Origin of the sequence: Haloprofundus salinisoli, from assembly GCF_020097815.1 — an archaeon.
GTDB lineage: Archaea > Halobacteriota > Halobacteria > Halobacteriales > Haloferacaceae > Haloprofundus > Haloprofundus salinisoli.
This window is the reverse complement of record NZ_CP083663.1, coordinates 1,695,412-1,751,350: the sequence shown is the minus strand read 5'-3', so window position 1 is coordinate 1,751,350 and position 55,939 is coordinate 1,695,412. Positions and strand designations below refer to the sequence as shown.

Here is a 55,939-nt window from a genome sequence, read left to right as displayed (position 1 = left end):
GATACGATCCCTATATCGACGCCAAGGAGATGGCCCAGTACGATGCTGAGAAAGTAGATCTCGACGACCTGCTCAGACGAAGCGATGTCGTCACCGTCCACGTTCCCGTCACCGACAGTACGCGGGGACTCATCGACGCCAACGAGTTCGAGACGATGAAAGAGAGCGCGTACTTCATCAACAACGCCCGGGGCGCAATTATCAACCAGGAGGCGCTTCTCGAACAGCTTCGTTCGGGTGGCATCCGCGGCGCCGCCCTCGACGTCTACGACATGGAACCGATTCCCGACGACCACCCGCTCCTCGACCTAGACAACGTCGTCACGACGCCGCACCTCGCCGGTGCGGCCGAGGAGGTCATCGAGCGACACTCGAAGATGCTTGTCGACGATATCGAGGCAATTCTCAACAGTGAGCAGCCCAGCCACGTCGCCAACGAAGAAGCGCTCTCATAGCCGGATTGAGGGAACTGACACGACAGACAGAACCTACGACAATGAGCAACGACAGCCTCAACAGCGCAGACGCACAGGACGAACGGCAAGCAATCGCGGACTACGGCCGCAAGATGCTCGAGCAAGGACTCACCAAGGGCACTGGCGGAAACATCAGTTCCCTCGTCGACGGATCATTCATGGCCATCAGCCCTTCGGGAGTTCCCTACGAAGAGATTACTGCCCAGGATGTCCCCGTCCTCAACTTCGACGAGGACGTGGTTCTCGGGGAAAAGAAACCGTCTGCAGAGCACTCGATGCATATGCAGGTATACCGCGAGCGCGACGACGTCGGCGGCGTCATCCACAACCACTCGCCGTATGCGACGACGTTCGCAACCATCAACGAACCAATCCCCGCCTCGCACTACCTCATTGCGTTTGCGGGAAAGGAAGTCCCTGTCGCCTCGTACGAAACGTACGGTACCGAGGAACTCGGGACGCTCGCCGTCGAGACGCTCAGTGACCAGTACAACGCGTGTCTCCTCCAGAACCACGGTGTGCTCGCCGTTGGCGACGACGTCGCCTCGGCGTTCGAGACCGCGCTCATGGTCGAGTACTGCGCTCGGATACAGTACCAGTCGCTGGCCATCGGCGAACCGACTCTCATTCCCGACGACGAAATCGAACATCTCCAAGAGAAGTTCAAAGGCTACGGACAAAACAAGTGAAGAAATCCTGTTTTCGAGTTAAGAATCACTCACGGCGCTAAATCACTGAACGCTGTTGGCCCAGCACAGCAGAATCTAACCTCTTTGTGTATAGATTCCCCTACTACCATATGAGACGGTTGGCGCACGTACTCGGTGTCGCCATAGCTGTGGCTCGAGTAGCGTACGAAGAGGAGATTAAGTATCCGGCTGGCGCACTGGCCTACTATGCATTCGTCTCGTTCATCCCACTTCTAGTGTTAGTCTTTGCAATCATCGGTGAGGAACTCGCTCTCCAGATATACACTACGACACCGCAGTTTCTCACAGTTGAAGCCCAAGGGCTAATGTATGAAGCGATGACCGAGGTCTCGGGACGGGCTGGGGCAGGCGTGTTCGCAATCGTCGTCCTCGCATGGGGGGCAGCGAACCTTGCGACCGGGTTTCTAGCTGTTGTCGAACGCATTGAGAACGCACCCGAACGGTCGCTCTCCGAGCAGCTTCGCGATGCAGTCACTACGGTCGTCTCGCTCAGCCTCGCTCTCACGATGATTATCGTTACGAGCGCGGTCTTCGCACTGCTGTCGGCTACTTCTCTTGTCGGGATTGTTGGGTCTTTAGCCCTGCTTGTCGCTCTCACTGGGGCGTTCCTCCCGATGTATTATGTCCCCTCCCGAGTTGTGACGTCGTGGTCAGGGGCAGTTCCCGGTGCCCTCACTGCTGCTGTTGGATGGTCGTTGCTGTTGTCAGCTATCCACTTTTATGCCGTAAACGCAACTCGGTACGCGATTTATGGCGTTCTCAGTGGCATCATCATCATTCTCACGAGCCTCTATGTCGCCGCGTCAATGCTTATGATTGGTGTCATCGTCAACGTGATCTTTGCAGGCGATTGACTCCTCTCGTGCCTGAAGACGGGGATATTCTCCTCGCGTTTTATAACCGCGGATTCAATGCGGCTTCGGAATCAGATGTGCTGAAACCCTCCTGCGTGAGAAAGCCTAGAATCGAAGTCGAAGGTGACTCACGCTCCGTTAGTCGACCCAATCTGTATCCAGGCAACAGCAGTGACGACCAGGATCCCACCAAGGGGCACAAACAAGAGCTGCATCGCTGTCTCTACACCCCGACTCCCGATAACGAATCCCATCGCTGCTGGTACCGCCGCAATACCACACGAAGAGACAACTAACCCAATCGCATTCACAGGGGCACTGTGTTCTGGCGCACTCTCGGTCGCATACGCCAACAGCGTCGGATACAGCCCCGACAGCGTGAGTCCAATACAGAATACACCCACTAGCAACCACAGTCCCGACGCCAACACGAACGTATAGATCGCCGATAGCAAACACAGCCCGCCGAGTCCAAACGCCAACGGCACATACCCAAATCGCTCGGACAACGATCCTGCAACGAATCGTCCGGGAATGTACGCTACTAACAACATACTCAATGAGATCGTCACGAGCGACTCAGAAATCCGGCCAGCCGCATACGTCGTCAGCCAGGTAAACAATCCACCTTCAACACCGGTGGTCAACAAGATCCCAAACGCCATCACCACCACTGCAGGACTCCGACTGATTCGCCGTAGTTCAGAAAGCGTCAACGGATCATCACCACCGCCGGTGACAGATGGCTTCGGGAGATACCAAATGAGAACTGCAAGCGGGATGAAACACACACCGAGTCCAAAGTAGGCAAGTCTCCAATTTTCAAACCAGAGCGCAGCCGCGACCGCAAGCGGACCAAGTGTCGCTCCAACAGCCCACATCATATCGTAGTACCCAAACAGCTGTCCACGTCTGCGAGGGTACAGATGACTCAACAGCGGCCGGTCACTCCCACGTCCAATCCCACTGAATACCCCTCGAAGGACTAACGCTCCAAGAAACAGCCCAAACGATGGTACTAGACCCATCAAGAAGACGCCGAATCCGGTCCCAACAATCCCGAACAGGAGCAATCGTCGAGTATCAACTCGCCCAGCAACAGCACCAACAGCAGCGACGAACACGAGAAATCCAGCTGTTCCCGCGGGTGCGACCATCCCCAGCAGCCATTCGGGCGTGCCGAACTCCGCTCTGAGAGCTGGAATAATCGCACCCTGCATCTGCAGTGTCGCACCTTCGAGTGCCGCAAAGGCGAAGATCGCCAGTGTCCACCAGCGGCGGCTCGTAGACACAGCGGTGGCTTCGGTATCGGTGGCCGTTTCCATGCCTCAACCACTACATCCTAGCGGGAAAATATTTTGTAGATAGTATCATAATCCTCTTTCATGTCCCGAGACTCCCTTCGGGAGCACCTCACGGCCTTCGGACTCTCTACGAAGGAGACCGAAGCGTACCTGGCCATTCTCCAATCAGGTACCGCAACAACCAGCGACGTCTCACGAGGCGCCGGAATCTCGCACGCGTACGTCTACGAACTCGCAACCGAACTCGCAGAACGCGGCCTCATCAGCATCGACGAAACTACAAGTCCAACTCTCCTCCATGCACGCTCACCCGAAGACGCTCTCGGGGGCTTCTCTGACCGCCTCACCCAGATGAGACACGACATTGAGTCACTGTATCAGCACTCAGACACAGCGGATCCAGCTGTTGAGATCGTTCACTCTCGCGTCACCACTCGGAAACGGGTTCGTCGAGTTATCAACCACGCAGATCACGAGGTCGTGCTTACGATTCCCGCCTCCGAATTCACACACCTCCAAGACTCTCTCAGAGACGCTCGAGAACGCGGTGTCACGATCTATCTCCAGCTCGTCGCACCCGTAGAGAAGGTTCCAACGACTACTGACTGGCGCAAGTACGCAACGATCGTCAAATCCTGGGATGCGACCCCTCCAGTCACCGTTGTCGCCGATGAGAAAACCGGCGTAATGGGCGCACACAGTATCCTCTCAGGTCGCCACAGCTCCGCGTACGCGCTCGTGTTCTCCCAACAAGACATCGCAGGCGCGTTTTTTGGAAACGCTATCAGCAACTTCTGGCCAATGGGCGACAACCAGTTTATCGCAGACCCCGACCCTCTGCCGGCAACCTACACCCACGCTCGAACCGCTGTCACCAATGCTGCACTTCACGTCGCCCAGGGGCGATCACTCACTGCAGACGTCACCGTGCAGGCGATCGGATCCGAAGACACAACCACCTACGAACGCGTCCCGGTCGTCGAAATTCATCAAAACATCGTCGGCGACCCAACCAACGAATTTCCAATTGAGAATAATCTCGTCTTCGACACGGCAGATGGGCGCATCGCAACGGGTGGCAGTGACGGCAGTCTCCAACCGTTCTACGAAGGATATGGAATGGTATCGATCACTCTCTACGAACACTCAACTGAAGAGTGAAATCTGGTCACGAGTAGGCGTCGTTGAACTCGCGTTCCAACTCCGAAAAGAGAACTTTAGTCGGCGTGTTGCGGTGCAGCCCGCGGGGATGGCTGCTCGTCAGTGTTCGACTCAAAGTGGTGATCGAAGGGATGTGGCGAACGGAGGGTCGCAATCACACTCCACATCACACCGGTCAGAAGCGACCCGACGGCGGACATGGTCATTCCTAGAGAGAAGAACGTCGTTCCATAGATAATCCCGATGCTCGCTGACGGAAGCGACGTTCCAAGCGGAATACTGGCCGTGGAATCGCGCATGGCCGGAACCAACACGAGCAGTGAGAAGATACTTCCAGCGAGGAAGATAAGATCTTGCCACATTATCGCGTCACTCCCTGCGTGAACTCGATCGAAGAGGGCATTTCAGTCATCAACTGAACTCAGGAGATACGCGTTCTTAAAACTTACTCAAATCTGAGTAAGTACTTTCATGATGGATAGATACAGTTGTGATTTTGTCAATGCCGTATAATCTCCTGAGTGGAGCAGGACACAAATTGGCAGACTGCGTAGGGTCATGGTACACAACAGCAACGTTCGTCGGCAGATTCGTCGTCACAGACATTTCCATCAACGTACGTTACATTAGTTTCGAGATTTTCAAGAATTTCGAGGCACCCGTCGTCTAACACGATACGCTCGTTTAGGTCCACGAATTACTCGTCGACGTCGGCGGAGAGACCACCAACAGGTGTCTGTTCGTGGGCACCGATCTCGTCGAGAACGCGGCCATTCGCCGTCGGCGACACCTCCAACCGGTCGACCGGTCGGAGTGCACCACACAGCTCATCCACAACGCGACGCATCGCAACCTGCGACTGCAACATCGACGGTGGGACGTGGCCGACCGACGCCGACGTGCGCCCGTGACATCGTCGCAAAGCAGGGTGAGAGGCCATATCGAGCGTAGACTCGAACACGTATTTTCAAAATGGACTCAGCAACTGCTTCGGGGGTTGTTCGCGGCTGCGACAACGAGAGGTCTGTCTCGCAGGGACTCTAGTAGTGCTTCAGATCGGCTTCCACAACACAGGAAATTGTGCTTCGAAAAGTCGCCTGTGGATAACTCGAAATTTCGTCGAAATACGCTCTCAAAAGTGGGGTGCCTCTGAGTTGGCTGAGAGTGTGAACACTCTCACCTCAACCACAGCGGGATACACACTAAGAGACAGCACCTAACTAGATTAGGGTGAACTGGTCAGATGTGGTTTCTCTCAAACCAGATACTGCACATCGGATCGCAGAGAGACTCCTAAACCCGGCTGCCAGAAGTTCGACTGAGAGGAAAGCGGACTAACAGGGCGCAAAGTAGCGTCCGTTCGAGTTCATCCGGAGGGATGATCACCTGTTCGAGTGGCTCATATCCTCACACTCTGCGAGATCCAGATACGGACGAACGGCACGAATACCGTCGGAGATGGTAATCAGTTCCTTGTCAGCGTCGTATTCGACCACATCCGCGTGAGTGAGCGCTGAGAGATGGTTGTGGAGTAACCCAACGTAGATTCGATGATAGTGGTCCGTTGTGGGTTCGCCTTCCCAAATGGCGAGTTGTTCGGCTAGCTCACCGAGATGAATTGCTCCGAGTTGTGTGGTCAGATAGTAAAGCGCATACCGGCGTCGCTTGTTCGATAACAGCGAAAAGATCTCCGTCGGCGAAAGATCGGGATTCTCATCTGTAGGGTTGGTGTCGCGTGTTTTGGTAGTCATAAATGTACCTTCTCCGTACCTGCCTACACAACATGGGTCTCCTGTCATCTTTCGCCGCCGACTTCAGCAGTGTACAGTAAGAGCCACAGCCAGCAGACCACATAAATGTTATGTGTCTCACATGTATCATAGGTGCAGACTCTCAACGGAGAACTACAATGCCCCAAATTGATTACCGAAAGTGGTGATATTACTCTTCGATGAAATCTGGGGTGTACTCGGGACGTACCGGCGGTTCTTTGGTGATTTGAATCGACCAATCAGGGAGGTTCGGCGAATCGAGCGTTACCTGCCAACGCCCTTCGAGCGGTACGCCCTGTGCAAACGCCTCTACGAGTAGCGTTTTGAGTGACTGCTCGAACTCCCTGATTGCGGAAATATCGTCTTGTTGTGTGTCCATTATCGTCAGTTATCTGTTCTAGAGTGGCTATTCGGAGGGTCCGCATCGGGGTCTATAGAGAATCTGCCCCTCCTAAGCGATTGGGGGTATAAGAAGGCATCTCTTCGATGTCGCTCCTGACCGGAGTCGAAACCACCGCTTCGCCCGGAAAATCCACGCTGGACCACCTTCCCATGCCCAGGAGTCTAGCTACGACCCCGTCGGCGGGAACGACTCTTCGTGGATGCCGTTGAGAAGCGCCGCCAGCTCTCGTTCCTGATTGGTGTGGGCAAGTTCTGTAAAGAGGTCGTCGCATCTTACTTGACTGAGATATCTCGGTCTCCGACAGACCCTCGTTAGTCGCATCGCTGAGGGAGAGATGTGAGATGCGAGAGGTTCGCCCGTGGATGTTTGCAAGCTGGGACGACCTCCACCGTACACACGACAGCGTCTGCGACATTCCGGAATAAGTGCGATTGTACGAGAAATTGCTCTCCTTGCACACCTAAAAACGCTTACCTGATAGCGCAACTGGTTGTCCGGAACACGTGAATTCAGTATATATACACCCGGAATTTACGGGCCGAGCATTCACACGGATGTAGTTGATACCATCTCACACATGATGAAGCCCCCCCAAAATGCGACCCCAGATCGGGCGTTCGAGTATCACTCTGGTGGGTCACTTGAGACGCTCGTCGCAGAGACGGTGGGCCATCCTCGTCGTCGAATCGTCCTTGCACACCTCATAGAGCAGCAACGACCCGTTCTCCTCGACGACCTCGCCGTGGTGGTCGCGCGCCGAGAGTACGACTCGCCGAGCGACGAGGATGTCGAGGAGGTGCTGACCACACTCTATCATCAGCACCTACCCAAACTCGCAGCGGCTCACATCGTGGAGTACGACGGAGAGGGTGATTGGATTTCGGTCGAACTCACGAAGGAAGCCACGCCGCTGAGAGCCAGCCTCGAAGCAAGCCTCAACGAGGACGTCACCGAGTACTACACGACTTAATTCGAGTCATTGGATAGTGGACCGAGCCTAATTCGGGGGCTGCCGCCGGCGTGCAGATATTGACGGTGCGTCGATTTCGTTATTCGTGTTCCAGTACGAGAGCCGTCGGTTCAGTCGGCATATTGCGGTGCCGCCCGAGCTGACGTCTCATTGGTGTGTGAGTCGAAGTGGTGATCGAAGGGGTGTGGCGATCGAAGGGTTGCGATGACGCTCCACATGACACCAGTCAGGAGCGACCCGGCTGCAGACATAGTCATTCCTAGAGAGAAGAACGTCGTGCCATAGATGATCCCGATACTCGCTGACGGAAGCGACGTTCCAAGCGGAATACTGGCAGTGGAATCGCGGATAGCCGGAACCAACACGAGCAGTGAGAAGATACTTCCAGCGAGGAAGACGAAATCTTGCCACATTATCGCGTCACTCCTAGAGCGGATGTAGTCTGGAAGGGTGTTTTAGTCATCAACTGAACTCAGGAGCCAGACTAGCTTAAAACTTACTCAGTTTTGAGTAAGTTCTTTCGTGAAGGATTCTCCCTCCGAGATTTTGTCTACATATTGTGTAATATTATACACACATAGAGAGAATTTGGCGCAGATTCTGGTGGTCCTTCCCTGTGTCCCTCCGCTCCTGACAATATTACTTCCAATTTTTATTGACTGTAACAAGAGGTGCGGAATAATTTTATCACTAAGCGCCTTGCCATAGAACATGGTGGCCCCACCCCCAGATTACCACTGAGGCGTCACACTGACAAGGGCGATGGCGAATCCACGGGGTCGCCGCATAGGGACGCACCAAGCGACTTGAGGGAAGCGTCAGCATCAGCCGATGTGGAGAATCTACCCGGTTGATTCTCCACTACACCTCTCCCCACATCACCTGCACCCATCGCCCTCGTCGAAAGACAGCGTCGTCCGCTGGCACCCACCTGACGCTGTCTTTTAACGAGAGAAACGAAGCAGACGACGCCGATACACCTTCGAGAGTGACGTGACCGAAAGACGGTAACTGTCTCGAGAAGCCAACGGTGAGTGGAGAAACCGGTTAGCGAGGACCTCTGTGTTCGAGCGCGGTTACGACGATCGCGGCTATTCAGCTCTGTTTAGTCCACACAAAAGACCTATAACTGGTGTGTCAAAGAAACAACTGTCGGGCGTGTTCCGGAGATGTGGTTCTCCGACGCGCCCTGACGACGGCACGTGAGTTGTGACTGTCATCTCACTCACTGCATGGCTCGTCCGCAGTCGGGGGGCTGCGGACGACTTTTAACTCAGAAGTCAGATCCACACACCCACGAGCGACTGTGACAGATGTCCGATGCCTAACGTCGTCCCTCGATGCGTGAGCGGTCTGTAAATCCTCGACTCAGGAGACGAGCGTACTCAGGTACAGAAAACCGAACAGCGTCGCGTTGTACAGTCCGTGGACGAGCGCCGGAACGACGATGTTCTCGGAGAGTTCGTAGATGACGCCGAAGGTGATGGCGGGGATGAGAAGTAATCCGATAGTGACGAGTCGTGCTCCGGCGGCACCCGACAGCGCGAAGTAATGCACCGACGCGAAGACGACGCTCGCGAGCGAGATGGCGACGGCGGGGCCGAATCGCTTGCGGAATCGCCCTTGGACGACGCCGCGGAACAGAATCTCCTCACCGGGACCAATCAGGAGAATCGACCCTGGAATCAGCCACAGCAAGAGCACGGGATTCTCCAAGCCGAGTGCTACACTGTTGTTCGTCGCGCCCTCGATACCCGCAGCCGAGATCGCGTAGCCGACAATGCCGATGAGTGCGAAGACGCTGACGTAGGCGACGAACACTACCAGCAGGTCACGAAGCGAGGGGACACGAGCGGGAATCGTGAACTGCTGTGTCGGTAGCCAACTCCGTTGGCCGACGACTCTCGCAAGCAGCGCCCCGATTCGGTGTCGATACCGCGCGTAGACGATCGCGGTGAGAAAGCAGCCGATTCCCTGCGTCGTCACCAGTCCGACTACTAAGACGAGCGTCGGCGAGAGTTCGGCGACGCCAGAAACCAACACGGTGACGATGACGAGCGCCGCCAGGAGCGTCCCGAAGCCCAGGCCGAACACGCCGAGGACAGTTCCGCTGACGACTGCGGTCACGGCCGAGGCGACCGACCCGTTAGCAGTACCCATCGTCACCCACCTGCGTGTAATCTACGGAGGACATCGACTCACGGTAGGGCCGTCGGCGTCATAAGCGTCCTCGCTTCGATGGACTGAGCGAGACGATTCGCTCGACCGTCTCCAGCGAAACAGGCCGAGCAGACCAATCGACCGAGAAGAGCCGACCGAAACGGGACGGTCCACACCGTGTTATTTGCAGTTGCGCGTCGACTCCACCGTATGTCAGCAGATCTGCTCGTATACGGATCGTACGGCTACATCGGCGCTCTGGTCGCGCAGACCGCGGTCGACGAGGGACTGTCGCCGATCATCGCCGGCCGCCGCACCGAGCGCGTCGAAGAGCAGGCGCTCGAACTCGGCGTCGACTACCGCGTCTTCGCGCTCGAACATCCCGACGTCGTCCGCCGACAGATCGCCGACGTCGACGCGGTGTTGAACTGCGCGGGGCCGTTCTCGCGGACCGCCTCGCAGCTGCGAACCGCGTGTCTGCAAGAGGAAGTCGACTATCTGGATCTCGCGGGTGAGATCGACGTACTGGAGGCGGCCGCAGAGCTGGACCGCGACGCCGAGAAAGCGGCGGTCACGGTCCTGCCGGGCGTCGGCTTCGACGTCGTGCCGACCGACTGTCTGGCCGCCCATCTCGAATCCCGACTCCCCTCGGCGACGTCGTTGACGCTCGCGTTAGAGGGCCTCGGCACGTTCTCGCCGGGAACGCTGAAATCCATCATCGAGGAACTCCCGCAGTCGGGGGTCGTCCGCGAGAACGGGGCGCTGCGGACCGTCCCGGCGGCGTGGAGGACGCGGCAGTTCGACTTCGGCGGCGGCGAGAAGACGGGCGTGACGGTGCCGTGGGGCGACGTTTCGGCGGCGTACTACACGACGGGCATCGAGAACATCGAGGTGTACGCGACCGTGCCGGAGTTCGCCGTCGGCGTGATGCGCCGCACTCGGCCGCTCGTCGCGGCGGCGGCGACACCGCCGGCCCAACGAGTGTTGATGGGCGTCGTCGACGCCGTCGTCTCCGGGCCCACCGCCCAGGAACGCGCCCAGAGCGCGAACCACATCCTCGCCGAGGTCGAAGACGACGAGGGCAACAGGGCCGCGGCGCGACTGAAGACCCCCGACACGTACAACTTCGCCGCCCAGTCAGCGGTCGAGGCGGCGCGTCGCGTCCTCGACGGCGACGTCCCGGCGGGCTTTCAGACGCCTGCCTCCGCGTTCGGGTCGGAGTTCGCCCTCTCGTTCGACGGCGTCGAACGCGAAGACGTCGAGGAGCTCGACAGGGCCGTGCCATCGGTGTAGGTGGACGGCCAAACGGCTCGTCGTTCGGCGTCGACAGTGACGGTCTACGTCACTGCCAGCAGAGTACTATCACATCGTTGAACGGATTCGCGTCGGTTCACAAACTGCTGCAGTTAGCGCCGAGACGACGACTGTTCGCCCCTGAGTCTCATCACTTGACGAATCCCGAAGACGACCACTACCCAAATATCAAATAATTATACATTCAATTGGAGAAAAATCATCAATACATTTATTAACACAATTCGTCCAGCTACAATCGATGTCAAGGTGGCGTGACCCGGTCGCACTCGTTCTCTCGTGTTTTCTTCTCACAGCCGTCGTCAGCGGCCCCGTCGTCGCCGGAGTCGACCTGACCCCCGAAGACCGTTCGTCCGAGGACGGCGCGTCGTTCACGGGTGCGACGGGCAACGTCACCGGTGCGGAGGCGGCGATTCCGACCGACGGTTACGCGCTCCGACCGGGCGTCACGGGGTCGGGAATCCACAAACTCGACGCCCCGACGACGACGCTCACCGTGGAAACGGTCTCGGGACCCGTCCTCGTCACGTACACCCTCCGTATCCCCGAACTGTCGTACAGAACTGATGCGTTCCGCGCGGTCGACCGCAACTCCTCGCGCGAACTGACGCTCGGGCCCGACGACGCCTCAGTCCCCTCGAACCGCCTGGAAGCCGAAACGTACCGAGCGGTCGTCGAGATCGCCGTCCAGGAGGGTGACGGACGACGGGTGCTCGAAAACCGAGAGATCACGATAGCCGTCGCGTAACCATGGCATACACAGTCTCCGACACCGACCACCCGACGGAACGGTACACCGAGTACAAGAACCGACTCCTGACGCTCGTCTTCGGCGACCGCTACGGCCTGTTGTTGTTCGTGAGCGGTCTCGCGTTCTTCGGGTTGTTCTGGCGCGTCGGCTTCTTCATCACCGACAACTACACGGTCGCCAACGGGCTCTACAACGCGGCAAACGGCCACCTCGTCGTCACCGACATCGTCTACGGGCCGCCTTCCGGCGAGACGCCGGGGATGGTCGCCGGCGACGGCGGTCGCTACTCGCGGACCGTCGGTCACATCGTGTTCACGCTGCCGGTAGCGTGGGCGCTGGAAGGACTGGCGTCGGTCGCCGACCTCCGTATCGTACTCACGGGACTGTGGTGCAGTACCGTTCTCGCCGCGGGCGTGCTCCTCGGCCGGATTTTCGAGCGGGAGTCGCTCGGGCGGACGGGCGGCGCTGTCGCCGCCGCCGCGCTCTTCGCCGCCAATCTCTCGGTTGCGACGCAGCTCGACGGTCGGTGGATCGCACACGTCTCGCTGCAGATAACGTCGATGGCCGCCGCTGCACTCACCGCCGTGTTGATCTACCGTCTCGTCTCGCGGACCCACACGTTCCGCGCGGGGGTCACCGCCGGTCTGGTCGTGATACTGGCGACGCCCGTCGGCTTCTGGGCGACGATTCCGAAGCGGCACACGCTGATCGCCGCGCTCGTCGCCGCGACAGTCTACAGTTTCTACCGGAGTCGAGAGACGGCCGAGAGCGGCGAATCACTGCAGTTCCGCGCGCTCGCGTACGTGTTCGTCGGCTTAGCCGCGTGGGTTCACGCCGCCGACGCGCTCATCTTGTTCGTCTCGCTGTTGGTCGTCGACCTCGTGACCGCCCCGTCGAACAGCCGGCGCGAACTCGCGACGATACTGGGCGCGTTCGGGCTCTCGTTGATTCCGTTCTTCGTGACGAACTTCGTTGTTACCGGGAGTCCACTGTTTCCCCCGCGGTTCATGCCCAGATACGAAGCCGTCGACGCGGTCTCGGCCGGGAGCGGCGCGGAGGGGTCGCCGCCGACCGGAACGTCGCAGGACACCGCCACCGGTACGTCGGGGCAGTCCGCAGCGGGCGGGGCGAGCGAAGCGACGACCGGAGACGGAACCACTGCAGAAGCGTCGTCGAGTTCGCCGGGGTCGCTGGTGGCCCCGGTCGTCGCCGTAGTAGAGGCCGCGAGCGCGACGGTCACGAAACTCGTCGATATCCTCACCCGTCACGTCACGAACACGGTCGAGCGGGCCATCGACGTCGACCGACTCACTGCGACGTTCGTCAGAGCGGGCTACATCGAACAGGTCGCGCGGAAAGATTTCGGACAGAGCGCGAACCTGTCGGTGCTCGAAGCGATGCCGCTGTTCGCCGCAGTCGTCTTGCTCCCGAAGGCCGCGCTCCGACGCGTTCGCGCGCACGGACGCGGCGCGCTGTCGGCGACTGACCTCCTCGTCGCGGTGTACGCCGTCGTGCTCACGCTGATGTACCTCCCGCGACTGCCGCTTCACGCCTCCATCACCGTCCGGTATCTTCTGCCGGCGATGCCGCTTCTCGTCTACGCGGTGTTTCGGTTCACCGAGAGCAGAGACCTGCTCCAGTATCCGCGCGCGCTCGGCCTCTCGTACTTCGGGACCGTCGTCATCGGTACGCAGGTCATCCTCACCTACGTTCTCGTATTGGAGGCGAGTATCGGCGAGGCGATGCAGGTTCACGCCCTGCTCAATCTCGTCGCGGCCGTCTGCTTAGCCGTCTGGGTGCTGTTTCACTCGATGGTCCCCGCCCAAGCGCGCGCGGTCGGCGCGGTCGTTCTCGGCTGTGTCTGCGGCCTCACGACGAGTTTCCTGCTGCTCTCGGGGACGATGTACCTCGCGACCGACAGCGGCTACGTCCTGCCGGTAATCGACTGGCTGAACGCGCGTCTGAGTTGGCTTTGAAAAGCGACGGCCGTACGGCGAGGGAGACCGACGACGGAAGTTGATGTTCCATACATTCATTAGGAGTGATGGAAGAGTCTCGCAAGCAACGTATGCAGGGAGCAGACACGGGGGCGAAAGCGACGCCGGGAATCGGAGTCGAGGTGGGCGACGAACGCTGTACGGTCTGCGGTGCCGACGACGGGCTTCGCGTCCATCACATCGACGGGTCGCGCGAGAACACCCGCGCTGAGAACCTCGTCTGGATGTGTGGTGCGTGCCGGCGGCGCGTCGGGGACGACTCGACGCGAGACGACGCGCGGAACGACCACGAATTTCTGCTGCCGGAGGAGCTTACGTCGATGGTCGACAGGGAGTTCGTCCGTCTCGTCTGTGAGTGCAGACGCGACCGCGGGTGGCGACCGGACAGAGCTCGTCACTACGACCCGCTGGTAGTCGCTGACGGCGTCTTCGCTGTCGGTCGGATGGACGCCGAGGCCTTCGAGGAGCGACTCTCGGAGCTCGAACTTCGATAACGCCCGCGACGAGCGCACCATCGCACTCGGAGACGCTCGGCAACGTGGTCTCGTCGTCACTCGAAGCGTTCGTTCGGTACAGAATAATCAGCGAGCTAGAAGGTTGGCAGAAGAGCTTTCATCGTCGCAAGCGACTTAATCGCTATAGCGGAGGTCACCGACCCGTGAACACATTCCTTCGATACACCCTTTGTGCGTTCGTAGTGACCGGCCTCCTTCTCGGGGGCGCGAGCACGAGCGCACTCGCCGACGACGCCTCGGCCGAGTCGACCCCGACAGATTCCCATCAGATCAGCGTGACGGACCTGACGGTGGAAATTACCGATGTCCACCTGACCGGGTCCGGTTTCCCCGAGTTGAGCATCGACGATGCGAGCTACACGATCGATGATGCGACCATCACGACCGACGGCGCGACGGTGTCCATCGACGGCCGCGACCATCAGATCGGCGCTATCGAACTCACCGTCGACAACGTCGGACTCCACCTCGAAAACATCACGATAGAACCGGAGACGGCGGAATAAAACGAGTTACGCCAGGTCGTCTCCGACGCCTGTGTCGGAAAAGAACTCGGACTCGGAGACGCCCGAACGTGGATTCGAGAGGAGACCACCGCGTGAGCATCGCGGCGACGTTCGCAGTGAGGCAGTAGTGCGTTTCAGACCGTCAGCACCGGTGCAGAGGTCGACTGGCGGACGCGGTCGGTGACGCTCTTCGGAGAGAGAAGCCGACGCAGGCCGCTTCGACTCGGTTCGCCCACGACGACGAGGTCGACGCCGTGGTAGTCGGCGTACTTCTCTATCTCCTCGGCCGGCGTGCCGTAGCGCAGTCGTTTCGTAACCGAGAGGTCGCGGTCGGCGGCGGCGTCGCCAATGTCGTCGAGCGCCTTCTCGGCACGCTCCTCGCGCCGCTCGACGACCATGTCCCAGTGGTCGACCGAGGCGTTCATCCGGACGACCGACAGCGCGTCGACGCGCGCGCCGTGGCCGGCCGCCACCGAGAGCGCGACCTCGGCGACGCGTTCGTCCATCTCGGGGCCGACCGCGAGGAGGATGTGTTCGAAGGCACCGTCTTCGTTGGAGGCGTCCGCCGGCGTGGGCTCGGAACGGGGCTCCGCTCTCTGCTCTCCGGTCGCGGTGGACTCGTCAGCGAACACCGAATGTGCTGCCATTACTCACGCTAAGAGGCATAGAAGTATATATTTGTCCAGAAAAGTATTCGAGTCACTTCGATGTTTCACTACACGGCGGATACTCAGCGCCCGGAAGCTATTCACGCCGTGAATACCCTAATCGTATCTCAACAGCTATGCCGGAGGCTGAAAGAGAGGTACTATGACGGACCCGCTCGAGGAGATCGAGTTCCTCGCGCGCTCGCAGAATCGGATCGCCGTCCTGGACGCGGTGGCGAGCGGTCCGCACACGCGGCGCGAGTTAGAGGACGCCGTCGGGGCCTCACAGCCGACGCTCGCGCGGATTCTGCGCGATTTCGAGGAGCGCCACTGGGTCGAGCGGGAGGGGATGCGGTACGACGCGACGGCCTCCGGGGCGTTCGTCGCGGCGAGTTTCACCGACCTCCTCTCGAACGTCGAGACCGAGGTCCACCTCCGACCGGTCGTCCAGTGGCTGCCGACGGCGCATCTCGACGTCGACCTCGCCCGTTTCGACGATGCACGCATCACGCGACCGACGCAGACCACTCCGAACGGGCCGCTGAAACGGGCGCTCGAACTATCGGCGCAGGCGGAGGCGCAGCTGGTCGTCTCCTACGTCCTCAACTACGAGATGCTGGAGACGCTGCACGGAGCCGCCGTCGAGGGAACGCAGTCGCTCCGCGGGGTGCTCTCCCGCGAGACGGTCGAGACGCTCCGCGACGACCCGACTTCGTGGCGGCGGTTCCGCGAGCTACTGAGCTGTGAGAACGTCGCGCTTCGACTCGCCGAGGAGCCGATTCCGTTCGCCGTCGGCGTCGCAGACGAGACGGTGTACTTCTTCCTCAGAGACGGCGACGGGTTGCTGCGGGCGCTGTTGGAATCTACCGATTCCGAGATTCGTGAGTGGGCCGTGCGGGCGGTCAACGACTACTGGAACCGTGGTGTCGGCGTCGACGGTGGAGACGAGTCGTAGTCGAACGCTCGGTACTCGGTGAACTACTCGGTGTGCGTCTCGCTTTCGAGAGTCGGCGAACGCCTCACTCCACGGTGACGCTCTTGGCCAGGTTCCGCGGCTTGTCTATCGACCGCCCGAGCGCGTTCGCTACCCAGTAGGCGACCAACTGCAACTGGACGTTCACGAGAACGGGCGCGGCGCGCGCCGCCCCCGAGGGAACGCGAAGCGACGCGTCGGCGTAGCGCTCCAGTTGGTCGTCGTCGGTGACGGCGATGACCGGCGCGCCTCGGGACTCGACCTCGCGGACGTTGCCGAGCGTCTTCTTCGCGGGCGTGTCCTCGCCGGTGACGACGGCGAAGACGGGCGTATCTTCGGTGACGAGCGCCAACGTCCCGTGTTTCAACTCGCCGGCGGCGAACCCCTCGGCGTGTTCGTACGTAATCTCCTTGAACTTCAGCGCCCCCTCCAGGGCGACGGGGTAGTTCAGCCCCCTACCGATGAAGAAGTAGCCGTCGGCACCGAGATACTCGGCGGCGACTTCCTCGGCCGTCGACTCGTCGAGCACCTGCTGGACTCTCCCCGGCAGGTCCCGAAGCGTCTGCAACACCGCCCGCCGTTCCTCGTTGGAGCGGCGGTCACCCGCGAGATACTCGACGAGCAGGTTCAGCGAGACCAACTGCGAGGAGAACGTCTTCGTCGCCGCGACGCCGATCTCCGGGCCGGCGCGGATGTAGAGCGCGTAGTCGCACTCGCGGGCGGCGGTGCTGCCGACGACGTTCGTCACCGCGAGCGTCTGCGCCCCGCGTGCGCGGGCCTCCCGGAGTGCCGACAGCGTGTCGGCCGTCTCGCCGCTCTGGGTGATGCCGACGACGAGCGAGTCGCCCAGCGGCGGGACGCCCGTCGCGTACTCGCTGGCCAAGAACGCCTGCGCTGGGATGCCGAGCGAGTGGAACAACTGTGCCCCATAGAGTGCTGCGTGGTAGGAGGTGCCGCAGGCGACGAGGTGGACGCTGGGGGGCGTCTCCAATCCATCGAGCTCCGGCAGCGTCACCGTGCCGCGGCGCTCGTCGACGCGCCCGGAGAGACACTGTCGAAGCGCCCGCGGTTGCTCGTGAATCTCCTTGAGCATGTAGTGGTCGTAGCCGCTCTTGCCGGTGTCCTCGACGTTCCAGTCGACCGTCTGGACGGATTTGTCGACGCGGTCGTCCGACCCGTTTCGGACCGTCCACCCCGAGGGCCGAAGCGTCGCAAACTCGCCGTCGTCGAGGTAGACGACGCGGTCGGTGTACGCCAAGAACGCGGGCACGTCGCTGCCGAGGTAGTAACTGTCGTCACCGACGCCCAGCACCAGCGGCGAGTCCTGTCTGGCGGCGAACACCGCCTCCTCGCCGGCGACGACGCAGACGAGCGCGAAACTGCCCGAGAGGCGTTCGACCGCCGCGCGGAACGCCGCCTCCGGCGACGCGCCGGCGGCGAGTTTCTCCTCGACGAGGTGCGGGACGACTTCCGTGTCGGTGTCGCTTCGGAACTCGTGGCCCGACGTCTCCAACTCCTCGCGGAGCTCGTCGTAGTTCTCGATGATGCCGTTGTGGACGACGGCGACGCTGCCGCTGCAGTCGGTGTGCGGATGCGCGTTCGCGTCCGTCGGCGGGCCGTGGGTGCTCCAGCGCGTGTGACCGATACCGACGCGCCCGCCGACCGAGCGCTCCGAGAGCGCCTCGCGGAGCGCGTCGAGTTCGCCCGCCCGCTTGACGACGTCGACGTCGGCGTCGCCGTCCGAGAGCGCGACGCCCGCCGAGTCGTACCCGCGATACTCCAGTTTCGAGAGACCCTCGACCAGGACGTCGAGCGTCTCGTCGCCGCGGCCGACGCAGGCGATGATACCGCACATCAGCGCACCACCTCCGACCCCGGTTCGACGACGCCAGAGACGGTCGTCCCCGTCCGGAGCATGGCGTTCGACCCGACCAGCGTTCCCGGCGCGAGACTCACGTCGCCTTCGGCGTGGACGCGGTCAGCGACGACCGCGCCGAGTCGTTTCCCCTCGTGAATCCGCGTGTCGACTCGGACGTCGCCGGGACCGCCGGTGACGACGCACGCCGGCCCCAACCAGACGGCCTGACCGGTGACGCAGTCGACGACCGTCGAGTTCGGCCCGACGCGGGTGTCCTCGTCGATGATGGAGTCGACGACGACGGCGTTGGACTCGACGGTGGTGTTCTGGCCGACGGCGACGTTCGGGCCGACGACTGCACCCGGGCCGATTTCGGAGTCGGCGGCGACGACGACCGGCGCTTGGAGCGTCGCGTTCTCGTGGACGCGCGCGCCGGAGGCGACCCAGACGCCGTCGCTGTGACACCGGACGCCGGCATCCGTTTTCGCCTCGTAGTCGGCGGACGAGCGGAACACGTTCGTGCCGTCGGCCAGCAACCGGCGCGTCGCCGCCAGCAGGTCCCACGGATACGTCGCGTCGGTCCAGTACCCTTCCGAGAGGACGCCGCGAACCGACGCGTCGCCGTCGACCAGTCGGGCGATGGTGTCCGGAAGCGCCGTCGTCCCGTCGACGGCCGGCGTCTCGCGGATCGACTCGAATATCGTCGACGTGAACGCGTAGACGCCCGCGTTGACGAGGCGGTACCGCCCCTCTCTCGGCTGCTCGACGAGTTCGACGACCTGGTCGCCGTCGAGACGCACCGACCCGTATCTCGACGCTCGTTCGCTCTCGACGACGCAGAGCGTCGCCGCGATGTCCTCACGTTCGTCCTCGGAGTAGGAGTCGTGCATGTCGACGACCGCCCGCACTAACTGCGGTTCGACGACCTGGTCGCCGTTGACGACCAGGAACTCGTCGCCGACGGCGTCGGCCGCTTGCAGCAGCGCGTGGCCGCTCCCCAGTTGTTTCTCCTGGACGTGGTAGGTGACCGGGACGCCCTCGTAGGAGGGGCCGATGTGGTTCTGGACCCGCTCGCGCTTGTAGCCGACGACGACGTGTAGGTCGGTGACTCCTGCGGACAACAGTGCGTCGAAGACGTGTTCGACGATGGGTCGAGTCGCCGCCGGAAGCATCGGCTTCGGGCGGTTTCTCGTCAAGGGGCGGAGACGCCGCCCTTCGCCCGCCGCGAGCACGACGGCCGAGTGAATAGGCATACAAGAGGCGTCCGCAACGAGCGGGATGAACTTTGCTTTCTCTAGAATGTGATGACTGTGCCGAATCGGAGACTGTTCGAGACGTTACCGGTCGCGCGTGACCGACTCACCGGGTTTCGTCGCCGCGCCCTCAGAGAGGACGACGCCCGAGTTGAGACTGGTGTTGATGCCCGTTTTCGCCTCGTCGCCGCAGATGACACCGAGTTTCCGGCGACCCGTCGAGATGCGCTCGCCCTTGACAGTGAGTTTCACGTCCTCGCCGTCGTGGCGGAGGTTCGCCACCTTGGTTCCGGCACCGAAGTTCACGTCGCGGCCGAGGACGCTGTCGCCGACGTAGGAGAGGTGGCCGACCGTCGCCCCCTCCATGAACACGCTGTTTTTCACCTCGACGGCGTGGCCGACCGTCGCGTCCTCGCCGACGACGGTCGCGCCGCGGACGTAGGCGTTCGGGCCGACCGACGCGCCCGAGCGGATCAGCGCCGGCCCCTCGATGACGACGCCGGCGTCGACTTCCGCGCCCTCCTCGACGACGACGTCGCCGCGGAGGTCCGCGCCGCCGTGGACCTCGCCGCGGATGTCGCGTTCGAGTTCGCCGACTTTCCACTCGTTGGCCGCGAGCAGCTCCCACGGGCGACCCACGTCGAGCCACCGGTCGAACGGCACGTCGGTCACGTCGCTCTCCTCGCAGGCGCGGGCCAGCACGTCGGTGAGTTCGAGTTCGCCGCGCTCGCTCGTCTCGACGTCGAGCCAGTTCTGCGCCTCCGCCGGGAAGACGTACGCACCGGTGTTGATGCGGTCCGACGGCGGGTTCTCGGGTTTCTCGATGACGCCGTGGACGAACCCGTCGCGGATGTCGAGAACGCCGTACTCGCTGGGGTTGTCGACCCGGTAGGAGCCGACCGCGGGACCGTCGCTGTACAGCTCTTCGAGCGACGGGTGGTCGTAGAGCGCGTCGCCGTTGAGCACGGCGAACGGGCCGGGGTCGAGGTTCTCGGCACCGGCGCGAACCGCGTCGGCCGTGCCGCGCTGCTCCTCCTGGACGGCGAACTCGACGGGGACGCCGGCGTACTCCGCGCCGAAGTACTCTCTCACCTCGTCGGCCTCGTAGCCGACGATGAGGACGAGTTTGGACGCTCCGGCGGCGACGGCGGCGTCCGCGGTGTGGGCGACGAGCGGTCGGTCGGCGACCGGCAGCATGGGCTTGGGACGGCTCTCCGTGAGGGGCCGCATCCGCGTCCCCTGCCCGGCGGCGAGCACGAGCGTTTGCATATACACCCACGCACACCGACCAGCAAGATATGAATTCCGACTCCGGATATGCGAATCTTACCCACGGCGGGCCGAGACACCGGGCTTTCGAATGCTGCGCCGAGTGGCCGAGAAGGCGACGCTAAGCGACGCTCAGAGCGTGACGACGAGCCCGCCGACGAGCGCGAGCCCACCGAGACCGACGCAGACCGCCCAGAAGGAGACCCGGCGGACGACGCGCATCAGCGCGTCGATAGAGAGATAGCCGACGACGGCCGCCGTGACGAGCGCGACGGACGCCTCTTGGACCGTCACGCCCGCGAGTCCGCCGTCGAGCGCCGCGAGCAGGCCGCCGCCGAGCGCCGCCGGAATCGAGAGCAAAAACGACAGGCGGAACGAGTCGGGACCGTCGTGCCCGCGGAACAGCAGCGCGCTCGCGGTGACGCCCGAGCGGGAGACGCCCGGCAGGATGGCGAGTCCCTGGAGGCCACCGACGAGGACGGCGTCGACGAGGTCCGGCGCGTCGCGGCCCCCGAGGTCGAAGCCGTCGGCGACGCGCTGAATCAGTCCCGTCGCCACGAGGAGAACGCCGACGAGTGCGACGAACGCGCCGCCGGCGAGCGCCGAGATCGCCGCTTCGAGGAGGAGATACGCACAGATTCCGACGACGCCGGACGCGAGCGTCGCGATAGCGAGAAACGAGAGCGTCGCCGTTTCGGAGAACGCCGTCGACGGCCGCCACGACGGGAGCGCAGAGAGCGTCTCGCGGAGTTCGTCGCGGTAGTACGCCGTCGCGGAGACGGCGGTGCCGACGTGCAGGAAGAGCGCGAACTGGACGGCTTGCGTCGGATCGCTGCCGACCGCCGAGAGCGCGAGCGCGAGATTCCCCTCGCTGGAGATGGGTAGCCACTCGAAGATACCCTGGACGAAGCCAGCGAGCAGTGCGATGAGAAGCTCACGGTCCATGGACTATGCGACGAGACGGAGTACATGAGCGTTGTCGTTTGCGGACGGCGTACCGTCGAAGCGTCTATCCACCGAACGGCCGTAGCCGACGACGATGCTTCCCTGGGGCCACGCCGCGCTCGGCTATCTGCTGTACTCGTACGGACTCCGCTTCCGCCGCACCGGCCCGCCGTCGGGACTGGCGGCGATGTGCGCACTCGCCGTCGGCACGCAGTTTCCCGACTTAGTGGACAAACCGCTCTCGTGGACGTTTCAGGTGCTGCCGGGAGGGCGAACGCTCGCACACACCCTGTTCGTCGCCGTTCCGCTGCTTCTCGCTGTCGGCGTCGTCACCCGCCGAATCGGCCACCGGCGCGTCGGCGAGGCGTTCGCCGTCGGCTACAGCTCGCATCTGCTCGGCGACGTGCTCTGGCAACTCAGCCAGGGGAACGTCCGAGTGTTGGCCTTCCTCGTCTGGCCGCTGATTCCGGTCGACGAACCCGAGTACAGCTACGGTATCGTCGAGTTCTTCTTCCAGCTAGAGCTGACCTCTGGAGTCGCCTTCGGTCTCGTCGTGACGGGGGTCGGTCTCGTCCGGTGGTGGCGCGACGGCGCACCGCCGCTCTCGTCGCTCGGAGTCGAAATCGCACGCACCGCCGGGGGCTCGTCCGGCGGACGTGAGTGACCGAGAGCGCACCTCAGGACTCGGAGCGAAACACCCAGAACTCGCTGCCGACGAAGTTCAGCACGCCGCTGAAGGCGGTTGCGAGCGCGAGTGCGGCGAAGGTGCCCACGACGAGGCCGAACAGCCACAGTCCCGCCAGATAGACGACGAAGCCGACCGAGTACACCGAGAGGTGCCGGGCGTACCCCCGTAGATACCCCTGTTCGGTGTCGTCGAAGGTGAACCAGCGGTTCAGGTTGTAGCTGGACACGTTGGCGATCAGCCACGAGAGCGACCCGGCCACCACGTACCACAACAGCGGCGTGATGAGCGCGAACACCACCACGTTGACGACAAAACTGGACATGCCGACGAGACCGAACTTGCCGAGACGTGTCAGTCGTTCTCGGGTCTCCGGCGTTCGCACGGTCCGTCCGGTGTCTGTGTTCATACTGTGGGAACCATCCATACTGTGGGGAACAGCGCGTGTCGACAGTGTCGGTCGCGTCGACCCTTCGTCTGTGGCCGCAGTAGCGACTCGACACTTGTAACTGTGTTCTCATTCGCCTTCGAAAGTCAGCGAGAAGCGAACGTCGTCGAACGCTCTATCAGAGGGACTAAACGCGTAATTCGGGGGGATGCGAACGCTCGCTTGGCGCTCGGTCGACTACCAGGCGTACTCCTCGCGCGGGTCCACGTCGTCGCGTTCGCGGTCGAACACGTGCTCGCCGTCGACGAAGACGTGCTGCGTGCTCGACTCGATCTCGTAGAACGGGCCGTCCCAGACGGCGATGTCGGCGTCGGTGCCGACGTCGAGGGTGCCGACGCGGTCCTCGATGCCGAGGATTTCCGCGGCGTTCCGGGTGACGGTGTCGAGCGCCGCCTCCTCGGGGAGGCCGGCGCGCACCGCGAGGCCGACACAGACGTCGAGGTGTTGCTGCGGGAGGACAGGGGCGTCGGTCTGAATAGCGACTTTCACGCCCGCGTCGTGGAGGATACCCGGCGACTCGAACGTGATGTTTCTGAGTTCGTACTTCGCGCCCGAGTACAGCGACGGCCCGCAGACGGCGGGGACGTCGCGCTCGACGAACTCGTCGGCGATGAGGTGGCCCTCGGTGGCGTGTTCGATGGAGAGGTCCTCGATTCCGAACTCGTCGGCGATGCGGAACACCGTCATGATGTCGTCGGCGCGGTGGGCGTGCACTCGGAGGGGGAGGTCGCCCTCGACGACCCGGCCGAGGTTCTCCAGTCCCAAATCACGGTCGAACGGATCGCCCTCTTCGCGGGCCTTCGTGCGCCGGGCGACGTAGTCCTCGGCGTCCATCAGCGCCTGCCGCAGCGTCGCGGCGACGCCCGGCCGCGTCGAGGGTTGGCGGTCCTTTCGCTCGCCGTGGAACCGTTTGGGGTTCTCGCCCATCGCGGCTTTCATGCCGTCCTCTCTGATGAGCATCTCGTCGGCGGTGAGGCCGTAGGTCTTCATCGAGCAGATGACGCCGCCGACGACGTTCCCGGAGCCCATCCGCGCGGAGACGCTCGTCACGCCGTTCTGGAAGGCGTGTTTCAGTTCCTCGTCGCGCGGGTGGAAGCCGTCGAGGGCGCTGACGTGCGGCGTCACCGAGTCGGTCCCCTCGTTGAAGTCGCCGTCCTCGGGTTCGCCCCACTCGGCCATCCCGGCGTGGCTGTGCGCGTCGACGAGTCCCGGCGTGACGTGCGCGCCGCCGACGTCGAGTTCCTCGGCGTCCTCCGGTGCCTCGACGTCGCCGACGCCGGCGATTTTGCCGTCTGCGATGAGGATGTCGCCTTCGACGGTACCCTCGTCGGTCACCGTGTGAATCGTCGCGTTGCGGATGACTGTCACGGTCATATTCGGTGATGTGCGTACGCCTAACAAAGCGTTTCGATTCGAAATATGTCAATCGACAGTTCGACGGAGGGCCGGTACCGAAACCGGAGCCAGGGGGCGAGCGGGATCGGAAGCGCGCGATAGCGAGTTCACGAACGGTATCGCCGAGCTTCTTTCGCGGTCCTCGTCGTACGTCGTCTCGGATGAGCGCCTACGACGTCGCCCTCATAATCGTCGCGCTCGCGCTCCTCGGAGCGGTCGCGTTACCCCGCCTCCTCGAGGACCGGCCGCTCTCGTTTCCGATGATCTACGTCGGGTTCGGGGTCGTCCTCTTTTCGTTGCCCGGCGTTCCGGCCGTCGACCCCGTCGGCAACGCCGCCGTCACGGAGCGACTCACCGAACTGGTGATCGTCGTCTCGCTGATGGGGGCTGGGCTGAAGCTCGACCGGCCGTTCGACTGGCGCTCGTGGAGTTCGACGTGGCGACTGCTCGGAGTCGCGCTGCCGCTCACCATCGTGGCCGTGGCCCTCCTGGCGTGGGGCGTTCTCGGACTCCTCCCGGCGACGGCAATTTTGCTGGGGGCGGTCGTCGCGCCGACCGACCCCGTCCTCGCCGCCGACATCGGGGCGGGGGCACCGCTCACCGAACTCGAGGAGGAGGACGCACCCGAACACGAGTGGGGAACCGTCCAGTTCGCGCTCACCTCCGAAGCGGGCCTCAACGACGGACTGGCGTTTCCGTTTACCAATCTGGCCATCGCCGTCGCCGCCGCGGCGCTCGGGGCCGAAGAAGCGTGGCTCCTCGACTGGGTGCTCGTCGACGTCTTCTACAAAATCGGCGCGGGAATCGCCGTCGGCTACCTCGTCGGCGAGCTGATGGCGCGGACGGTGTTCCGCGCCCCGGCGACGCTTCGTCTCGCGGAGGTAACCGCAGGTGCCGAGGCGCTGGCGACGACGTTACTCGCGTACGGAGTGACCGAACTCGTGGGCGGCTACGGCTTCATCGCGGTGTTCGTCGCCGCGCTCGCGCTCCGACACTTCGAGTGGGAGCACGACTACTACCGCGAACTGCACGACTTCGCCGTGATGGTCGAACGACTCCTGTTGGCGACGGTCCTCGTGCTCTTCGGCGGCGCGCTCGCCGGCGGCCTCCTCGCGCCGTTGACGCTCCCGCTCGCGTTACTCGGTCTCTCGCTCGTGTTGGTGATTCGACCGCTCGCGGGCGCAGCCGCGTTCGCTGGCTCGGCCGCGCCGCCGGCCGAGCGCGCCGTCGTCTCCGTCTTCGGTATCCGCGGTATCGGCTCGTTCTACTACCTCTCGTACGCGCTGGCGCACGCCTCGTTTCGCCAGCGAGAACTCGTCGTCGTCGCGAACTCGCTTTGGGCGTTCGTTGGCTTCGTCGTCCTCGTCTCCGTCGTCGTCCACGGAGTGAGCGCCAGCCCCGTGATGGAGTCGCTCGACCGCCTGCGCGGTCGAGCGGCAGAAACAGAGAGCGAGTGACGGGGTGCCCGACGCGAAGCGCTACGCTCTGGCCAGAAGCACCGGAATCTCGACGGAGCGGACGACGCGGTCGGTCGTACTCCCGAGGATCCGTTCGGCGAGACCGGAGCGCCCCGTCGCTCCGATCGCGACGAGGTCGACGTCGTGCTCCTCGACGTAGTCGACGATGGCCGAGTCGGGGTCGCCCTCGAGAATGACACGTTCGTAGTCGACGCCGGCGTCCTCCGCGCGCGACACGGCCTCGTCGAGTGCGTCGTCGGCCTGCTGTTCGAGCGTGTCCGAGAGCTGTTGTGCGACCTGCCCAGAGGCCGCCGCCGACATCTCCGTCCCCACGTCGATGACGTGCAGGAAGTGGATCGTCGCGTCCTGCGGCGCGGCGATTTCGAGCGCCTCGTCGACGGCGGCCAGACTCGCGTCGCTCCCGTCTGTCGGAACGAGGATGGTGTCGTGCATCTCTTGGGGAGGTACCGGAGCCAGACTGAAAAGCAAGGGGTCGGAAGCGACCGAGCGGGCGAACAGTGTCCCGAAGAGACGCTTACGCGAGGACGACCTGCTCCGGCGCGGGTGCACCGTTCAGTTCCCACCGAATCAAGTCGTAGTGATAGCTCAACTCCGCCGCATTCTGGTACTCGCCGTCGGTCTCCGAAATCGTATAGGTGTGCTCGACGGTCCGGTCCTCGTAGACCGGCTCTCGCGTTTCGTCGAGTTCGTAGCCCGGCTTAACGACACCGACAATAACGATGAGGGCGTATCGGTCGAAGTCGTCGACTCTCGGGAGTTCTTTGTCGTTTATGGTCGGCCAGTTCTCCCACTTGAGGTTCGAGTCTGTGTCTTCGGAGTTCACGAGATACGCCCACAGCGTGCCATGACCGTCGCTCAGCGACGGTTGGCCGTCGACGAACGGCCACTGTTTGTTTCCTGTGCCGGACTTGCGAGTCACCTTCGGTTCGTTCCCGAGACCGAGAACTTCGTACACGCCAACTCCGCCGCCGAGAAGCGATGCGGCGATACCGAGTCGGAGAGCTGTTCGGCGGGGGACTTGCTTCATGACTGCGCGTCTGTTCGGAGTAGCGACAGATAAAATAGACTCCTCGTCGCGGACGCTCGTCAGTCTGTCAGTCCGTAGCCGCGCTTGAACAGCACGGTGTTGACGCCGACCATCGCCGCCGCCATCAGCGTCAGTACCCCGAGCGAGAGATTCGGGTTGACCTCCGAGGTGCCCAAGAAACCGTAGCGGACGCCGTCGACCATGTAGAACATCGGATTCAGGAGCGTCGCAGTCTGCAGCGGTCCCTCGGGGAGGTTTTCCAGCGCGTAGAACACGCCGCCGAAGAACACCAGGGGTCTGAGGATGAACTGGTTCATCATCGTCAGGTCGTCGAAGTCGTCGGCCCAGAGGCCGCCGACGATGCCGAAACTGGCGAACAGCACCGTGACGACGACGGCGAAGGCAACGAGATACAGCGGCCGTTCGACGCCGACGCTCGTGAACACCGCGCCGACCGCCGAGATGATGACGCCGACGATGACGCCGCGGAGCGCGCTCGAAATCGTGTACGCCCACACCATCTGCGAGTACGACAGCGGCGAGGTGAGCGTCTCGTGGATGTACTCGTTCCACCGACCGTGGAAGATGGAGAACGAGCCGTTCTCGAAGGCGTTCGAGATGGCTCCCAGCACCACGAGGCCGGGCAAGATGAACAGGATGTACGGGACGCCCGCGATTTGGCCCACCCGGTCGCCGAGGATGACGCCGAACACCGAGAAGTACAGGACGTTCGTGATGAGCGGCGGGACGAACGTGTTCCGGGGACGCCGAACGAACCGCAGAATCTCGCGGCGCGTCAGCGTCTTGAATCCCGTCGGGAACACCGCCATCAGCGGTCACCTCCTGTCCCGCCGGACGCGCCCGGAGCCGCCGCGGCCGCCCGTTCCGGCTCTTTCTCCCCGTCGTCGCCGACGGTCTCCTCGCCGCGCGTCATCTCGACAAACACCTCTTCGAGCGACGTGCGAGAGATTTCGAGATCGAGTATCTCGAAGCCCTCGCGGTCGAGTTCGCGGACGACGTCCGGCGCGACCAGTCCGCCCTGTCGCGCGGTGACGACGAGGCGGTCGCCTTCGAGCGCAACGTCCTCGACGTTCCCCGCTCCGGCGGCGAGCGTCGGTGCCTCGGCGGGCGGGTTGCGCAGTTGGATCTCGATGCGGTCCGCGCCGCGGTCCATTAGGTCCTCGGGGCTGTCGACGGCGACGATGCTCCCGGCGTCGAGAATCGCCACCTCGTCACAGAGGCGTTCGGCCTCCTCGATGTAGTGAGTCGTGAGCAGAATCGTCGTTCCCTGGTCGTTGAGTTCGGTGATGAGCTCCCAGAGGTCGTGGCGGAGTTGGACGTCGACGCCCGCGGTCGGTTCGTCGAGGATGAGTAAGTCGGGGTCGGTGATGAGCGCCCGCGCCAGCACGAACCGCCGTTTCATCCCACCCGAGAGCCAGTCGAAGCGCGTGTCGCGTTTCTCGTAGATGCCGACGCGCTTGAGCACCTCGTCGGCGCGCTCGCGCGCCTCGTCGGCGGGGATACCGTGGTAGCCGGCCTTGTGTTCCAGCACCTCCCGGATGGGGAAGAAGCGGTCGACGTTGAACTCCTGCGGAGCGAGACCGATGGCGTCTCTCGCCTCGCGGTAGTCCGCTTCGACGTCGTGGCCGAACACTTCCGCGGTGCCGCCGCTCTTGCGGACGAGCCCGACGAGAATCGAGATGAACGTCGTCTTTCCCGCGCCGTTTGGGCCCAACAGACCGAAAAACGAGCCCTCGGGCACGGTGAGCGACACCCCGTCGAGCGCCTGTACTCCCTCGTACCGCTTCCGCAGGTCGCGGACTTCGATGGCGGCAGTCATTGTCGGTCGTCGGCGACGAACGGGATTAAGGACAGCGAACGAGGAAGCAACGATGTATGCTATCGTCGCTCACGAAACGAGTGAGGGTGACGGTGTGTCGTAGAGGGGTGTGTCGAAGAGAGGGTGCGTCAGCGAAGACAGCGAAAATCAGCGGTGGGCGAGAGTCCAGCGTCGGTGTGGCTCACCGACGCCAGTCGTTCTGAAGTCGATTATTCGAGGTGATGGTACTCCAGTTCGTGACCTTCGTCGATAGCCCGCTGAACCGCTTCGCTCGGCAGACCGACGGCGCGGGTTCGGAGTTCCATGCCGGTGTCGGCGCGGTGGACGAGGACGTTCTTGCGCCACTCGTCGCGTTTCTCGGGGTAGTCGGTTCGGTAGTGCGCCCCGCGCGACTCCGTGCGGCGAAGCGCCGACCGGAGGACGCCTTCGGCGACGACGAGCATGAACGAGAGGTCGACGGCGTCCTCGAAGGCGCGACTCGTTCGGTCGCCGTCGAGGCAAAGGTCGGCCGTCTTTTCACTGACTGCGGCGAGTTTCTCCAATCCGTCGTCCAGCGATTCCCCGTCGCGCAAGATGCCCGCGTGGTCTTCCATCAGCGCGCGGAGTTCGGCGAGCAACTCGGCGGGTGGCGTGTCGCCGTCGCTCTCGGTGAGTTCTGCGAGCGCGCGGAACTCGCGTTCGGCGAGCGTCCGCATCCCGGCGGGCAGTGACGGGTCGGCGTCGTTCGCATCCGCGAACGCGTCGGCGACGTGCTCGCCGACAAGTTTGCCGATGGCGACCGTCTCCGCGAGCGAGTTGCCACCGAGTCGATTCGCGCCGTGGACGCCCGCGACGGTCTCACCGACCGCGTAGAGGCGCTCGATGCGCGTCTTCCCCGTCCGGAAGTCGATGTCGACGCCGCCCATCGAGTAGTGCGCCGTCGGCGCGACTTCGACCGCCTCCTCGGCGAGGTCGATTCCCAGGCTCTGAAAGCGTTCGTACATCTTCGGCAGTCGCTCCTCGATGAACTCGCGCTCGCGGTGTGAGATGTCGAGGTAGACGCCGTCGTTCTCGGTACCGCGGCCCTCTCTGACCTCCTGGGCGATGGCGCGGGCGACCACATCGCGGGCGTCGAGTTCCATCTGTGTCGGCGAGTACTCCTCCATGAAGCGCTCGCCTCCGGGAGAGTCACCCTCTCCCGTGCTCCCGCTCGCTTCGTTCGCGGGAACCTCGGCGTTAAGCAGTCGCCCGCCCTCGCCGCGGACCGCCTCGGTGACGAGACGGCCCGACCAATTCTCGTCCCAGTCGGGGTCCTGAACCATCCCCGTCGGGTGGAACTGGACGAACTCCAGGTCGAGCAAGTCCGCGCCGGCCCCGTAGGCCAGCGCCGGCCCGTCACCGTTGTTCTCCTCGTCGCGCGAGGAGTGGCGGTCGTACAGCGCCGAGTAGCCACCCGCGGCGAGCACGACGTGGTTCGCCTCGAAGAGGATGAAGTGACCGTCCTCCATGTCGTAGGCGACCGCACCGTAAACGCGCGAACCGTCCGACAGCAGGCGCGTCACCATCACGTTCTCGCGGTACGGGATTTCGAGCTCTCGGGCCTTGGAGACGAGCGTCTCCAGCATCGCCTCGCCGGTCCGGTCGCCGACGAAGCAGGTTCGTCGAAACGACTGCGCGCCGAAGTAGCGCTGGTCGATTTTGCCGTCCTCGGTCCGGTTGAACGGCATGCCCCACTCGTCGAGTTCGCCGATGCGGTCGGGCATCTGTTTCGCCGTCAGCTCGACCGCATTGGGGTCGTTGACGAAGTGGCCTTCGTCGTAGGTGTCGGCGGCGTGGATTCGCCAGTCGTCCTCTTCGTCGAGGCTCCCCAGCGCCGCGTTGATGCCGCCGGCGGCCCACGTCGTGTGCGCGTCGCCGTGCGGCCGCTTCCCGATGACGAGGCTCTCGACGCCGCGTTCGGCCAGTTCGATGGCCGTCCGCGCGCCCGCGGCCCCCGCGCCGATGACCAGCACGGGCACGCGTACTTCCTCGTACTCGGGGACGTCGCCGTCCGCGTCGGACGGGTCCGTCGGAGGTGTTGGAATCATGATATCTCTCCGACTGTCTGTAGGGGCCGACCGCGCCTAAGCCCTTCGCGCGCAGGCGCGAGAGTCGGGAAGTGGCACGAGTCACAATACGAACTCCGTGCGGGATCGGAATTTTATGGTAACTTGTGGCATACATCGATAACGTTTATGTATTGACCGCGTGACGTGTCTCGTAAGCGCCCGCAGAAGCGGGCACGGTGAACGATGCTCAGCCAAACCCAGCACACCACGTCGCCCGCTCCCGCCACAGAGCGGACGCTGCTTGGTGTGTCCGCCGGCAACTGCGCCGGAACTGGGTCTGGCCCATCCAAGCCGTACGGTCGGTTCGACTCCGTCATCGCGTAAGCACGCGACGCCTCCGGCGTCTGCGTACCCTGCGCGGTCGTCGGAGTCGAACCCCACGGTTCATTCTCCGGCGATTTCAGACGGCAGCGACGCGCGCGTCTCGTTCGGACCCGTCGCCCCGCGCGGCGGACTCTCCGACGACTCACCACGCGCCTCGCTCGCCGTCGTGACGAGTCGTTTTCGACCGAAGCCACCGCGTCGCGCGGTGGGGTCGGTAGCTCAAGCGGCAGAGCGGTCCGCGGACAGGTGAGGAATCGACTCCCTCCCGACCCCCTCATGTCAGTGCAGAAACTGCCCCCCGTGTCGGCTGACGCCGACCTGACGGTGTTCGTCTCGCGGGACGCCTCCGGTGACCTCCGGACGGCCGTCCGCGAGCGACTGCGAAAGCTAGACGGCGTGACGAGCGTCGACGAGTTCGAACTCCGCGGCCTCCAACCCGGTCTGAACGACCTGACGGTCGAGGTCCGCACGACGCTCGTCGTCGAACTCGACGCGGACGCCGACGAGGGCGCGGCGGCCCGTCGAGACGCCGCCGCACTGGAAGCCCAGTTACTGGACAGTTTCGGCGTCAAACAGGCGTCGGTCGCCTCGGAGGTGCGCGATGTCCGCGACGCGTGAGTGCGCTCCCGTCCTCGGCGCGCACTCTCCGCGGTCCACTGGTGGGACACGCCGGTCGGCACCGGCGGAGGTGGGTTCGACTCCCATCGGAGAGCCTTCTCCGTATCTCCGACCGCGACGCCGCGTCTCCCCCTGCGTCGACCGCCGAGACGTTTTGCCGTTCGCCGCTGAACGGGTGATGTGCGCGATTCGGAGGAGACAGACCACACCGAGGTAGTCGAGACGGCGAGCGGCGCAGACAGCCCAGACAGTGCGACCGGCCTCGAATCGGCGGGGCGAGTCGCCGAACGCGCGGAAACGCTCCAGCGGCTACGACGCCTCGGTCGCCTCCTCGACAACTCGATCCACATCCCTGGGACGAGCTACCGAATCGGCCTCGACCCGATAGTGGGCCTGGTTCCCGTCGTCGGCGACGTGCCCATCACCGCGGTGTCGGCGTACATCGTCGCCGAGGCCGCCTATCTGGGCGTGCCGAAGGTGACGGTGCTTCGGATGCTGTTCAACCTCGCCGTCGACGCCGTCGTCGGCTCGGTTCCGGTCGTCGGCGACGTATTTGATGCAGCCTGGAAGGCGAACGCCAGAAACGTCGCACTCGCGGAAGCGCGCCGCGACGACCCGCGGGCAGGAGCGAGAGACCGGCGGTTCTTCACGGTCGTCGTCGGAGGCCTGTTCGTCCTGCTGCTCGTACTGGGCGCGGCGTCGACGCTGGCGGTGCTGTGGTTGGTCGGGCGACTCTTCTAAAACTCGGCAACCCGATCAGACCCGTCTCAGTCGTCGCCGAACGCCGCTTCACGACGCGCGCTGCTGTCGGGGATGTAGACGTTCTCGGCGTCGTAACCGCGACCGATGTGCGCCTGCACCCGGACCACCTCGTCGAAGGCGTCGCCGCCCTTCAGGAGCGCGAAGCCGCCGACGATGAGCGCGAAGCCCGCGACGGTGTCGGCGGCGAGCGACTCGCCGAGTATCGCCCACCCGACGAGCGCGGTGACGACGGGGACGACGTACTTCACGAGGCTGATCTCGACGGCGCCGAGCTGGGCGAGCAGGTCGAAGTAGAGCACGTAGCCGACGGCGCTGGAGACGAGCGAGAGATACGCGAGCGCGGCGAACGCGGTCGGCGTCCACGTCACCGACAACGGCGGCGTCTCGCCGAGCAGCCCGCTGACCGCGTGGAGGAACGCCGCACCGACGAGCATCATCCACGCCTGCGTCGGTACCAGAGACAGCGGCGCGTCGTAGCGCTCGGTCAGGACGGTACCGAGCGCGAAGCTCAGCGCCGCCAGCGCGAGCAGGACGACGCCGAGGAGGTCGCCGCCGAGCGTGCTCCCGCCGGTAGCGACGACGACGACGCCCGCCAGACCGAGGAGAACGCCGACGACGCCTCGGCGGTCGAGCGCCTCGTCGGGGAGCAGGAAGCGGGCGAAAAGCGGCGTCAGCACGGGCGCGGTGCTGGCGACGATAGCGGCGATGGAGCCGCCGACGTAGCGCTGGCCCGAGAAGAGAAACGCGAAGTTCAGTCCGATGACTAACAGGCCGCCGACGGCGACGAGTCGCCACTCGTCGAGCGTGCGCGGCCGCCAGCGGTCGCTGCGGGCGAGCGCGAAGGCGAACAGCGCCGCGCCCGCGACGTCGTAGCGGAGCGCGGCGAACAGCACCGGCGGCAGCGTCGCCAGACCGGCGTCGATTGCGACGTAGGCAGTACCCCAGATGACCGAGAGCGTTAGGAACAACGCGAGATTTCGATAGCGGCTCATTCCGATAGGTGGTGGCGGGCGTAGCGGACGGGGGCACAAGAAGCTTCTCGCAGCCGTGGTACCGCGGTTCATCCGGGACCGTGATACATCCTGAACGACCGTTCGAGTCGCCGGGCGGTCACCGGAGGCGCCCGCCGGAACCGGTCGGCCGCCGAATAGCAAGACGGAAAGGAGCGCCGACACGAGTACACGCCATGGGAATCCTCGACGACGCGCGCGCGCTGACCGAGGGCGGGCCGCTCTGCGACGCCTGTCTGGGCCGGGTGTTCGCCGACCGAAGCTACGGACTCACCAACGGCGAACGCGGCCGGTCGCTCCGCGTCGCCGCGGCGCTGGAAGACGACGAAGAACCCGAGGACGTCGACCCCGCCGACTGCTGGGTCTGTGAGGGACTCTGCGGACAGTTCGACGAGTGGGCCGAACGCGCCGCCGCGACAGTTGAGGGCGAGCGGAGCGAGCGCGATGCTCGCGGGAGCGCGTCCCGCGGTGTCGACGGCAGCGAGGGCGAAGCCGTCGAGTTCGAGACGTATCAGGTCGGCACCCGAACGCCGCCGCTCGTCGAGGAGAACGAGGCGTTGCTTCGAGAGATGGCCGGTCTCCCGGAGGACGCCGGGGAGCCGTTCAAGTCGGAGTTCAACCGCGAGGTCGGCAAGCGCGTCGGCCGCCTCACCGATACCGTCGTCGACTTTCGGCGACCCGACGTCCAGTTCGTCCTCGACATCGAGTCGGACACCGTCGAGACGGAGGTGAACTCGGCGTTCGTCTACGGCCGCTATCGGAAACTCGTCCGCGACATCCCGCAGACGGAGTGGCCGTGCCGCGAGTGCGACGGCAGCGGCCGACAGGGGAGACAGCCCTGCGACCACTGCGGCGGTAGCGGCTACCTCTACGAGGACAGCGTCGAGGGACTGAGCGCACCCGTCGTCTTGGACGTGATGGACGGCGTCGAAGCGCTGTTTCACGGCGCAGGCCGCGAGGACGTCGACGCGCTGATGCTCGGGACGGGTCGACCGTTCGTCATCGAGGTGAAGGAACCGCGACGCCGCGACGTCGACGTCGACCGTCTCGAAGGCGACATCAACGCCTTCGCCGGCGGAAAAGTCGAAGTCGAGGGGCTTCGCCTCGCCGAACACGGCATGGTCGAACGGGTGAAGGGGCTGGACGCGAGCAAGACCTACCGCGCCGAAGTCGAGTTCGACGCCGACGTGAGCGAAGAGGCGCTCTCGGAGGCCGTCGAGACGCTCGTCGGAGCGACTATCGAACAGTACACGCCCCAGCGGGTCGACCACCGACGCGCGAACCTCACCCGGACGCGCCACGTCTACGACGCGAGCGCCGAGCGCGTCGACGACCGCCACGCGACGGTCGAAATCCACGGCGAGGGCGGCCTCTACATCAAGGAACTCGTCTCCGGCGACGACGGCCGGACCGAACCCAGTCTGGCCGAACTGCTCGGCGTCTCCGCCGTCGTCACCGCCCTGGACGTGCTGGCCGTCGAGGGCGAGGACGAACCGTTCGAGCGCGACGAGTTCTTCAGATAACGAATCGACGGACCGGCGATATCTCAGCGCGTGATAACAGTCAACAGCGTTATCAATCAACTTTCCTTACAGTAGCGCAGACGCTGCCGGATGAGTGTGAACAACACGCACGCGAGCGTATCTTCATGAGCAATACGGTGGGTGATGCCGAACAGGTGGTCGCCCGCAAATCGTCCGCGTGTCGACGTGCCGGTGGCGTCGCTCCTGTCGGGACTGTAGACAGTCGCGAATCGCGCGACTCCGAGCCGGCAGAGGCGGTTATTGAGAGGCCCTCATAGCAAGAATTATTACTAGCTGCCGTTAGCCGTCGCACGGGTGCTGACGGACTGTGGGAGGAATCTGACACACCGCGGACGAAGGCCCGCAGCATCCATCTCTGCTGACACACCACGCCTCCCACGGGGCCTTCTACGATAGCGGCGTAGTAAATTATTAGCATAGTACTCAGTCACTGATACAACTATCGAATCTGTTGTATCTCTGTGAGACGGCGATGCGCTCGATGCGGACGGAAACACCTTAGCGTCCACCCCGAGAGGCGCGACCATGCAACTCGGTGCCGACGAAGCGGGGAAGGGGCCGGTGCTCGGACCGATGGTCGCGGCGGCGGTGCGCGCACCGTCGTCGGCGCTGCCGGAGGGGTTGGACGACTCGAAACGGCTCTCGCCCGCGAGACGCGAGTCGCTCGCGGCGCAACTGCGCGAGAAGTCGGCGGTATCGGTCGGCGTCGCCGTCGTCACGCCGGCGCGCATCGACGACCCGGAGACGAACATGAACGGGCTGACCGTCGCCGCGCAGGCGGAAGCGCTCGCCGTCGTCGCCGAGGACGGTGACCGCGCCGTCGTCGACGCCGGCGACGTGGACGAAGCGCGGTTCGGGCGACGGGTTCGGACGGCCGTCGAAGCCCACGGACCGAAAATCGACGTGCAGTCCGAACACCGCGCCGACGAAGCCCACCCGGTCGTCAGCGCCGCGAGCGTCGTCGCCAAAGTCGAACGCGACGCGCGGATCGAGGCTCTCGCCGAGCGGTACGGCGAGGTCGGCAGTGGCTATCCGAGCGACCCGACGACGCGAACGTTTCTGCGGGAGTACGTCCGCGAGCACGGCACGCTCCCCGACTGTGCGCGGGCGTCGTGGCAGACGTGCGCCGACGTGCTGGCGGCCGCCGAGCAGTCGGCGCTGTCGGAGTTCTGACGCGCCGGTCAGAACAGCCCGAATTCGAGCGCGCCGAAGAACAGGCCGAAGACGACGGTCGTCGCCAACAGGACGATCATCAGGTAGTCGAACGCGCCTTCCGGTGTGCCGAGCGATGGTACGTGCATAGGACCCGGTTCAACGTCCACCGTCTTGTGCGTATAGGATTCGAGTCGGACGGCGACGCGAAAACCCCGCCGCGAATCGGACGTTCGATAGAGAATCGACCGAACGGCGGCCGGAAAGCGAAGAAAGGAGAGAAATCCGCGCGAGGCGACCCGTTCAGCGGTCGGTGAGGAGCGCTCGCAGGATGTCACCGTAGGCCGGGCGGGTGACGATCACGCCGACGAGCACGCCGAGGATGGTGAAGATGGCGAACCCTCGGAGGTCGCCGAGCGACAACACGGCGAGCGGACTCATCGCGATGATGGTCGTCGCGGCGGCCGCGCCGATGACCCAGAACGCCTTCTTGAACCGCGACTGGAACACCTTCCGCGAGCGGACATCGCCCTCGGCCATCACCTCGTCGGCGATGATGATGAGATCGTCCACCCCCGTCCCGATGACGGCGATGAAGCCGCCGATGACCGCGAGGTCGAGCGGATACCGAAGCCACGCCGCCGCGCCGAGGAGGATGACGACCTCCGACAGCGCCGTCAGGACCATCGGGGCCGCGACGCGCGCGGAGCCGTAGCGGAAGAAGACGACGCCGCTGACGGCGAGCACGGCGATGATACCCGTGATGAGTGAGTTGATTCGGAAGTTCTCACCCTGCGTCGGCGAGATGTACGACGACGTTCCCTGTCCGCCCGGACCGATGTCCAGCGGCGCGGGGAGCGCACCGGCGCGGAGGTTGATAGCGAGCTCCTGGGCCTCCGAGTAGTTCGTCGTCTGCAGGACGAACTGCGGATTGCTCGCCCACTGGCCGCTGCGCATGTCGTTTGCCAGCGACGGACTCATGCCGGCCGAGTAGACGACCTCGCCGTCGACGACGGTCAACAGACACGGCTGGGTGCCGTTGGGGTTCTCCTCGTAGCTGCACCTGGAGCCCCCATCGCCGGCGACGCCCGTCTCGACCATCTTCTCCTGGAACTCGGGCGCTTCGGACTCACGGATGACGACCGGGACGTTCGGCGCACTGCCGCTCTGTCCCTGCTGGGGATTGCCGATGTCCTGGAAGTCGCCCTGTTCGAGCACGAGCTCGCGGCGGTACTCGGTCGAGCCGTTCTCCTCGTCGGGGTAGTACACCTCGACCTGTACCTGTCCTTGCTGGCTGACGAGGTCGAGCACGTCCGAACGCTGCTCGTCCGGCACCTCGATGAGGATGAAGTAGTCGCCAGTCGACGTGGAGACGACCCGCGCGGAGCCGCCGGAGAGCCCCGCCTGGTTGATCTTGTTGCTGATGACGGCGACGGTCTGCTCTCGCGTCTCCGCCGTGACGCCCTCGCGGACGTTGCCGTGCCCGTAGCCCGCGGCGTCGAGCGCCCCGGCGAGGTCGTCGGTCGAGACGTTTCGCGTCGTGACTTCGACGGTGGCCGGGCGGTCTTCGGTCGGTTGACGCGCGGTCACGTCGGTCACTTCGACGCCGTCTAACTCGGCGGCGACGTTCCGACCGACCTCTCCGGTGGAGTCGTTGCCGAACTCGACGTCCTCGGCGGTGACGCCGACCAACGGTGCACGGATGCGCGTGCCGCCGGAGAGGTCGAGACCGTAGACGAGGTTCGTCGGGCCGTCGCTGGCCCCGGCGACGGTGTCGTTGCCGATTCCCTGGTCGTCGCTGGAGCCGCCGGCGGGGCCGAACAGCGCGAACAGACTCGCCGCGAGGAGGACGACGAGCAGGACGACGCGCCAGTTGTCGCGGAACGTACCCATCAGCGGTTCACCCCCTCGAACTTGTACCAGCGAAGCAGACTCAGGTTCAGCAGGTACGTGTTCAGCAGGTCGGCGGCAAGGCCGAACACGAGGATGATGCCGATGGCCGACAGCAGTTGGATGCCGAACAGCGTCGCCGTGATGGTCATGACGACCATCGCCGCCAGCGACGTGAGCGTCATCGTGACACCCGTCCGCATCGCGCGGTACGTCGACTCGTAGAAGTCGCCCGAGCGACGGAGGATGTGGTCGTTCAGGAGGATGTCGGAATCGACGCTGTACCCGATGAGCATCAACAGCGCGGCGACGGTCCCCAGAGAGAGCTCGATGCCGAGTAAATTCATCAGCGCCACCGGGATGACGATGTCCGAGAACGCCGAGACGACGACGGCGATGGAGGGGACGAACGTCCGAAACAGCGCGAAGACGAGCAGGCTCATCCCGAGGAAGGCGACGGCGATGCCACCGAGTGCGAGTCGCTGGGAGTCACCGGCGAAGCTCGCAGATACCGTCGAGAGACTCACGATTTCGAGCCGTTGGGCCGCGTCGTTCGGCGGATTCTCTACCGTCTGTTCCAACTGCGCGGGGTCCGTGCCGGGGCCGAAGGTGACGACGTACGTCCCGTCGGAGGGGACGGACTGAATCGACTCGATCTCCGCGTCGAACGCCTGCTGGATGGCCTGTTCGGCCTGTCCGTCGGGTGCGTCGACGGCGAGTCGTACCTCCGTTCCGCCGGAGAACTCGGTTCCGAGCGCCACGGGCGCGCCTGTCGTCGCAAACGTGACCGCGATGACGAGAAGCGCGAGTGCGAGGACGGCGAGCGGAACCGCCGCGAGTTGGCGATTCGTGTACCGGGTGTAATCGACCTCCGGTACGTCGAATGCAACCATGGCGGGCGGTAGTCAGCCCGTCGAATAAGCCTTCTTAAATTTCCGTGCCCTCATGTGTGTCGGTCGCATACAGCTCTCGATGGCCGAATCAACCTACACAGGCGACGAGAACAGCCAGCGAATCGCGACGCGGGTCGTGCTCTCGCACCCGGAAAATCTCAGCGACTGGGGCCGCGACCAGATCTCGACCGACCGGTACCGGGGCTACCTCCGGCGGAAACTCGACTCGCCGGCGGTCGGCGACACGTTCGAGACGTTCGTCGACACCGGTTGTTGCGGCAACAGCCTGGACGTGCCGTTCCGCGTCGAAGCTCTCGACGGCGGCGACACCGTCGGCGAGGAGACGACCGTCGAGTATGTCGAACGCGACGAGACGATGGAAGGCGGGTGGCGCGTGCAGAGTAAGGCGGGGCCGACGGAGTGAGTGACGCGAAACATCAAAAGTGACGACTGTCGTTCATTCGTGACACACTGTGACATCCGCTAACGCGGACCCCAAACGTCTTAACCGTCTCCGGGTGCTATTTAAATTATGAGCGAAGAAACCGGGCGTCGGAACCTTCGAATGCCCAACGACGACGAACTGTTCGCGGTCGTAACAGAGCACAACGGCGGCAACCACGTTCGCGTCCGCTGCAACGACGGCAAAGAGCGCATGGGTCGGATTCCCGGCCGCATGAAGTACCGCACGTGGATCAACGAGGGCGACGTCGTCCTCGTCGAACCGTGGGACTGGCAGGACGAGAAAGCCAACATCGAGTGGCGCTACACCGACCAGGACGCCGAGCAGCTCCGCCAAGAAGGCCACATCCAGTAGATATTTTGCGGCGACGTCCCGCCGACGTGCGTAGCACAAACGCGAGTGACGTGCGAGCGCAGTGACGAGACGAGTTGCCGAAGTACGAACGCAGAGAGCGGGGCGTTCGCCGCTCCGATATCGGACGCTCGTTACGGCATGTAGCGGACGACGACGACGCCGGGCGACGAGCGTATCTCGACGCGGTTGACGCCGAGTCGCGCCGCCCGCGAGAGGAGTCCCTCCTCGTCGTCGAGCACGTCGGCGACGGCCTGTTCGGTCGTCTCCTCGGGCACGGTGACGACGTGGATCTCGCCGGTGCCGGCGCGCTCGCGTCGGGTGAGCTCACCGACCGACTGGTCGGCGGCGACGTCGCGGGCCATCGTCGTCGGCGACTCGCCGCTCTCCTCGACGATGAGCGGGCGGCGCGACTTCACCTCCACAAGCTGCCACGTGACGTTCATCGGCGGGTCAGGTACGACGACGCCCTCGACGGCGTCGTGTCGCTCGACGCCCGGATTCGACGCCAGCGTGTGGACCTGCCCGTCTTCGACGTCTTTCAACACCGCCGTCTCGTCGTCCGCGGCGGTGACGAGAAACGTCCCTTCCTTCGATTCGTCGTTACTCATGGCAAGCGATAGGTCGCCGCGACGTTTTTCGGTTTCGTCGTCCCGGCGGTGTGTGATATCGTGACAGCGTCGGCCGGGGGGGTTCGCCGCGTCATCGGAGCCGACGGTGGAGGCCGAAGATGAGACCCGCCGCCAGAAGCGGCGGAACCAACCCGGCCAACTGCGGCAGTCCGTAGAGGAGCTCGACGAGGGGGGCGTACCACCCACTGACCGGCGTCTGCAGGTCCGGCGGAACCGTGATTATCGCTCCGACGTACAGCGAGGCCAGAAAGGCGAACCCCGCGAGACCGAGCACGAAGTCGTAGCGCTCGTTCTCTCGGCTCTCCTCGCGGCGGTGTCGGCGGGCGACGAACAGCGTCGGCGCGAGAACCGGCGCGACGAGGAGCAGCCCGACGACGGCGTAGAAGGACCGAGAGAGCGTCAACTGCCCGCCGCCGAAATCCGCCGTGTTGGCGATGAGGACGACGAGACCCATCGCAACGACGAGGGTGAGAAACAGTGCGACGAGCGCGCTCACGGCGACGTAGACGCGGAACAGCCACGAAGTCGAGTGTCTGAGCGCGTACGGAAACGCGCCGAAGACGCCGTTGTAACCGTCGGTCATCGTCGGCGCTTGGGGCCGGGAGCGATTAAGCCGATTGGTCCGAATTCGGCCGACGCCGCCCTCACACGTCGCGGGCGAGGACAACGCCTTTGGTGTCGGCGCGCGCGCGTTCGGCCATGTACGTCGACCTCGGCAACGTCCTCGACTCGACGCCCGGACTGAGCCGCGAGCAGTTGGAGCGCCTCGACGATCGCGTCGCAGACGCCCACGAGCGCATCGAGCAGGGTCGCGCCGACGCCGAGCACGGCTACGCGGCGCTGAATCTGCCCGAGACGACCGACCCCGACGAGATTCGCGCCGCGGTCGAGCCGTTCGGCGACGCCGAGGCCGTCCTCACCGTCGGCATCGGCGGCAGCGCCCTCGGGGCGGCCACCGTCTCGGAGGCGCTCGGCGGCGACGTCGAGGCGCACTTCCTCGACAACGTCGACCCCGAGGACACGACGGCGCTTCTCGACGCCCTACCGCTGGACCGCACTGCGGTGAACGTCGTCTCTCGATCCGGAACGACCGCCGAGACGCTGGCGAACTTCCTCGTCGTCCGCGACGCGATGGAGTCGGCGGGCGTCGACTGGACCGAGCGGACGTTCGTCACGACCGGCGAGGAAGGCAACCTCCGCGAACTGGCGGACGAACACGACCTCCCCGCGCTGCAGGTGCCCGACGGCGTTCCCGGGCGGTTCTCGGCGCTTTCGACTGTGGGCCTCGCGTGTGCGGCGATTCAGGGGCACGACCTCGACGCGATTCTCGCGGGCGCGAGCGACGAGGCCGAGCGCCTGTCGGGGTCGCTGTTCGACTCGCCGGCGTACGCCTACGGCGCGGCCGCCTACGCGCTCGACCGCCGCGGCGCGACGGTGAACGCGATGATGCCGTACGCCGAGTCGCTGGAGTACTTCGCCGAGTGGTTCGCCCAGCTGTGGGCCGAGAGCCTCGGCAAGGAAGGGGTCGGTCAGACGCCCGCACGGGCGCTCGGCGCGACCGACCAGCACTCCCAACTCCAACTCTATCGAGCGGGTCGCCACGACAAACTCGTCACGCTCGTCCGTCCCCGCGAACGCGAGGACCGCCCGATTCCCGAGACCGATCTGGAGGGGCTGTCGTACCTCGGCGGCTCGACGCTCGGCGAACTGCTCGACGCCGAGTTCGAGGCGACGGAGGCGAGTCTCGCCGCGGCGGGACAGCCGAACGTCAGAGTCGAAATCGACCGCGTCGACGAGCGCGGCGTCGGCGAACTGCTGTACGGGATGGAGGCCGCCTGCGTGCTGTACGGCGAACTGGAGAACGTCTCGACGTTTACCCAACCGGCCGTCGAGTGGGGCAAGCGCGCCGCCCGCGGGCTGTTGGGCGGCGGCGACTTCGAGGAAGCCGACGCGGTGAGCGACAAGACACGACTGGAAATCGAGTAATCGGCTCTGGCGGTCTTCGCTCCGCCTCCGCGGCGGCGAACCCGACCGGTGCATCTATTCGGCGTCGGCGAGTACGTACGACGAGCAGATGCAGTCAGACCCATCCCCGCAGACCTCGCAATCACAGACGCATCTACAGGCCGCTGCGAACGTCGTCTTCGTCGTCGCCGGTGCGTTCGCCGTGGGTATCGCCGTCTCGCTCGTCGGCGTCCTGTTGCTTCAACTTCTCGGCGTGTCGACGCAGACGCCGGCGGTACGGGCCGCGCTCGCGTCGTTGCAGTACGTCGGCTTCGGCATCGCCGCCTACCTCTATCTGACCCGACGAAACGAGTGGCACATCGTCCGCTGGCGCGTCCCGACGCTCGGCGACTTCGGCTGGATGGTCGGCGGTCTCGTGATTTTGGTCACCGCGCTCGTCGCCGTCTCGTTCGTCATCCAGCAGCTCGGCATCGAGGTGGCGGCCAACCAGGTCATCACGGCCGGCCAGCAGAACCCCATCTACTTCCTGTACATGGTACCCGTGACGATGCTGTTCGTCGGGCCGATGGAGGAACTCATCTTCCGCGGCATCGTCCAGGAGAAACTCCGCCGCACCTACGGGCAGACCGTCGCCGTCGTCGTCGCCAGCGCCGTCTTCGCCGTCGCCCACTGGCTGGCGCTCGTCGGCAGCAGCGGCGGCAGAGTCGCGAGCATCGCCGTCATCTTCGTCCTCGGGGCGGTGCTCGCGCTCCTCTACGAACGGACGGAGAACCTGATCGTGGTCGCCGTCATCCACGGCCTGTTCAACTCCTACCAGTTCCTCGGCCAGTACGCTATCGCAACCGGTCTGATTCCGGGCGCGTAACGGTAGCGAGCGAAAAAGAGGGCGGGCTTACGCCGGATTCTTTCGCGTGAGGTCAGACCCGCAGATCGGACAGCGGTCGTGTTTCTCGTCGAACTCGCGTCCACAGCCGGCGCACTGGAACCGCCAGTTGCGCTGCTCTTCGATGCCGTCGCGGGCGATGACCTTCACCGAGACGCCGAGATGTTCGGCGACGTTCTGCATCGCGTAGTCGTCGGTGACGAGCGTCGCGTCGAGTTCGAAGGAGGTGGCGAGCAGGCGCACGTCGGTCTCCGAGAGCACGTCGGCGTCGCCGGTTTCGGTGGCGGCGCGGCCGATGGTCTCGACGGCCCCCTCCGCGGGGATGTGGATGTGCATGCCCGCGCCCTCCATCGCGTCGAAGCGGAAGGCGTGTTCGCCCTCCAGTTCCGCCTGCACGTCGGGAATCGAAGCGGTCTGCTCGTCGGTGTGGTACTCGTGGATGAACGCCGAAGAATCGAGAACTTGCATCTACCTAACGCTGGACGACGATGTAGTCTTTCACGGCTTTGACGTGGCTGACCGGGATTCGGAAGCGACCCTCGTCGTCGCGGTCGAACGACCCCATGTCGACACTGAACGCCTCCTCGTCGGGCGTGACGAGGAGGTCCGCGAGTGCGCCGGTCTTGTGGTTCATGGTGATGTTGTACAGCATGCCGAGTTCGGTTCCGTCCGAACCCATGACGGCTTTACCCGAGAGGTTCTCGGCGAGTATGTCGGCCATAGCCGCCTATTCGAGTCCGGTCACATAAACGCCACGGGGTCGTCTGACGGACGTCTGTCGGGTCCCGCTGCGGAGAACGTTCCGTCTGCGTCGAACGTGCCTTTTTGGTGTGTCTCGCTATCGCTGAAATCAGCACCAGACGGAGTTGAAACACTTAACTTCGGTCCCCGATATTCGACGGATAAGAGAACTTCTCCGGGGCGATCTTCATGTCAGATACGGACCAGCCACCACAATCCGAGACGCTTCGCACACCCATCGTCGCCGTTCTGGGCCACGTCGACCACGGAAAGACCAGCCTCCTCGACAAGGTTCGGGGGTCGGCCGTCAGCGAGGGCGAGGCCGGGGCCATCACCCAACACATCGGGGCCACCGCGGTGCCGCTGGACACCGTGTCGTCGATGGCCGGCAGCCTCGTCGACCCCGACGACTTCGACCTTCCCGGCCTCCTTTTCATCGACACGCCGGGTCACCACTCCTTCTCGACGCTCCGCTCGCGCGGCGGTGCGCTCGCCGACATCGCCATCCTCGTCGTCGACGTCAACGACGGCTTCCAACCGCAGACTGTCGAGGCGCTCGACATCCTCAAGCGGACGGGGACGCCGTTCGTCGTCGCCGCCAACAAAGTCGACACGACGCCCGGATGGAACCCCCAGGAGGGATCGCCCATCAAACCGTCGTACGACGGGCAGAGCGACCGGGCGCGGCAGATGCTCGACACCAACCTCTACGAGATCATCGGCCAACTCTCTGACGAGGGGCTGTCGGCGGACCTCTACTGGCGCGTCCAGAACTTCCAGAAGAACGTCGGCGTCATCCCCGTCTCCGCGATGACCGGCGAGGGGATTCCGGACCTGCTGGCCGTCCTGATGGGGCTCTCCCAGCGCTACATGAAAGCCGAGATGGCCGTCGACATCGCCGGTCCCGGCGCGGGGACAGTGCTCGAGGTCAAAGAGGAGCGAGGCTTCGGCGCGACGCTCGACGTGGTGCTGTACGACGGCACCGTCCGCGAGGGCGACACCATCGTCGTCGGCGGGACGAACGGCCCGATAATCACCGAGATTCGCGCGCTGTTGCAGCCGCAACCCCTCGCCGAGATTCGCACTGAGAAACGATTCGAGCGCGTCGACGAAGTGAAGGCCGCCGCGGGTGTGAAAATCGCCGCCCCAGACCTCGACGAGGCGATGGCGGGCGCGCCGGTGCGCGTCGTCAGAAGCCGCGACGTCGACGACGTGATTCAGGACGTCCAGGCCGAACTCGCCGAGATAGAGGTCAGCACCGAAGAGGAGGGCGTCGTCGTGAAAGCCGACACCCTGGGGAGTTTAGAGGCGATGGCAAACGCCCTGAAGGAAGCCGAGATTCCCATTTTGCGCGCCGAAGTCGGCGACGTGGCTCCGCGCGACGTCGCCGTCGCCGGCACCGCCCGCGAGGACGAACACAAGGTCATCCTCGCGTTCAGCGTCGACGTGCTGCAGAACGCCGAGGACGAACTCGACCACAGCGACGTGCGGCTGTTCGACGACGACGTCATCTACCAACTCATCGAGGAGTACGAGGAGTTCGTCGACGAGCGCAAGCGCGCCCAACAGGAGACCGTCTTAGACAAGATCGTCCGCCCGGCGCGCTTCCGCATCCTCCAAGACCACGTGTTCCGCCAGAACGACCCCGCCGTCGTCGGCGTCGAAGTGATGTCCGGGACGCTGAAAAACAACATGCGCATCGTCAAGTTCGACGGCGACAAGCCGACGCGCGTCGGCCAACTTTCGGGCATTCAAGAGCAGGGCGAGGACGTCAAACAGGTCCGCGCGGGCAACCGCGTCAGCGTCGCCATCGACGGACCGACGGTCGGCCGCCAGATAGACGAAGGCGACGAACTGTGGGTCGAACTCCCCGAGAAACACGCCAAGATTCTCGAACAGGAGCTGTCGAGCGAGATTCCGGGCGACGAGTTGGAGGCGCTGCAGGGCTACCTCGACAAACACCGCCGCCGCGACCCGTTCTGGGGGAAGTGAGTCGCGGGCGGACGAACGGGAAAGAGGCGATGCTCCGACCGGCGGACGACGCTCCGGTCCGAGCGGTCGGGGCATCGTCGCGTCCGGTCCGGCTCACCGCGACCCGTCCGATTTCCCCCGATCGACCGTCCGCAGCGTCCCTTCATCGAGCGATACGTTACGGGTAACTTCTCGACTGGTCACGCGCGTGTAATGTGAAGTGAAACTTTAGTGGTCAGATGCCGTTATTGTCGCGTGAGGTGGTGAGTAGTGAGTGTAGGAATCGACAGAACTGGTAGTATCGCCGTTTCCATGGATACGATATCGCGCTACGACCTCCTGTTGGCGCTCGTCCCGACGTTGCTTCTGCTGGGTCTCCTCGTCGGGGCGGCGTCGCCGCTGTCGCTGGCACACGGCGCGGCGCTCGGAGCGCTGCCCGCCGCCGCGCTGGTGGGCTACGGGATGTTCGTCGAGGCACCGGTCGACTCGACCGGTCGGTGAGCCGACCGCCGAGCGACGAACGGCGGAAGCGAGTCGGTCGTTCGCTCTCGTTTCGACGCGAACTGCGGGTCGAGAGCGACCGCGCTCGGCGGTTTACGGTCTCGGTCGGCGGACAACGCTCCGCGCGGAAAACGGGGGCGCGAGTTATCTCGCGGTCGGCGTCATGCCGTCGCCGACGGCGGCCATCACCTGCATCGCGGCGCTGGCGGCGAGACCGCGGGCGACTTCGCGGCGGTCCTCGTCGTCGAGACCGGATTCGAGGTCGTCGGTGTCGGGGGTGAAGCCGGCGCTGACGGCGTGTCCCGCCGGGGGGTGGACGGCGACGGTCGCTCGCGGGCCGTTCGAGTCGTAGGAGAGTTCCGAGCCGATAGCGTAGCCGTCGGGGAGATACTCGCGGGTCTGCGCGACGATGCTGGCGACCGCTCGGCGGAGCTGTTGTCGCTGGTCGCCGGTGAGATCCGTCGACAGGGCGGGCTGGTCGGCGTCGACGGCGTCCGGAACGCCCGCGAAGGGGGTGTTTCCGTTCATACTAACTCAATCGTACTCTGTAGGCGGTATCCGACTAAAAAGGCGTCGGCAGGAGCAAACCTACAGAATCGGCTCGCTGTCCCCGTAGGCGGCGACCACGAGCGCCGTCGTGTACTCGCCGGAGTCGGCCTCCGTCGACGCGACTTCGACACGTTCCTCCTCGAACGTCCACTCGCGGAGGTCGCGCCCGGCGTCGAGGCCCGCCGTCACCCGCTCGCGGACCGTCTCGGCATCGGTCTCGCCCGCGGACTCGTAGAACAGACCCGGCCCGGGTCCAGTCGTCCATCCCAGGCCCGCGGAGACGCGACCCGGCCCGGCGGTAGTCGCGCGCGCCTCGACGACGGTGAGCCGTTCGCCGGCCGGGCCGAGGTCGGGGGCGGTGCCGACGTACTCCACGTCGACGTCGGCGGGGACGACGGAGGAGACGGCGACGAGGTTGTAGTTGTGGATGTTCGCTTCGGCGAGGGCGGCGTCGTACGACGACATCGGCGTCGGGCCCGTGGCGACGCCGCTCACGACGCGAATCGTGCTCATTACCGAAAGACGACGCGGCGGGAAGTAAGCGCTTGCGAAAACAGGTCGGAGAGTTCAGTACTGGTAGTCGGTGAACTCGCCGACCGGACCGCCGTCGTCGTCGGTCTCGGCGAGTTTCTCGCGGGCGTCCTCGAAGTCCCCCATGCGGACCTCGGTGCGGTCGTCGCGGATGGCGAACATGCCTGCCTCGGTGGTGAGACTGGCGATGTCCGCGCCGCTGAGCCCATCGAGGTCGTCGGCGAGCGACTCGAGGTCGACGTCGTCGGCGACGTTCATCCGACTCGTGTGGATGTCGAGGATGCGCCGGCGGCCCTCCTCGTTCGGTTTGGGCACCTCGATGAGGCGGTCGAACCGACCCGGCCGCAGAATCGCCTCGTCGAGCATGTCGAAGCGGTTCGTCGCCGCGATGATGCGGATGTCGCCGCGCTCCTCGAAGCCGTCCATCTCGCTGAGCAGCTGCATCATCGTCCGCTGGACCTCGGCGTCGCCGGAGGTCTTCGAATCGGTCCGCTTGGAGGCGACGGCGTCAATCTCGTCGATGAAGATGACCGCGGGTTCGCGCTCGGCGGCCAGCGAGAACAGATCGCGGACGAGTCGCGCCCCCTCGCCGATGAACTTCTGGACGAGTTCGGAGCCGGCCATCTTGATGAAGGTGGCGTCGGTCTGGTTGGCGACGGCCTTGGCGAGCATCGTCTTGCCGGTGCCCGGCGGGCCGTAGAGGAGGACGCCCGACGGCGGCTCGACGCCGACCTCCTCGAACAGCTCCGGCGAGGCCAGCGGGTCCTCGACGGCCTCTTTGACCTCCCGAATCTGCTCGTCGATGCCGCCGATGTCGTCGTAGGTGACGTCGGGGGACTCGTCGACCTCCATCGCCTGCGCGCGGGCGTCGGTCTCGTCGTCGAGGATTCGCTGGACGGCGAAGGAGTCGTTGATGGCGACGCGGTCGCCCGCCTCCAGCTGGTTCTCCAGCTGCGGCGACACCTCGGTCAGCACCTCCTGGTTGTTGCCGTGCTGTTTGATGACGACGCCGTCGTCGGTCACCTCCTCGACGGACGCGAGGTACAGAGACGCCTTCTTGAGGGTGTCGTTGCGGCGTTTCAGTTGGTCGACCTCCGACTGCAGGTCTTCCATCCGGTCGTCTGCCTGTGCTAACCGCTCGTCTAGCTCCTCGTTGACCTGGACGATGCGTGCGAAGTGCTTCTGCATCGCATCAAGTCGCTCGGCGTCCGACATCTCTGGGTCGAGGTCGAGCCGAGGGCGGTCGGGGAGCGACGGACTCCGAGACATTTTCTATCCGAACCATGGGGATGCGCGTAAATGGGCCTTTGGGTCACCGAAAAACGGCCGCGGCGTCATAAAACGGCCGACGGCCCCGAATCGCCGACTTTCGAGCGTCAGCGGACTACAGGACGTCCGCTTGTTCGGCGCGGGCGACGACGTTCTTCGCCATCTTGTTCGTCGCCTCGTCGACCATCTCGCCGTCGACCGAGACCGCGCCGCGGCCCTCGCTGGTCGCCGTCTCGTAGGCGTCGACGATGTGCTGGGCCTTCTCTGCCTCCTCGCTGTCGGGCGCGAACACCTCGTTTGCGGGTTCGATCTGACTCGGATGGATCGCCCACTTGCCGTCACAGCCGAGCAGACTCGCCTGTCGGCAGGAGTCTCTAAAGCCCTCAGTATCCTCGATGTCGGCGAAGGGGCCGTCGATGAGCTGTAGCCCCTGCGCCTTCGCGGCGTGGGCGAGGCGCGCCAGTTGGTAGTGCCAGTAGTGGCCCGGGTAGTCCGCGCCGCTGCCGATAGTGAGACCGGCCGCGCCGACGCTGGCGGTGTAGTCGCCGGGGCCGAACACCAACGACTCGATTCGGTCGCTCGCAGCGGCGATTTCGGGCGCGTTGTTCATCCCCTCGGCGCTCTCGATCTGGGTCTGCAGCCCGATTTCGCCCTCGGGGAGGCCGTTGTTGGCTTCGACCTGCGTGAGCAGGTTCTCGACCGTTCTGACCGTCGCGGGGTCGTGAACCATCGGCACCATGATGCTGTCGAGATACTCGCCCGCTTCGCCGATCACCTCGATGATGTCGTCGTACCACCACTGCGTGTCGACGCCGTTCATCCGGAAGCACGGACGCGTCTCGCTCCAGTCGTACTCGATGAGGCCCTCGATGACGTTTCGCCGCGAGTCAGTCTTCTCGTTCGGCGCGACCGAGTCTTCGAGGTCCAAGAACGCCTCGTCCGCGCCCGAGTCGGGCGCTCGCTCTATCATCTTCGGGTCGCTGCCGGGCGTCGCCAGTTGGCTCCGGCGCAGCGTGACGTCGGGCATCTAATCGCCTCCCTCCGTCCCGATGGGGTCGGTCTGGTCCTCGCTGTAGCCCGCGGACTCCTCGATGCGCGACCGAGCCTCGGCGTCGAAGCGCATCTCGGTCTCCTGGTACCGGTCGACGAACGAGAGCTCGTGGTGGGACTCGGTCGGGTGACCGAGGTAGCGCGATTCGAGGTCGAACTGCGCCTCTTCGCCGTCTTCGGCCAACTTCTGGAAATCCTCGTAGACGGCGTGTGCGCCCGAGTGGAGGCCGAACAGCGTGATGAAGATGTAGCCGTAGCCGAGGTCGCCGAGGTCGGCGAACGTCAGGGGGTCCGCTTCCTCGGACCACGCGAACGACGACGAGTAGTTGAACGCCAGCGTCAGGTCGGGGTGGGTCTCGTGAATCTCCTCGGCGTAGCGAACCGCGTCCTCGCGGCTGGGGTCGGGCATCTCCGGCCAGACGATGTCGACGCCGGCGTCGGCGTAGATGCGCCCGCGTTCGAGGTGTTCCTCCCAGTCGCCGTTGGCGGAGCCGTAGGCGTCGGTCCGGGCGATGACGACCGTGTCCTCTGATTGCTTGGCGTCGACGGCGGCCTCGAAGCGCGCGCGGGCCGCCTCGCGCGAGACGATCTGCTTGCCCGCGATGTGGCCGCAGCGCTTCGGCGTCGTCTGGTCCTCGATGTGGATGGCGGCGACGCCGGCTTTCTCGTACTCGCGGACCGCGCGACGGACGTTGTGAACACCTCCATAGCCGGTGTCGCAGTCGGCGACGACCGGGATGTTGCAGGCGTCGACGATTCGCTTCGCGTTCTCGACCATCTCGGTCATCGACACCATCTCCAAATCGGGGAAGCCGAACTGCCCGAGGACGGTGGAGTAGCCGCTCATGTAGGCGGCGTCGTGGCCGGTCATCTCGGCGAGGCGGGCGTCGAGCGCGTGGTAGAGCCCGGGCGCGAACACGTACGGCTGTTCATCCAGTTTCCGACGGAACTCTCGACCCATCGGGTTGTCGATGGGTCGGGTCGTGATGGCGTCGCCGGTGGACGTCTCCTCGGTCTCGCTCATCGGCGCCCCTCCGGTCGGCGCGTCTCGGTCGGTCGCCCCTGACGGTCCAGCGCGCGTTCGAGGCGCGTGATCTGGCGCTTCAGACTCGTCAGTTCGGTCCGGAACTCGCGGTGCGTCTCGGTGGGTTCGCCCGTCTGGATGAAGGGGACCAGCGGGGCCTCCTCTTCGGTTTCGGCGGGTCGCGTTCGGGTGGTTCGAATCGTCGTCTGCGGGGTTCGGCGGTCGGTTCTCGTGTCCTGATCGGGTCGTGTTGGGTCGGTGTAGGTCATATGGATGGTCTCGGTCGCTGAATCGGTCGGCTGTCGGGTCGATAGTCGGGCGCTGTGCGGGTCGTGGGGGGTACGTGTACTGCCATCGTGATTCTCCGCACCAGGAGGGACTGGAAAGTGAGCAATAAAGGTAATGATTGATAATGATAATATTTGTTAATCACCTATTTTGGCTATGAGGTGTATAAGTGAGAGATGCCAACAACCCACACGAATAAGGTGTTCGCAAGTAATACCGTCAGAGTACGTCGTCTCGGCGGTACCGAACTAGTCGGCGTCGCGGTTACGGTACCAGAGTGCACCGAGGCCAGTTAGCGTGAGTGCCGTAACATCTTCGAAGCCGAATCCGGGAGCGAAAGCTGACGATGTGCCGTCAGCAGTTGAGGAGGTAGTAAACGTAGCCTGCGTCGTATCCAGATTCGGAGACTCCGTCGGTGTCTGCAGGGGTTCAGACGATGTCGCTGTCGAGGTAGCAGTCGCCGCCGGAGTGGATGTAGATTCGGTTTCGTCGTACTGGCCGAACCACGGCGCTCGGTGGCGCTGGCCGACGACAACCGCCCCGTTTTCGGTCGGTGCCACGCCGAGAATAGAGCTGTTCTCGTAGACTTCACGATGAGACTCCTCGCTCAGCGAGTCGGTGAGTACCAGCCACGAGTGGGTTCGACCTTCAACACCGAGCGCAAACCCACCAGTTTGACGCGGTTTCAATGCGGTCGGACTGAGAAACGAGTCGGTGTCGAACTCGAACCGGTGTCGGTCTTGGCTCACCCACTCGTCGTCGTACCGCGTGAGGTGGATGGATCCTTCCTCGGCCGATGGGATGATGAATTTGTCGTTGTCACGAACGATACCGCCGACGCCGACCGGGTGGTCAACCTCCTGTGGACCCGCCGTTTCGCCGGACGGGTTGATGTGCGCTCGCCACCCGTTTCCGAACACCTGACAGCGGTTTCCGTCCGAAGTGAATCCTCTGAACTGGTAGTGGCCGTCCTCAAAGTCGTGTTTCCACCGTCTGTACCCCGTTTCGGGGTCGATACCTGCGGCGTAGGTGTAACTGAACTCTGCCGACACGAACTGCCACGCGACCGCGAGCGTCCCATCGTCGAGTGTCAGAATCTTCGCCGGCTGACCGTGTGCTTCGCGGTCGAACGTCGTCACCCAGCGCGTCTCGAACGAGGGAGAGAGGCGGGCGACCGCCGTGGGCGAACCGTGCCGAGAGTCGGTGTTTCGCCCACCGACGACGGCGAGGTCGCCGTCGGACAGGACGACAGCACCCATCGCCGACCGGAGGTCGGCGTTCGTCGCCCACGCTCGGTACTCGCCGGAGGCATCGAGTGTGACGAAGGTAGACAGCGTCGGTGCCCTGTACGACTCACTACTGGTCCCTACCGCAAGATAGCCTTCGCCGAACGGTAGCACGTCATACAGACGGCCAGTGTTCGGATCCGGTGGCTCGTCGGTCGTCGATTCGTCGACGGGATCCGAATCTCCGGTGGTCGCAGATGTAGCCCCCGTCGACGCCGAGAGACCGAACGCCGCGGAACCACCTGCGAGACTGCGAAGAAACGTTCGTCTCGTTGGAGGGACCATGGCTCACGATGTGGCAACCTGATAAAAATAGTTTCGAGATGACTGGTTTCGAAGCCGGATTCAGTCCAGATCGAGCAACTCGGCGACGCGGTCGAGGTAGTCGCCGTAGACGCCGAGAGCGTCCTCGATAGGCTCGGGAGAGGTCATGTCGACGCCCGCCGTCTCCAGCACTTCCATCGGGTACGCGCTGCCGCCCATCGCGAGCGCCTTGCGGTAGTCGGCGGCGGCGTCCTCACCCTCGTCGAGAATGCGCTCGACGACGGCGACGGCGGCGCTGATGCCCGTGCTGTACTGGTAAACGTAGTAATTGTAGTAGAAGTGCGGGATGCGCATCCACTCGCGGGCGATGCGGTCGTCGACCTCGGCGGGTTCGTAGAACTCGGATTTCAGATTGCCATAGAGCTGGTCGAACACGTCGGGGGTGAGCGGTTCGCCCGCTTCGACCGCCTCGTGAATCTGCAGTTCGAAGTCCGCGAACATCGTCTGGCGGTACAGCGTCGAGCGGAACCGTTCGAGATACTCGTCGAGAACGTGGCGGCGGAGTTCGTCGTCTTCGGCGTTTTCGAGCAGGTAGTGGGTCAGAAGCGTCTCGTTGACCGTGCTCGCCACCTCGGCGACGAAGATCTCGTAGTCGGCGTACTGCCACGGCTGTTCGTCCTTCGCCAGCTCCGAGTGCATCGAGTGGCCGAGTTCATGAGCGAGAGTGAACATCGAGGTGATGTCGTCCTGGTAGTTCATCATGATGAACGGCTGGGTGTCGTAGGTGCCCGCCGAGTACGCTCCGGCGCGCTTGCCGCGGTTCTCGTACACGTCGACCCACCGATCTTCGAGGCCTTCGGCCATCCGCTGTTGGTACTCCTCGCCGAGCGGCGCGACGGCCTCGACGACGTACTCTTTGGCCTGCTCGTAGCTGATTTCGGGGCCCTCCTCGCCCGTCAGCGACATGTAGAGGTCCCACATCTGGAGGTCGTCGACGTCGAGCGCCTGCCGCTTCAGGTCGGCGTGGCGGTGGAGTTTGTCGAGGTTGTCGCGGACGGTGCTCAGGAGGTTGTCGTACACCTCGACGGGGACGTTCGGGCCGTCGAGCGCCGCCTCGCGGGCGGTGTCGTAGTTGCGCGCCTCCGCGAGTTTCACGTCGGCTTTGACGCTGTTTTTCAGCGAGCTGCCGACCGAGTTTCGGACGTCCTCCCACTCGTCGTAGAACCGCTCATGGACCTCCTTGCGGAACTCGCGGTTCGGGTGCTTCTGGAGCTTCGTGAAGTTCCCCTGCGAGATCTCTATCTCGTCGCCGTCGGGGTCTTCGACCGTCGGGAACGTCAGGTCGGCGTTGGCGAGCATCGAGTAGAAGTCGCTCGGCGCGCCCATCACCTCAGAGAGGTCCGCGAGCAGTGCTTCGACCTCTTTCGAGCGCGTGTGGGGTTTCGCCCGGAGCACGTCGTCGAAGTACTGTTCGTACTCAGACAGCGCCGGCTTCTGCTCGACGAACGCCTGCACGTCGTCCTCGTCGAGTTCCTGCAGTTCGGGTTCGACGAAACTGGAGGCGCTCTGGGCGTCCGCCGCCAGCGACTGCGCGCGCGCCGACAGCGCCTGGTACTCCTGATTCCGGGTGTCCTCGCTGGCGCGGAGGCTCGCGTAGGAGGTGACCTTCGAGACGTCGCGCATCACCGATTCCAGCAGTCCGAGCAGTTCGTACAGCGTCTCGGCGTCCTCGGTTACCCGACCCTCGTAGGCCGCGATGTCGTCGATGCGCGACTCGACGTCCTCGTACGCTTCGTCCCAGTCGTCGTCGGAGGCGTAGATGCTCTCCAGGTCCCACTTGTACTCCTCCTCGATGTCGCCGCGTTCGGGAACCGAACTCATGGTCGGACGTTGGCCGGTGCGAGGGTAAACCTTACCAAGTCCGAACAAGGCAACTGTTGCCGACGAGTGCTCGGAGACAGAAACGGTGTGCGGGGCGGAGACGAGCGTCGGAACCGAGGCGACGACAGCGACTTCCGCGAACCGAGCATCTATGCCACGGTGTACCCAACGGCGGGTCATGTCCGAACAGGAGACGACACCGGGCGACGCGGCAGATGCGGGCGACGCCGCAGACACGACAGACGCGTTCGCCGCCGCGATAGGCCGCACGTGGACCGACGACCGGCCGTGGAACTTCATCACCGACCTCACCGCGCTCGGCGACCGGATGGGCGGCAGCGCGGGCGAGCGCCGGGCGGCGGACCTCGTCGCCGACGCGTTCGAGGACGCCGGCGTCGACGACGTCGAACTCGACGCGTTCGAGATGAGCCAGTGGACCCGCGGGTGGACGGAGTTCGAGCTCACCGCGCCCGTCGAGCGGCCGTTCGACGCCATCGCGCTCCCGTACTCCCCGTCGGGTGACGTCGAAGCCGAACTCGTCGACGTGGGTTACGGGACGCCCGACGAGATCGACGCCGAAGACGTCGACGGGAAAATCGTCGTGGCGAGCACCACGACGCCCTCCGGACGCTTCATCCACCGGATGGAGAAGTACGGCTGTGCGGTCGAGGCGGGCGCGGAGGCGTTCGTCTTCGTCAACCACATCGAGGGGCAGCTGCCGCCCACGGGCTCTCTCACTTTCGGCGACGAGGGGTCGGTGCCGGCCGTCGGCGTGAGCAAAGAGACGGGCGAGTGGCTGAAAGAGTACGCCGCGAACAGTAGCGGCGAGACGGGTCGGGTCCGCGTCGGCGTCGAAGCCGAGACGACCCCCGGAGAGAGCCAGAACGTCGTCGGTCACATTGGACCGAAAACGGACGAGGAACTGCTTCTCCTCGCTCACTACGACGCTCACGACATCTCCGAAGGTGCGCTCGACAACGGTTGCGGCATCGCCACCGTCGTCACCGCCGCGCGCATCCTCGCGCAGGCGGACCTCGACGTCGGCGTCCGCGTCGCCGGCGTCGGCTGCGAGGAGATCGGACTCTTAGGAGCCGAGCGCGTCGCCGAGACGACCGACCTGAGCGAGATAAAAGCCGTCGTCAACGTCGACGGCGCGGGGCGGTTCCGAAACCTCGTCGCGCTGACGCACAACTCCGACGCGATGAGCGCCGCCGCCGAGCGCATCGACGAGACGACGCGCCAGCCCGTAGACGTGAACGGCGACCCGCACCCGTTCAGCGACCACTGGCCGTTCGTCCG

General features: G+C 64.4%; 55 protein-coding genes and 1 pseudogene (2 of these 56 running past the window's edge). 24 read left to right on the top strand and 32 right to left on the bottom strand.

Annotated elements, in window-relative coordinates; translation table 11 throughout:
• The 3 genes from LAQ73_RS09320 to LAQ73_RS09310 form a co-directional block, all read left to right on the top strand.
• On the top strand, positions 1–455 hold the final stretch of the coding sequence (locus LAQ73_RS09320) for a 2-hydroxyacid dehydrogenase (protein ID WP_224268012.1). The gene continues 595 nt to the left of window position 1, outside the view; 455 of the gene's 1,050 nt are visible here — the last part of the coding sequence; its start codon lies beyond the left edge, outside the window; the stop codon is at positions 453–455.
• Positions 456–496: 41 nt separating this feature from the next.
• Positions 497–1,165 carry a class II aldolase/adducin family protein gene (locus LAQ73_RS09315; protein ID WP_224268011.1) on the top strand — a complete coding sequence of 223 codons (669 nt, stop codon included), beginning with the start codon at positions 497–499 and terminating at the stop codon, positions 1,163–1,165.
• Positions 1,166–1,275: 110 nt separating this feature from the next.
• Positions 1,276–2,040, top strand: coding sequence for a YihY/virulence factor BrkB family protein (locus tag LAQ73_RS09310; protein ID WP_224268010.1), 765 nt, complete (start codon positions 1,276–1,278; stop codon positions 2,038–2,040).
• Positions 2,041–2,168: 128 nt separating this feature from the next.
• On the opposite strand, the gene LAQ73_RS09305 is transcribed toward LAQ73_RS09310, so the two are convergent.
• Complete coding sequence (locus LAQ73_RS09305) at positions 2,169–3,365, bottom strand: MFS transporter (protein WP_224268009.1); 1,197 nt, start codon at positions 3,363–3,365, stop codon at positions 2,169–2,171.
• Between the two features lie 60 nt (positions 3,366–3,425).
• Here LAQ73_RS09305 and LAQ73_RS09300 point away from each other — a divergent pair, with 60 nt between their 5' ends.
• The gene (locus tag LAQ73_RS09300) at positions 3,426–4,505 is read left to right on the top strand and encodes a TrmB family transcriptional regulator (protein ID WP_224268008.1); all 1,080 of its coding nucleotides are present in this window, start codon (positions 3,426–3,428) and stop codon (positions 4,503–4,505) included.
• Positions 4,506–5,202: 697 nt separating this feature from the next.
• Here LAQ73_RS09300 and LAQ73_RS09295 read toward each other — a convergent pair.
• The 3 genes from LAQ73_RS09295 to LAQ73_RS09285 form a co-directional block, all read right to left on the bottom strand.
• Complete coding sequence (locus LAQ73_RS09295; RefSeq protein WP_224268007.1) at positions 5,203–5,340, bottom strand: hypothetical protein; 138 nt, start codon at positions 5,338–5,340, stop codon at positions 5,203–5,205.
• A 547-nt stretch (positions 5,341–5,887) separates the two neighbouring features.
• Entirely contained in the window at positions 5,888–6,256 is a 369-nt protein-coding gene (locus LAQ73_RS09290; RefSeq protein WP_224268006.1) for a DUF7344 domain-containing protein, read from the bottom strand.
• Positions 6,257–6,446: 190 nt separating this feature from the next.
• Positions 6,447–6,656 (bottom strand): hypothetical protein, encoded by a 210-nt coding sequence (locus LAQ73_RS09285; RefSeq protein WP_224268005.1) that lies wholly within the window; start codon positions 6,654–6,656, stop codon positions 6,447–6,449.
• A 601-nt stretch (positions 6,657–7,257) separates the two neighbouring features.
• Between LAQ73_RS09285 and LAQ73_RS17810 the strand changes: the two are divergent.
• Positions 7,258–7,494: pseudogene (locus LAQ73_RS17810) on the top strand (hypothetical protein); the annotation flags it as partial.
• 1,524 nt (positions 7,495–9,018) lie between these two features.
• Here the strand turns inward: LAQ73_RS17810 and LAQ73_RS09275 are convergent.
• Positions 9,019–9,810 carry a CPBP family intramembrane glutamic endopeptidase gene (locus LAQ73_RS09275; protein ID WP_224268003.1) on the bottom strand — a complete coding sequence of 264 codons (792 nt, stop codon included), beginning with the start codon at positions 9,808–9,810 and terminating at the stop codon, positions 9,019–9,021.
• Between the two features lie 210 nt (positions 9,811–10,020).
• Between LAQ73_RS09275 and LAQ73_RS09270 the strand changes: the two genes are divergently transcribed.
• The 5 genes from LAQ73_RS09270 to LAQ73_RS09250 all read left to right on the top strand — a co-directional run bounded on the left by LAQ73_RS09270 (position 10,021) and on the right by LAQ73_RS09250 (position 14,893).
• The gene (locus LAQ73_RS09270; protein ID WP_224268002.1) at positions 10,021–11,103 is read left to right on the top strand and encodes a saccharopine dehydrogenase family protein; all 1,083 of its coding nucleotides are present in this window, start codon (positions 10,021–10,023) and stop codon (positions 11,101–11,103) included.
• 262 nt (positions 11,104–11,365) lie between these two features.
• Positions 11,366–11,872 carry a hypothetical protein gene (locus LAQ73_RS09265; protein ID WP_224268001.1) on the top strand — a complete coding sequence of 169 codons (507 nt, stop codon included), beginning with the start codon at positions 11,366–11,368 and terminating at the stop codon, positions 11,870–11,872.
• 2 nt (positions 11,873–11,874) lie between these two features.
• Positions 11,875–13,851: a hypothetical protein gene (locus LAQ73_RS09260; protein WP_224268000.1), complete on the top strand. Its 1,977-nt coding sequence runs from the start codon at positions 11,875–11,877 to the stop codon at positions 13,849–13,851.
• A gap of 92 nt (positions 13,852–13,943) precedes the next feature.
• Positions 13,944–14,366, top strand: a complete 423-nt coding sequence (locus LAQ73_RS09255) for an HNH endonuclease signature motif containing protein (protein ID WP_224267999.1) — start codon at positions 13,944–13,946, stop codon at positions 14,364–14,366.
• 203 nt (positions 14,367–14,569) lie between these two features.
• Entirely contained in the window at positions 14,570–14,893 is a 324-nt protein-coding gene (locus tag LAQ73_RS09250; RefSeq protein ID WP_224267998.1) for a hypothetical protein, read from the top strand.
• Positions 14,894–15,027: 134 nt separating this feature from the next.
• Here LAQ73_RS09250 and LAQ73_RS09245 read toward each other — a convergent pair whose 3' ends face one another.
• Positions 15,028–15,540, bottom strand: a complete 513-nt coding sequence (locus LAQ73_RS09245; protein WP_224267997.1) for a universal stress protein — start codon at positions 15,538–15,540, stop codon at positions 15,028–15,030.
• Between the two features lie 163 nt (positions 15,541–15,703).
• Here LAQ73_RS09245 and LAQ73_RS09240 point away from each other — a divergent pair, with 163 nt between their 5' ends.
• Positions 15,704–16,495: a helix-turn-helix transcriptional regulator gene (locus LAQ73_RS09240; RefSeq protein WP_224267996.1), complete on the top strand. Its 792-nt coding sequence runs from the start codon at positions 15,704–15,706 to the stop codon at positions 16,493–16,495.
• 64 nt (positions 16,496–16,559) lie between these two features.
• Here LAQ73_RS09240 and glmS read toward each other — a convergent pair whose 3' ends face one another.
• The 4 genes from glmS to LAQ73_RS09220 form a co-directional block, all read right to left on the bottom strand.
• The gene (gene glmS, locus LAQ73_RS09235; protein WP_224267995.1) at positions 16,560–18,368 is read right to left on the bottom strand and encodes a glutamine--fructose-6-phosphate transaminase (isomerizing); all 1,809 of its coding nucleotides are present in this window, start codon (positions 18,366–18,368) and stop codon (positions 16,560–16,562) included.
• The gene (locus LAQ73_RS09230; RefSeq protein ID WP_224267994.1) at positions 18,368–19,624 is read right to left on the bottom strand and encodes a sugar phosphate nucleotidyltransferase; all 1,257 of its coding nucleotides are present in this window, start codon (positions 19,622–19,624) and stop codon (positions 18,368–18,370) included. The genes glmS and LAQ73_RS09230 overlap by 1 nt, the downstream gene beginning before the upstream one ends.
• Positions 19,625–19,708: 84 nt before the next feature.
• Positions 19,709–20,893, bottom strand: coding sequence for a bifunctional sugar-1-phosphate nucleotidylyltransferase/acetyltransferase (gene glmU / locus LAQ73_RS09225; protein WP_224267993.1), 1,185 nt, complete (start codon positions 20,891–20,893; stop codon positions 19,709–19,711).
• Between the two features lie 132 nt (positions 20,894–21,025).
• Complete coding sequence (locus LAQ73_RS09220; RefSeq protein ID WP_224267992.1) at positions 21,026–21,838, bottom strand: undecaprenyl-diphosphate phosphatase; 813 nt, start codon at positions 21,836–21,838, stop codon at positions 21,026–21,028.
• A 94-nt stretch (positions 21,839–21,932) separates the two neighbouring features.
• Between LAQ73_RS09220 and LAQ73_RS09215 the strand changes: the two genes are divergently transcribed.
• Positions 21,933–22,502 (top strand): metal-dependent hydrolase, encoded by a 570-nt coding sequence (locus tag LAQ73_RS09215; protein WP_224267991.1) that lies wholly within the window; start codon positions 21,933–21,935, stop codon positions 22,500–22,502.
• A 13-nt stretch (positions 22,503–22,515) separates the two neighbouring features.
• Here the strand turns inward: LAQ73_RS09215 and LAQ73_RS09210 are convergent, their stop codons facing one another.
• Both LAQ73_RS09210 and LAQ73_RS09205 read right to left on the bottom strand, forming a co-directional pair.
• Positions 22,516–22,932, bottom strand: coding sequence for a GtrA family protein (locus tag LAQ73_RS09210; RefSeq protein WP_224267990.1), 417 nt, complete (start codon positions 22,930–22,932; stop codon positions 22,516–22,518).
• 216 nt (positions 22,933–23,148) lie between these two features.
• Positions 23,149–24,345: an amidohydrolase family protein gene (locus LAQ73_RS09205; protein WP_224267989.1), complete on the bottom strand. Its 1,197-nt coding sequence runs from the start codon at positions 24,343–24,345 to the stop codon at positions 23,149–23,151.
• 182 nt (positions 24,346–24,527) lie between these two features.
• Here LAQ73_RS09205 and LAQ73_RS09200 point away from each other — a divergent pair, with 182 nt between their 5' ends.
• A complete protein-coding gene (locus LAQ73_RS09200) occupies positions 24,528–25,823 on the top strand; it encodes a cation:proton antiporter (protein WP_224267988.1) in 1,296 nt (431 codons plus the stop codon).
• Positions 25,824–25,844: 21 nt separating this feature from the next.
• On the opposite strand, the gene LAQ73_RS09195 is transcribed toward LAQ73_RS09200, so the two are convergent.
• The 5 genes from LAQ73_RS09195 to LAQ73_RS09175 all read right to left on the bottom strand — a co-directional run bounded on the left by LAQ73_RS09195 (position 25,845) and on the right by LAQ73_RS09175 (position 30,777).
• A complete protein-coding gene (locus LAQ73_RS09195; protein WP_224267987.1) occupies positions 25,845–26,276 on the bottom strand; it encodes a universal stress protein in 432 nt (143 codons plus the stop codon).
• 82 nt (positions 26,277–26,358) lie between these two features.
• Positions 26,359–26,871: a hypothetical protein gene (locus LAQ73_RS09190; RefSeq protein WP_224267986.1), complete on the bottom strand. Its 513-nt coding sequence runs from the start codon at positions 26,869–26,871 to the stop codon at positions 26,359–26,361.
• A gap of 59 nt (positions 26,872–26,930) precedes the next feature.
• Positions 26,931–27,701, bottom strand: a complete 771-nt coding sequence (locus tag LAQ73_RS09185) for an ABC transporter permease (RefSeq protein ID WP_224267985.1) — start codon at positions 27,699–27,701, stop codon at positions 26,931–26,933.
• Positions 27,701–28,711 carry an ABC transporter ATP-binding protein gene (locus LAQ73_RS09180; protein ID WP_224267984.1) on the bottom strand — a complete coding sequence of 337 codons (1,011 nt, stop codon included), beginning with the start codon at positions 28,709–28,711 and terminating at the stop codon, positions 27,701–27,703. Before LAQ73_RS09180 ends, LAQ73_RS09185 begins: the two co-directional genes overlap by 1 nt.
• A gap of 209 nt (positions 28,712–28,920) precedes the next feature.
• Complete coding sequence (locus LAQ73_RS09175; protein ID WP_224267983.1) at positions 28,921–30,777, bottom strand: L-aspartate oxidase; 1,857 nt, start codon at positions 30,775–30,777, stop codon at positions 28,921–28,923.
• Between the two features lie 621 nt (positions 30,778–31,398).
• On the opposite strand from LAQ73_RS09175, the gene LAQ73_RS09170 reads away from it, so the two are divergent.
• Together LAQ73_RS09170 and LAQ73_RS09165 are read left to right on the top strand one after the other, a co-directional pair.
• Positions 31,399–31,740: a hypothetical protein gene (locus LAQ73_RS09170; protein WP_224267982.1), complete on the top strand. Its 342-nt coding sequence runs from the start codon at positions 31,399–31,401 to the stop codon at positions 31,738–31,740.
• A 180-nt stretch (positions 31,741–31,920) separates the two neighbouring features.
• Positions 31,921–32,481, top strand: a complete 561-nt coding sequence (locus LAQ73_RS09165; protein ID WP_224267981.1) for a DUF4112 domain-containing protein — start codon at positions 31,921–31,923, stop codon at positions 32,479–32,481.
• Positions 32,482–32,507: 26 nt separating this feature from the next.
• On the opposite strand, the gene LAQ73_RS09160 is transcribed toward LAQ73_RS09165, so the two are convergent.
• Positions 32,508–33,494: a DMT family transporter gene (locus tag LAQ73_RS09160; RefSeq protein WP_224267980.1), complete on the bottom strand. Its 987-nt coding sequence runs from the start codon at positions 33,492–33,494 to the stop codon at positions 32,508–32,510.
• 194 nt (positions 33,495–33,688) lie between these two features.
• Between LAQ73_RS09160 and LAQ73_RS09155 the strand changes: the two genes are divergently transcribed.
• Positions 33,689–35,035, top strand: coding sequence for a tRNA pseudouridine(54/55) synthase Pus10 (locus LAQ73_RS09155; protein WP_224267979.1), 1,347 nt, complete (start codon positions 33,689–33,691; stop codon positions 35,033–35,035).
• A gap of 546 nt (positions 35,036–35,581) precedes the next feature.
• The gene (gene rnhB, locus LAQ73_RS09150; protein WP_224267978.1) at positions 35,582–36,229 is read left to right on the top strand and encodes a ribonuclease HII; all 648 of its coding nucleotides are present in this window, start codon (positions 35,582–35,584) and stop codon (positions 36,227–36,229) included.
• Between the two features lie 282 nt (positions 36,230–36,511).
• Here rnhB and LAQ73_RS09145 read toward each other — a convergent pair whose 3' ends face one another.
• Both LAQ73_RS09145 and secF read right to left on the bottom strand, forming a co-directional pair.
• The gene (locus tag LAQ73_RS09145; RefSeq protein ID WP_224267977.1) at positions 36,512–38,101 is read right to left on the bottom strand and encodes a preprotein translocase subunit SecD; all 1,590 of its coding nucleotides are present in this window, start codon (positions 38,099–38,101) and stop codon (positions 36,512–36,514) included.
• Positions 38,101–38,991, bottom strand: coding sequence for a protein translocase subunit SecF (gene secF, locus LAQ73_RS09140; RefSeq protein ID WP_224267976.1), 891 nt, complete (start codon positions 38,989–38,991; stop codon positions 38,101–38,103). Before secF ends, LAQ73_RS09145 begins: the two co-directional genes overlap by 1 nt.
• Positions 38,992–39,070: 79 nt before the next feature.
• On the opposite strand from secF, the gene LAQ73_RS09135 reads away from it, so the two are divergent.
• Together LAQ73_RS09135 and eif1A are read left to right on the top strand one after the other, a co-directional pair.
• Positions 39,071–39,415 (top strand): DUF7968 family protein, encoded by a 345-nt coding sequence (locus tag LAQ73_RS09135; RefSeq protein WP_224267975.1) that lies wholly within the window; start codon positions 39,071–39,073, stop codon positions 39,413–39,415.
• A gap of 108 nt (positions 39,416–39,523) precedes the next feature.
• A complete protein-coding gene (gene eif1A / locus LAQ73_RS09130; RefSeq protein WP_117594401.1) occupies positions 39,524–39,808 on the top strand; it encodes a translation initiation factor eIF-1A in 285 nt (94 codons plus the stop codon).
• 131 nt (positions 39,809–39,939) lie between these two features.
• On the opposite strand, the gene LAQ73_RS09125 is transcribed toward eif1A, so the two are convergent.
• Positions 39,940–40,416 carry a DUF5812 family protein gene (locus tag LAQ73_RS09125; RefSeq protein WP_224267974.1) on the bottom strand — a complete coding sequence of 159 codons (477 nt, stop codon included), beginning with the start codon at positions 40,414–40,416 and terminating at the stop codon, positions 39,940–39,942.
• Between the two features lie 91 nt (positions 40,417–40,507).
• Positions 40,508–41,020 (bottom strand): DUF8056 family protein, encoded by a 513-nt coding sequence (locus LAQ73_RS09120; protein ID WP_224267973.1) that lies wholly within the window; start codon positions 41,018–41,020, stop codon positions 40,508–40,510.
• A 116-nt stretch (positions 41,021–41,136) separates the two neighbouring features.
• Here LAQ73_RS09120 and LAQ73_RS09115 point away from each other — a divergent pair, with 116 nt between their 5' ends.
• On the top strand, positions 41,137–42,423 hold the full coding sequence (locus LAQ73_RS09115; protein ID WP_224267972.1) for a glucose-6-phosphate isomerase: 1,287 nt from the start codon (positions 41,137–41,139) through the stop codon (positions 42,421–42,423).
• 88 nt (positions 42,424–42,511) lie between these two features.
• The gene (locus LAQ73_RS09110; protein WP_224267971.1) at positions 42,512–43,267 is read left to right on the top strand and encodes a CPBP family intramembrane glutamic endopeptidase; all 756 of its coding nucleotides are present in this window, start codon (positions 42,512–42,514) and stop codon (positions 43,265–43,267) included.
• A 27-nt stretch (positions 43,268–43,294) separates the two neighbouring features.
• Here LAQ73_RS09110 and LAQ73_RS09105 read toward each other — a convergent pair whose 3' ends face one another.
• The gene (locus LAQ73_RS09105) at positions 43,295–43,753 is read right to left on the bottom strand and encodes an NOB1 family endonuclease (protein ID WP_224267970.1); all 459 of its coding nucleotides are present in this window, start codon (positions 43,751–43,753) and stop codon (positions 43,295–43,297) included.
• A gap of 4 nt (positions 43,754–43,757) precedes the next feature.
• Positions 43,758–44,006, bottom strand: coding sequence for a PRC-barrel domain-containing protein (locus LAQ73_RS09100; RefSeq protein ID WP_224267969.1), 249 nt, complete (start codon positions 44,004–44,006; stop codon positions 43,758–43,760).
• 209 nt (positions 44,007–44,215) lie between these two features.
• Here LAQ73_RS09100 and infB point away from each other — a divergent pair, with 209 nt between their 5' ends.
• Both infB and LAQ73_RS09090 read left to right on the top strand, forming a co-directional pair.
• Complete coding sequence (infB, locus tag LAQ73_RS09095; RefSeq protein WP_224267968.1) at positions 44,216–46,018, top strand: translation initiation factor IF-2; 1,803 nt, start codon at positions 44,216–44,218, stop codon at positions 46,016–46,018.
• Positions 46,019–46,309: 291 nt separating this feature from the next.
• Positions 46,310–46,498: a DUF8015 family protein gene (locus tag LAQ73_RS09090; RefSeq protein WP_224267967.1), complete on the top strand. Its 189-nt coding sequence runs from the start codon at positions 46,310–46,312 to the stop codon at positions 46,496–46,498.
• Positions 46,499–46,642: 144 nt separating this feature from the next.
• On the opposite strand, the gene LAQ73_RS09085 is transcribed toward LAQ73_RS09090, so the two are convergent.
• The 8 genes from LAQ73_RS09085 to pepF all read right to left on the bottom strand — a co-directional run bounded on the left by LAQ73_RS09085 (position 46,643) and on the right by pepF (position 54,640).
• Entirely contained in the window at positions 46,643–47,026 is a 384-nt protein-coding gene (locus tag LAQ73_RS09085; RefSeq protein WP_224267966.1) for a DUF5811 family protein, read from the bottom strand.
• 60 nt (positions 47,027–47,086) lie between these two features.
• The gene (locus tag LAQ73_RS09080; protein WP_224267965.1) at positions 47,087–47,560 is read right to left on the bottom strand and encodes a pyruvoyl-dependent arginine decarboxylase; all 474 of its coding nucleotides are present in this window, start codon (positions 47,558–47,560) and stop codon (positions 47,087–47,089) included.
• A 54-nt stretch (positions 47,561–47,614) separates the two neighbouring features.
• A complete protein-coding gene (gene pan2, locus LAQ73_RS09075; RefSeq protein WP_224267964.1) occupies positions 47,615–48,847 on the bottom strand; it encodes a proteasome-activating nucleotidase Pan2 in 1,233 nt (410 codons plus the stop codon).
• A gap of 115 nt (positions 48,848–48,962) precedes the next feature.
• Positions 48,963–49,874: an HpcH/HpaI aldolase/citrate lyase family protein gene (locus LAQ73_RS09070; RefSeq protein ID WP_224267963.1), complete on the bottom strand. Its 912-nt coding sequence runs from the start codon at positions 49,872–49,874 to the stop codon at positions 48,963–48,965.
• A complete protein-coding gene (gene aceA, locus LAQ73_RS09065) occupies positions 49,875–50,921 on the bottom strand; it encodes an isocitrate lyase (protein ID WP_224267962.1) in 1,047 nt (348 codons plus the stop codon).
• Positions 50,918–51,190 (bottom strand): hypothetical protein, encoded by a 273-nt coding sequence (locus tag LAQ73_RS09060; protein ID WP_224267961.1) that lies wholly within the window; start codon positions 51,188–51,190, stop codon positions 50,918–50,920. The genes aceA and LAQ73_RS09060 overlap by 4 nt, the downstream gene beginning before the upstream one ends.
• A gap of 267 nt (positions 51,191–51,457) precedes the next feature.
• Positions 51,458–52,780 carry a hypothetical protein gene (locus tag LAQ73_RS09055; RefSeq protein ID WP_224267960.1) on the bottom strand — a complete coding sequence of 441 codons (1,323 nt, stop codon included), beginning with the start codon at positions 52,778–52,780 and terminating at the stop codon, positions 51,458–51,460.
• Positions 52,781–52,840: 60 nt separating this feature from the next.
• Entirely contained in the window at positions 52,841–54,640 is a 1,800-nt protein-coding gene (gene pepF, locus LAQ73_RS09050) for an oligoendopeptidase F (RefSeq protein WP_224267959.1), read from the bottom strand.
• 178 nt (positions 54,641–54,818) lie between these two features.
• Here pepF and LAQ73_RS09045 point away from each other — a divergent pair, with 178 nt between their 5' ends.
• Positions 54,819–55,939 carry the 5' portion of a M28 family peptidase gene (locus LAQ73_RS09045; RefSeq protein WP_224267958.1) on the top strand. 262 nt of this gene lie beyond the right edge of the window, so 1,121 of the gene's 1,383 nt are visible here — the first part of the coding sequence; it begins with the start codon at positions 54,819–54,821; the stop codon falls past the right edge of the window.

Coding starts and splice junctions, on each gene's coding strand:
- LAQ73_RS09255 (WP_224267999.1), top strand. CDS start 13,944: ATGCAGGGAGCAGACACGGGGGCGAAAGCGACGCCGGGAATCGGAGTC.
- LAQ73_RS09100 (WP_224267969.1), bottom strand. CDS start 44,006: ATGGCCGACATACTCGCCGAGAACCTCTCGGGTAAAGCCGTCATGGGT.
- LAQ73_RS09190 (WP_224267986.1), bottom strand. CDS start 26,871: ATGAAGCAAGTCCCCCGCCGAACAGCTCTCCGACTCGGTATCGCCGCA.
- LAQ73_RS09210 (WP_224267990.1), bottom strand. CDS start 22,932: ATGAACACAGACACCGGACGGACCGTGCGAACGCCGGAGACCCGAGAA.
- aceA (WP_224267962.1), bottom strand. CDS start 50,921: ATGAGCGAGACCGAGGAGACGTCCACCGGCGACGCCATCACGACCCGA.
- LAQ73_RS09305 (WP_224268009.1), bottom strand. CDS start 3,365: ATGGAAACGGCCACCGATACCGAAGCCACCGCTGTGTCTACGAGCCGC.
- LAQ73_RS09115 (WP_224267972.1), top strand. CDS start 41,137: ATGTACGTCGACCTCGGCAACGTCCTCGACTCGACGCCCGGACTGAGC.
- LAQ73_RS09185 (WP_224267985.1), bottom strand. CDS start 27,701: ATGGCGGTGTTCCCGACGGGATTCAAGACGCTGACGCGCCGCGAGATT.
- LAQ73_RS09300 (WP_224268008.1), top strand. CDS start 3,426: ATGTCCCGAGACTCCCTTCGGGAGCACCTCACGGCCTTCGGACTCTCT.
- LAQ73_RS09135 (WP_224267975.1), top strand. CDS start 39,071: ATGGCCGAATCAACCTACACAGGCGACGAGAACAGCCAGCGAATCGCG.
- LAQ73_RS09060 (WP_224267961.1), bottom strand. CDS start 51,190: ATGACCTACACCGACCCAACACGACCCGATCAGGACACGAGAACCGAC.
- LAQ73_RS09240 (WP_224267996.1), top strand. CDS start 15,704: ATGACGGACCCGCTCGAGGAGATCGAGTTCCTCGCGCGCTCGCAGAAT.
- LAQ73_RS09080 (WP_224267965.1), bottom strand. CDS start 47,560: ATGAGCACGATTCGCGTCGTGAGCGGCGTCGCCACGGGCCCGACGCCG.
- LAQ73_RS09110 (WP_224267971.1), top strand. CDS start 42,512: ATGCAGTCAGACCCATCCCCGCAGACCTCGCAATCACAGACGCATCTA.
- LAQ73_RS09145 (WP_224267977.1), bottom strand. CDS start 38,101: ATGGGTACGTTCCGCGACAACTGGCGCGTCGTCCTGCTCGTCGTCCTC.
- eif1A (WP_117594401.1), top strand. CDS start 39,524: ATGAGCGAAGAAACCGGGCGTCGGAACCTTCGAATGCCCAACGACGAC.
- LAQ73_RS09205 (WP_224267989.1), bottom strand. CDS start 24,345: ATGACCGTGACAGTCATCCGCAACGCGACGATTCACACGGTGACCGAC.
- pan2 (WP_224267964.1), bottom strand. CDS start 48,847: ATGTCTCGGAGTCCGTCGCTCCCCGACCGCCCTCGGCTCGACCTCGAC.
- glmS (WP_224267995.1), bottom strand. CDS start 18,368: ATGTGCGGTATCATCGCCTGCGTCGGCCGCGGCGACGAGACGCTCGAC.
- LAQ73_RS09265 (WP_224268001.1), top strand. CDS start 11,366: ATGTCAAGGTGGCGTGACCCGGTCGCACTCGTTCTCTCGTGTTTTCTT.
- LAQ73_RS09180 (WP_224267984.1), bottom strand. CDS start 28,711: ATGACTGCCGCCATCGAAGTCCGCGACCTGCGGAAGCGGTACGAGGGA.
- LAQ73_RS09310 (WP_224268010.1), top strand. CDS start 1,276: ATGAGACGGTTGGCGCACGTACTCGGTGTCGCCATAGCTGTGGCTCGA.
- LAQ73_RS09120 (WP_224267973.1), bottom strand. CDS start 41,020: ATGACCGACGGTTACAACGGCGTCTTCGGCGCGTTTCCGTACGCGCTC.
- LAQ73_RS09105 (WP_224267970.1), bottom strand. CDS start 43,753: ATGCAAGTTCTCGATTCTTCGGCGTTCATCCACGAGTACCACACCGAC.
- LAQ73_RS09245 (WP_224267997.1), bottom strand. CDS start 15,540: ATGGCAGCACATTCGGTGTTCGCTGACGAGTCCACCGCGACCGGAGAG.
- LAQ73_RS09290 (WP_224268006.1), bottom strand. CDS start 6,256: ATGACTACCAAAACACGCGACACCAACCCTACAGATGAGAATCCCGAT.
- infB (WP_224267968.1), top strand. CDS start 44,216: ATGTCAGATACGGACCAGCCACCACAATCCGAGACGCTTCGCACACCC.
- LAQ73_RS09260 (WP_224268000.1), top strand. CDS start 11,875: ATGGCATACACAGTCTCCGACACCGACCACCCGACGGAACGGTACACC.
- LAQ73_RS09085 (WP_224267966.1), bottom strand. CDS start 47,026: ATGAACGGAAACACCCCCTTCGCGGGCGTTCCGGACGCCGTCGACGCC.
- LAQ73_RS09285 (WP_224268005.1), bottom strand. CDS start 6,656: ATGGACACACAACAAGACGATATTTCCGCAATCAGGGAGTTCGAGCAG.
- LAQ73_RS09200 (WP_224267988.1), top strand. CDS start 24,528: ATGAGCGCCTACGACGTCGCCCTCATAATCGTCGCGCTCGCGCTCCTC.
- LAQ73_RS09195 (WP_224267987.1), bottom strand. CDS start 26,276: ATGCACGACACCATCCTCGTTCCGACAGACGGGAGCGACGCGAGTCTG.
- LAQ73_RS09055 (WP_224267960.1), bottom strand. CDS start 52,780: ATGGTCCCTCCAACGAGACGAACGTTTCTTCGCAGTCTCGCAGGTGGT.
- LAQ73_RS09155 (WP_224267979.1), top strand. CDS start 33,689: ATGGGAATCCTCGACGACGCGCGCGCGCTGACCGAGGGCGGGCCGCTC.
- LAQ73_RS09270 (WP_224268002.1), top strand. CDS start 10,021: ATGTCAGCAGATCTGCTCGTATACGGATCGTACGGCTACATCGGCGCT.
- LAQ73_RS09315 (WP_224268011.1), top strand. CDS start 497: ATGAGCAACGACAGCCTCAACAGCGCAGACGCACAGGACGAACGGCAA.
- LAQ73_RS09230 (WP_224267994.1), bottom strand. CDS start 19,624: ATGCCTATTCACTCGGCCGTCGTGCTCGCGGCGGGCGAAGGGCGGCGT.
- LAQ73_RS09170 (WP_224267982.1), top strand. CDS start 31,399: ATGTCAGTGCAGAAACTGCCCCCCGTGTCGGCTGACGCCGACCTGACG.
- secF (WP_224267976.1), bottom strand. CDS start 38,991: ATGGTTGCATTCGACGTACCGGAGGTCGATTACACCCGGTACACGAAT.
- LAQ73_RS09125 (WP_224267974.1), bottom strand. CDS start 40,416: ATGAGTAACGACGAATCGAAGGAAGGGACGTTTCTCGTCACCGCCGCG.
- LAQ73_RS09175 (WP_224267983.1), bottom strand. CDS start 30,777: ATGATTCCAACACCTCCGACGGACCCGTCCGACGCGGACGGCGACGTC.
- LAQ73_RS09160 (WP_224267980.1), bottom strand. CDS start 33,494: ATGAGCCGCTATCGAAATCTCGCGTTGTTCCTAACGCTCTCGGTCATC.
- LAQ73_RS09070 (WP_224267963.1), bottom strand. CDS start 49,874: ATGCCCGACGTCACGCTGCGCCGGAGCCAACTGGCGACGCCCGGCAGC.
- LAQ73_RS09275 (WP_224268003.1), bottom strand. CDS start 9,810: ATGGGTACTGCTAACGGGTCGGTCGCCTCGGCCGTGACCGCAGTCGTC.
- glmU (WP_224267993.1), bottom strand. CDS start 20,893: ATGCAAACGCTCGTGCTCGCCGCCGGGCAGGGGACGCGGATGCGGCCC.
- LAQ73_RS09215 (WP_224267991.1), top strand. CDS start 21,933: ATGCTTCCCTGGGGCCACGCCGCGCTCGGCTATCTGCTGTACTCGTAC.
- rnhB (WP_224267978.1), top strand. CDS start 35,582: ATGCAACTCGGTGCCGACGAAGCGGGGAAGGGGCCGGTGCTCGGACCG.
- pepF (WP_224267959.1), bottom strand. CDS start 54,640: ATGAGTTCGGTTCCCGAACGCGGCGACATCGAGGAGGAGTACAAGTGG.
- LAQ73_RS09220 (WP_224267992.1), bottom strand. CDS start 21,838: ATGGACCGTGAGCTTCTCATCGCACTGCTCGCTGGCTTCGTCCAGGGT.
- LAQ73_RS09090 (WP_224267967.1), top strand. CDS start 46,310: ATGGATACGATATCGCGCTACGACCTCCTGTTGGCGCTCGTCCCGACG.